Source organism: Microvirga makkahensis, from assembly GCF_009830105.1.
GTDB classification, from domain to species: domain Bacteria; phylum Pseudomonadota; class Alphaproteobacteria; order Rhizobiales; family Beijerinckiaceae; genus Microvirga; species Microvirga makkahensis.
Genome location: NZ_WURB01000006.1, coordinates 54,649 through 109,062 on the forward strand (window position 1 = coordinate 54,649; position 54,414 = coordinate 109,062).

Consider the following 54,414-nt stretch of genomic DNA (forward strand, 5'->3'; position numbering starts at 1 on the left):
GCCTCGTCGAAGCTCTCGTCGCGGCGGAAGCGCAGGTCGGGCGCGAATTTCAGGTTCACGCGACGGGCGACCTCCTGGCGCAGGAACTTCCTGTTCTTCTCCAGCGCCTTGATCACCGCATCCTCGTCCTTGCCGCCGAGCGGCATCACGTAGGCGGTCGCGAGCTTCAGGTCGGGCGACATGCGTACTTCCGGGATCGTGATCACATGCCGGTTCAGCACGTCGTCCTGCAGATCGCCGCGGGAGAGAACTTCCGCCAGAGCGTGGCGCACGAGCTCGGCCACGCGCTGCTGGCGCTGCGACGGGCCGGTGGTTTGTTCGAAACGTTTTGCCATGGGTCACCCTCCGGGATTGGACCGGATCATGTTTTGATCTCGTGGCCGGGATCAGCCCGGCCATCTCGATGGAATAGAAACAAAGCCCGTCAAAGCGTCATCACCGGGACAAGCCCGGTGATGACGCTTTGTTTCTGGGTGGGCGGGAAGCGATCTTACAGCGACCGCTTCACCTCTTCCACGCGGTAGCACTCGATGACGTCGCCGACACGCATGTCCTGGTAGTTTTCGAAGGCCATGCCGCAGTCCTGACCCGAGGTGACCTCGCGGGCATCGTCCTTGTAGCGCTTGAGCTGGGACAGCTTGCCCTCGTGGATGACCACGTTGTCGCGGATCAGGCGGACATGGGCGCCGCGTTGCACCACGCCATCGGTGACACGGCAGCCCGCGACCTTGCCGACCTTGGACACGTTGAACACCTCAAGGATCTGCGCTTCGCCGAGCCGTTCTTCGCGCAGGGTCGGGGCCAGGAGACCCGACATCGCTGCCTTCACGTCATCCACGAGGTCGTAGATGATGTTGTAGTAGCGGATCTCGATGCCTGCGCGTTCGGCCGCCTCGCGCGCTTCCTTGTGGGCGCGCACGTTGAAGCCGAGGATGATCGCCCCGGAAGCCTCCGCCAGCGTGACGTCGGATTCGGAGATAGCGCCGACGCCAGCCTGGACGATGCGGGCGCCCACTTCCTCGTTGCCGACCTTCTCGAGGGCTCCGGCAATCGCTTCGGCCGAGCCCTGCACGTCGGCGCGGATCACGAGCGGGAACTCCTTGCGTCCGGCACCGGCCTTCAGGTCGCGCATCATGTCGACGAGCGTACGTCCGGCCGAGCCCATGCGGGCGGCGGCGCGTTCGCGTTTCTGGCGGGCACGGTACTCGGTGATCTCGCGGGCGCGGGCCTCGGACTCGACCACCGCCACGCGGTCGCCCGCCTCCGGCGTGCCGTTGAAGCCCAGGACCTCGACCGGAACCGAGGGGCCGGCCTCCTTCACGCTGGAGCCCAGGTCGTTGATCAGGGCGCGCACACGGCCCCATTCGGCCCCGGCCACCACGATGTCGCCGGTGTGCAGCGTACCACGCTGGACGAGAACCGTGGCCACGGGACCGCGACCGCGATCGAGCTTGGCCTCGATGACCGTGCCCTCGGCCGAGCGGTCCGGGTTCGCCTTCAGATCGAGAATCTCGGACTGGAGCTGGAGACCTTCGAGCAGGTCGTCGAGGCCCTGACCGGTCTTGGCCGAGACCTCGAACTCAAGGGTCTCGCCGCCCATGGATTCCACCACGATCGAGTGCTGGAGCAGCTCGGTGCGCACCCGCTGCGGGTTGGCGTCGGGCTTGTCCACCTTGTTGATGGCCACGATCAGCGGCACGCCGGCCGCCTGCGCGTGGGTGATCGCCTCGATGGTCTGGGGCATGACTCCGTCATCGGCGGCCACCACGAGCACGACGATGTCCGTCACCTTGGCGCCGCGGGCGCGCATGGCGGTGAAGGCCGCGTGACCGGGGGTGTCGATGAAGGTGATCTTGCCGCCGAGCGGCGAGGTCACCTGATAGGCGCCGATATGCTGCGTGATGCCGCCGGCTTCGCCGGAGACCACGTTGGTCTTGCGGATCGCGTCGAGCAGCGAGGTCTTGCCGTGATCGACGTGGCCCATAATGGTGATCACGGGCGGACGGGGCGAGATGTTCTCGTCCATGTCCGGCGTGTCGAACAGGCCTTCTTCGACGTCCGATTCGGCGACGCGCTTCACCGTATGGCCGAGCTCCTCCGCGACGAGCTGCGCAGTATCGGCGTCGATCACGTCGGTGATCTTGTGCATCTGCCCCTGCTTCATCAGGAACTTGATCACGTCCACGGCACGTTCCGACATGCGGTTGGCGAGTTCCTGGATGGTAATCGTCTCCGGAATCGTGACCTCGCGGGCGATCTTTTCCTTCTGTTCCACCTGCCGGTGGCCCATCAGACGCTGGTTGCGGCGACGGAAGGAGGCGAGCGAGCGGGTGCGCTCGTCGTCGCCCGAGGTCGCGGCGGCGAGGGTCAGGCGGCCGCGGCGACGCTCCTCGCCGGGAGCGGCTCTCGTCGGCTTGGGGGCGACCACCGGCTTTGCCGCGCCGGGGCGGCGGGCTGTACGGGGTGCCTCGTCATCGTCCACATCGGCCGCAGGACTGCGGGCCACGACCGGCGGAGCGGTGCGGGTGTTCGGCTTGGCCGTGGTGGGATCGGGCATCGGAGGCGGAGCCGGGGGACGCGCCATGTGGTTCAGGCTCGGCGGCCGGCCGCCCGAGGTGCCGCCGGTGGCGCGCGGGCCACCGAAGCCGCCGGGGCGAGGGCCGTCGCCACGGGGGCCGTCCGAGCGGAAGCCTCCGGAACGCTGGCCGTCCTGACGGGGGGCACCCTGACGCGGACCCTCCTGACGCGGACCCTCCTGACGCGGACCGTCCTGGCGGAATCCGCCCTGGCGTCCTTCGCCGCGGGGGCCGTCCTGGCGCGGGGCCGGGCCCCGATCGCGGCCCTGTGCAGGAGCGGGAGCACGGCCCTGGGCGGGAGCGGGAGCCGCCGCCTCGCCTAGACGACGCCGGGCTTCGTCCTCGGCGCGACGCTTGCGCTCCTCGTCCTGGCGGCGGCGCTCTTCTTCCTCGTGCTTGCGGGCTTCGGCTGCTTCGCGGTCCTTGGCCTCGGCGGCCTCGCGCTCGGCGCGGCGGGCAGCTTCCTCGGCTTGGCGCTTGCGCTCTTCCTCTTCCCGGCGGCGGGCATCGGCCAGGGCGTTCATGCGGGCATCGCGCTCCTGTTCGGAGAGCGTCTGCAGCACCACGCCGGACCGGGGCGCGTTCGAGGAGGGGCCGGAACGCTGCGGGCGTCCGCCCTGGGGAGGCGTTGGCCTTCCCGCCGGCGCAGCCGTCTTCGGCGCGGCAGCGGGCGCTGCAGCGTGGGAGGCGGCCGGCTTTTCGTCCTTCGCCCCACCGGGGCCAACGGCAGGGCGACGCTTCACAGTCTCGACCACGACCGATTTCGAACGGCCATGGGAGAAGCTTTGGCGCACCGTGCCTTGCTCGACCGGGCGCTTCAGAGACAGCGTCTTGGACGACACGTGGAGAGTCTTGTCGCCCTGGTTTTTCGTATCACTCATTCCGCTAATGTTCCTGCGGGTTTCAAAATCGTGGGTTCGCCGGTCTCGTTTCCGAGGCCAGATTGATCGGCTCCGATGCCGCAATAAGTGCGGTAACGATGCCAGCGGTTCAGAAAGCCGTCGCTCCCAGCGCCCGCGACGAGGGCAGCATGTATCACATGTGACCGGCCTAATGCCAAATCCAATTCGTCATTTGACAATACTTGGACGACCGGAAAGCTAGATATTGCCCCGCCGAGGCGTTTTCGCAACGGGTTTGCCAATTTTCTTCGCCCATCTTCGGCCGCCTCTGCGGCATGAATAAGGGCAACGATGGGCTTATCCGTGATGGCCTGTTCGACTTTTCCGAAGCCGGTGACGACGCAGCCAGCCTTGTTGGCGAGGGCGAGGGCCTGTCTCATGTCGTCCCGAAGCAGGCGCTCGACGTCCTGGGACAGGGTCTCGGAGGCCTTGGCCTCCGTCTTGAACGCACGGGAGAAGAGGCGGCGCTTGACCGCCTCGTCCACCATGCCGGACCGGGCCGTCACCCAGACGCCCCGGCCGGGAAGCTTGTGCCTGAGATCGGGAACGACCTGGCGGTCAGGCCCGAGGACAAAGCGGATCAGCCCCGCGGGGCTCTGGGCCTCGCGGGTGACGATGCAGGTGCGCTCCGGTTCATGCCGCGGCACGGGTGCTGACCTCGCTTTCCCATCGCCGTTCTAGGACGGCTGAGCCTCGGTCTCGGCCTCGTCGGCCGATCCCTCGGTCTCTACGGTTTCTTCTGGCTGTTCGATCCAGCCGGCTTTCACGCGGGCGGCCATGATCATGGCCTCAGCCTCCGTGCGGGACACGTCGAAGCCGTCGAGCGCACCCTTGTAACGGGTCGCGTCGGCGCCCTTGCCCTCAGTCCAGCCGACGAGATCGTCGGTTGCGCAGCCGGCCAGGTCCTCGACATTCTTGATGTCGTTCTCGCCGAAGGCCACCAGCATGGCGGAGGTGACGCCGTCGATGTCCTTCAGCTCGTCCGAGACACCCAGCTCCTTGCGGCGCGCCTCGTTCTCGGCCTCGATGCGGGCGATGTAGTCCCGGGCGCGGTTCTGGATCTCAGCGGCGGTGTCCTCGTCGAAGCCCTCAATGGAGGCGACTTCGGCGGGATCCACATAGGCGATTTCATCCACCGAACGGAAGCCTTCCGATGCGAGCAGCTGGCCCACCACCTCATCCACGTCCAGTGCATTCATGAACAGGTCCGTGCGCTCGGCGAATTCCTTCTGACGGCGCTCGGATTCCTCGGCCTCCGTGAGAATGTCGATATCCCAGCCGGTGAGCTGCGAGGCCAGGCGCACGTTCTGGCCGCGGCGGCCAATGGCCAGCGAGAGCTGATCGTCGGGCACCACCACCTCGATGCGGTCGGCCTCCTCGTCGAGCACAACCTTCACCACTTCGGCGGGCTGGAGCGCGTTGACGATGAAGGTCGCCTGATCGGGGGACCACGGAATGATGTCGATCTTCTCGCCCTGGAGCTCGCCGACGACCGCCTGGACGCGGGAACCGCGCATGCCTACGCAGGCGCCGACCGGGTCTATGGACGAATCACGCGAGGTCACGGCGATCTTGGCGCGGGAGCCCGGGTCGCGGGCCACCGCCTGCACGGTGACGATGCCGTCATAGATCTCCGGCACTTCCGAGGCGAAGAGCTTGGCCATGAACTGCGGATGCGTGCGGGACAGGAAGATCTGCGGCCCGCGCGTCTCGCGACGCACGTCGAAGAGATAGGCGCGGATGCGGTCGCCCGGACGGAACGTTTCGCGGGGGATCAGCTCGTCGCGGCGGATGATCGCCTCGCCACGGCCGAGATCGACGATCACGTTGCCGTACTCGACGCGCTTGACCGCGCCGTTCACGATCTCGCCGATGCGGTCCTTGTATTCCTGGTACTGGCGGTCGCGCTCGGCGTCGCGCACCTTCTGCACGATCACCTGCTTGGCGGACTGTGCCGCGATGCGGCCAAAATCGAAGGGCGGCAGGGTATCGGCGATCACGTCGCCCACCTGGGCGGCCGGGTTGTGGCGGGCGCGGGCTTCCGAGAGGGTGATTTCTCGGGAATCGTTCTCCATTGCCCCGTCCTCGACCACCAGGAGGTGGCGCGACAGGCGCAGCTCGCCGGTCTTCGGATTGATATCAGCATGGATGTCGGTTTCCGCTCCGTAGCGTGAGCGGGCAGCCTTCGCGATGGCGTCCGCCATGGCGTCCAGCACGATCTGCTTGTCGATCACCTTCTCGCGCGCGACCGCATCGGCGATCTGCAGAAGCTCAAGCCTGTTGGCGCTCACAGCCATCGAGGTCACTCCTTAATTCTGTTTCTTGTTGGACGGGCTGCGCGGTTCGGGCGCCTCCACCACGTCCGTGTCGTCATCCAGATCGTCCGTGGTCGGCGCGGTGCCCCTGCGCAGCGACTCACGGATCAGGTCGTCCGTTAGGACGAGATGCGCCTCGCCCAGATCGGTAAGGGTTAAGCGCGCGATAGGCTCCAGACCCTCTTTCACGTCCGGAAGCTCGACCACGAGCTTGCCGTCCTCGATGCCCCGGATGAAGCCCCGGAAACGTTTGCGGCCATCCACCGGCACGGCCATCTCGATCTTCACCTCATAGCCGGTCCAGCGCTCGAAATCGCTGACGCGCACCAGGGGGCGGTCGATCCCCGGCGAGGAGATTTCGAGATAATAAGCGCGATCGATGGGATCTTCGAGGTCCAAAACCGGCGAAATCGCGCGGCTCACGGTTTCGCAATCGTCCACCGACATGGTGCCGTCCGGCCGCTCCGCCATGATCTGCACGGTGCAGCCATTCGTGCCGGTGACCTTCACCCGCACGAGGTTGAAGCCCAGATCCTCGATCACGGGCTCTACGATGGCGGCCACCCGGGCGGCGACGCCGTTCTCCGTAATCAGCCGCTTGTCGCGTTCGTTCGTCATGGCTCTCCGAAGCCCCGGCGTTTAAGCAATAAAAAAGAGCGGACCCGGCGGGGCCCACTCCCGACTGGCAGCTTGACGCTGCAACCAGAGCTGACACCCGCAGATATACCGATTCATGCCGAAAAAGGCAAGGGTCCTGCGAAGGGGGCTCTCCTGCGAATCCCCGCCCTCCGTCACGAACACCACGGGATCGCGGCCGCAATGAGGCTATGCTAGAGGAACCTGTTCCTTGGAGGGCCGACCGTGAAGATTTCCCGCGTGCTCCTCGTCCTCGTGCTGCTTGCGGCGGCGGGGGGAGCCTACTGGCGCATCGGCAGGCCGCCGGAGGTCGCCACCGTCGCGCCCATGCGCGGCGATGCGGCGGAGATCGTCTACGCTACGGGGGTCGTGGAGCCGCGCACCTGGGCCAAGGTCACGCCGCTCCTGCGGGAGCGGATCGTCGAGCTGTGCAACTGCGAGGGAGAGGCGGTGGAGAAGGGCGCCGTGCTTGCCCGCCTCGACGACAGGCAGGCGCAGGCGAGCCTCTCCGAGCTGCGCGCGCGCCAGAGATTTCTGAGAGCCGACTACGAACGGGTCGCCACCCTGGTCGAGCGCCGGGTCGCCAGCGAGCAGGCTCTCGACCGAGCACGCAGTGAGCTGAGCCAGATCGAGGCGCTCATCGCCGGTCAGGAGACCAGGCTCGAAACCTACGTCCTGCGGGCACCCGTAAGCGGCGTCGTCCTGCGCCAGGACGGGGAGGTGGGCGAGGTCGCCGAACCGGGTACGGTCCTGTTCTGGGTGGGCGAGCCGCGGCCCCTGCTGGTGGAGGCGGATGTGAACGAGGAGGACATCCCGCGCGTGGCCATGGGCCAGCGCGCCGTTCTCAAGGCCGATGCCTTTCCGGACCGCATCCTGGAGGCGAGGGTCGATTCCATCACCCCGAAGGGCGACCCGGTGGCCAAGACGTATCGGGTCCGTCTCGCCTTGCCGGAGGACACGCCCCTCCTCATCGGCATGACCGTGGAGGTGAACGTGATCGTGCAGGTTTCCGCCAACGCGCTTCTCGTGCCGACGAGCGCCCTGCGCGGCGCTTCTCTCTTCGTCGTGGAGGACGGCGTCGCCCGAAGGCGGGACGTGACGGTCGGCATCCGCGGAGCGCGTAACACTCAGATCCTCTCCGGCCTCGACGAAACGGCGCGCGTGCTCGCGCCGTTTCCGGAGGATATCGCCGAGGGGGCGGCGGTGCGGGAAAGGGGAGGCTGAGGCGATGCGTCTCATCCTGGAGCTCGCCCTGATCCACATCGCCGGGCGTGGCCGCCAGACCATGGTGGCCATTCTCGGCGTGGCGCTTGGCGTGGGATTCTCCATCGCCATGGCGGCCCTCATGCAGGGCACGGAGAAGGACTTCATCGCGCAGCTCGTGGACACCATGCCCCATGTGCAGATCTCGGACGAGCGCCGCACGCCACGCCGCCAGCCGGCGGAGGAGCTGTTCCCCGCCGTTCAGTTCGAAGGCCTGAGGCCGAAGGAGGACCGGCGCGGCATCCTCAATCCCGCCGCCGCCTTCGCGTCCCTGCAATCCTGGGTGCCGGGGCGCATGGCGCAGGGCCTCCGGACACAGGGTGTCGTCCGGTATGCAGGGCGCGACGTCGGTGTCTCCATTGTCGGCATCGAGCCGGAGATCGAGGCGACCGTCTCGTCTGTGGCCGGCGACTTCGTTCAAGGGAGCTTCGATGCGCTGCAGGCGGGGGGCAACAACATCGTCGTCGGCGACACATTGGCACAGCGGCTCGGCGCATCCATGGGCACGACGATCCAGCTCGTTTCGCCGACGGGTCAGTCCCGCGGCTTCAAGATCGTCGGGCAGTTCCATACGGGCAACAACGCGCGGGACGAGAGCGAAACCTATGTGCTTCTCAAGAACGCGCAGATCCTCTCCGAGCGGCCGAACGCCATCAACGACATCCGCCTGCGCCTCGACGATCCCGAAGCGGCTCCGCGCGTGGCGCGGCAGGTCGAGGCGGAGCTCGGCTACAAGGCCGTACCCTGGCAGGAGGCGAACGAATCGCTGCTCGAGGCGCTCGTGGTGCGCAATGTGGTGATGTACACGGTGGTCGGCGCGATCCTGCTGGTCGCAGGCTTCGGCATCTACAACATCATCTCCACCATCACCCACGAGAAGGCGCGCGACATCGCCATTCTGAAATCGCTCGGCTTCACTCAAGCAAACATGCGCCGCCTGTTTCTCATCGAGGGCCTGGCGCTCGGCATGGCGGGTTCCGCCGTCGGCTGGCTGATCGGGTTTCTGTTGTGCTTCGCGCTCTCGCAGGTGGAGTTCAAGCTCTCCGGCGCGGGCGTCGGCCGCGAGCTGACGCGTCTGCCGCTCTTCTGGTCGCTGTGGCACTATGCGATCGCCTCGGGCTTCGCCCTCGTCTCGGCGGGCGTGGCGGGTTATCTGCCGGCGCGGCAGGCCGCGCGGCTCAATCCCGTCGACATCATCCGGGGGGCCACATGAACGCGCTGATCGAAGCCGACCATCTCACCCGCATTCTTCCCGCCATCGTACCCGTGACGCTGGTGCGCGACGTGTCGCTCACCGTCGGCGAGCGGGAATTCGTGGCGATCACCGGCCCGTCCGGCTCCGGCAAGTCGTCGCTGCTCTATCTGCTCGGGCTGCTCGACCGCCCGACCAGCGGCACGTTGAAAATCGCGGGACAGGACACCTCGCAGCTCGATGATGACACGCTCGCGCGATTGCGGCTCGAAAGCCTCGGCTTCGTGTTCCAGTTCCACTTCCTGCTGCCGGAATTCAGCGTGCTGAAGAACGTGGAACTGCCGATGCGCAAGGCGGGACGCCTCCCGGCCTCGCAGATGCGCGACCGCGCGGCGGGGCTTCTGGAGGATCTCGGCCTCGCGGGCCATCTCGACAAAACGCCCGATCAGCTCTCGGGCGGACAGCGCCAGCGTGTGGCGGTCGCGCGCGCGCTCGCCAACGATCCGCATGTGGTGCTGGCCGACGAGCCTACGGGCAGCCTCGACAGCAAGAGTTCCGATCAGGTCTTCACCATCCTGCGGGATCTCGTGAGGAAGCGCGGCAAGACAGTGGTTGCCGTCACGCACGACATGGAGATCGCCGCGCGTGCTGACCGGCGCATCCATCTCGTCGACGGCAAGGTGGTGAGCGACGAGCGGGTGGCTCAGGCGAGGGCGTGACCGGCGTCAGACACGCACGAAGGTGAGATAGCTCGGGACGCGGCCTTCGCGGATGGCCTTCGCTTCGTAGCGGGTGCCGGGCCAGCCCTCGTAGGGCGTGCGCCAATCGTCGGCGCGCGCCGCCGTCCACCGGAAACGATCGGAGCGCAAGACCCGTGCCAGCACCCAACCGATGTAGTCGTCGATATCGCTGGCGAAGCGCAGCTCCGCGCCGGGCTTCATCACGCCGGCCAGCATGTCCAGCATCTCGTCCGAGACGAGGCGGCGCTTCCGCTGCCGGCGCTTCGGCCACGGATCGGGATAGAGGATGTACACCCTGTCGAAGCACGCGTCGGGCAGAGTCGGCAGCAGCTTGGTGACGTCGTCGTCCCAGACACGGATGTTGTCGAGCTTTTCATGATCGATGGCGGCCAGCAGTTTCGCCATGCCGTTCACGAAGGGCTCGCAGCCGATGAAGTTGATGTCCCGGTGGGCGCGGGCCTGGGCCGCGAGATGCTCGCCGCCGCCGAACCCGATCTCGAGCCAGGTCTCCCGCGCCCGGCTGTTCGGGAACAGGCCCGCGGGGTCGCCGCCCGGGATCACGCGGATCGCGGGCAGCAGGTTCTGGATCAGATCGTCCTGACCGGAGCGAAGCTTTTTGCCTTTCCGGCGCCCGAAGAAGGCGCCGGCGCGATGGGGTGCTTCGCTCATCGGGATCAGAAAGCCGCCTTCAGGGCGTCGACGAGGTCGGTGCGCTCCCAGGAGAAGCCGCCGTCCGCGTCAGGCTTGCGGCCGAAATGTCCATAAGCCGAGGTGCGCGCATAGATCGGCCTGTTGAGGCCGAGATGCGTGCGGATGCCGCGCGGGGAGAGATCCATGACCTCCATGAGCACGGCCTCGAGCTTGTCCTCGGCGATCTTGCCGGTCTCGTGCAGGTCCACGTAGATCGACAGGGGCTTGGCCACACCGATGGCATAGGCGACCTGGAGGGTGCAGCGCTCGGCGAGGCCGGCGGCGACCACGTTCTTGGCAAGATAGCGGGCCGCGTAGGCGGCCGAGCGGTCCACCTTGGTCGGGTCCTTGCCGGAGAAGGCGCCGCCTCCGTGCGGGGCCGCGCCGCCATAGGTGTCCACGATGATCTTGCGGCCGGTGACGCCGCAATCGCCGTCGGGCCCACCGATCACGAACTTGCCGGTGGGGTTCACGTGCCAGACGGTCTGGGGGGAAATCCAGCCCTCGGGCAAGGTCTGGCGGATCGTGGGCTCCACGATGGCGCGCACCTCCTCGGACGTGAGGCTCTCGTCGAGGTGCTGGGTGGACAGGACGATCTGGGTAGCCTCGACCGGCCTGCCGTTCTCATAGCGGACCGTGACCTGGCTCTTGGAATCGGGGCCGAGCTTGGCGGCGTCGCCCTGCTTCGCCTTTCGGGCGGCGGTGAGGTTCTCGAGGATCTTGTGGGCGTAGTAGATCGGCGCCGGCATCAGCTCGGGCGTCTCGCTGCAGGCATAGCCGAACATGATGCCCTGGTCGCCCGCACCCTCGTCCTTGTTGCCGGAGGCGTCGACACCCTGCGCGATGTGCGCTGACTGGGCGTGCAGGTAGACGTCGATCTCCGCGTTCTTCCAGTGGAAGCCTTCCTGCTCGTAGCCGATGTCCCTGATGGCGTCGCGGGCGAGCTCGATCACCTTGTCCTTGGTGATCGAAGCAGGCCCGCGAACCTCGCCGGCGATGACGACGCGGTTGGTGGTCGCCAGGGTCTCGCAGGCCACGCGCGCTTCGGGCTCGGCCGCCAGATACGCATCGACGACGGTATCGGAGATCCGGTCGCAGACCTTGTCCGGATGCCCTTCGGACACCGATTCGCTGGTGAAAAGATAGCTTGACCGCCGCACGATGGGATTCCTTTGAGGCAAATGCAAAAGCTGCGCCTACGGACAATGGCAGGCGTGTTTGCTGGTCATGCCTCACAGCACAGGAAAGGTCAAGCGAACGCGTTCTTTATGCCGAACGTTCCTTCTCTTCCTGGGCGGCTAGGGACGCCACGAGCTGAACGATGCTCTTGCGGACCTTGGGGCTCTTGATCTCCGTGAAGGTCCGGATGAGCTGGAGACCCTCCGGCGTGGACATCACGTCGGCGATGTAAGGAGAGGTTTCCTCTTCCGCGAAACCGGACCCGGCCTTTCCGCTCTTGATGCCGTCAAAGAAGAAGTGGATGTCGACGCCCAAGATCTTCGCAATATCGACCAGGCGGCCTACGCTGATCCGGTTCAGCCCCTTTTCGTATTTCTGAACCTGCTGAAAGGTAAGGCCAAGCATTTCGCCGAGCTTTTCCTGGCTCATGCCAATCGAGATGCGCCGCATGCGGACGCGCGTACCGATTTCCTTATCGATTGAGCTGGTCGACTTCTTCATAGCCCCACGCTTTCATGCCAAAGCTGACGGAACGTCGGATCCAACTTGTCTTATAAAGATGTGGCTCTTTGTTTTCGACGTACAGCCAAGGCCATTAAGCAGATGGTGAGCAGCGCCGTCAAAGAAAAGCTTCTTGTTTCCGGGGAATGTATAGCTTCTAGTGCAACCGGGAGTCTCGTGTCCAAGATGCCTTCAACCCCAAGTGGAAGGCTGTCCACAATCCGGCCGTAAGGGTCGACGACGGCTGAAATTCCCGTGTTGGCGGCTCTCACCAGTGGGAGGCCTTCCTCTACGGCACGCAGGCGGGCCTGAGCGAAGTGCTGGTACGGCCCGGTCGTCTGCCCGAACCAGCCGTCGTTGGTGACATTAAGGATCAGGCTCGGGCGCGGGCCGTCGCCTTCGGGCAGGACCTCTCCGGGGAAGATGGCCTCGTAACAGATCGTGGCGGCAACCGGCGGCAGGCCCGGAACCGGGAGGGCCTCGCGCCTCTCGCTGGGCTCGAAACCACCCGGAATATGCACGAACTGGCGCAGGCCCGCTGCGCGGATCAGGGCATCCAGCAACCTCGGCACGTATTCACCGAAGGGCACGAGGTGAACCTTGTCGTAGGAGCCGAGGATGGTGCCGCGGTCGTCGATGACCTGAATGGCGTTGTAGAACCTGCCGGCAGTCTCATCCGGCAGCGGCTCGTCCATGCGGGCGGCGCCGGTGATCAGTACGGAGCCCGGCTCCAGCAGGCCTCCGATTTGGGCGAGCGAAGCCGGATCGCGGTGCAGCAGGAACGGGAAGGCGGATTCCGGCCAGATGATATGGGTGGCGTCCGCATGGGTCCGGCCGTCGCGACCGGGGCTGGCGCTCAGGGTCAGGTAGCGCCTCATGATCGCGTCGCGGTTGCGCGGATTGAACTTGGCGTCCTGCGCCAGATTGGGCTGCATGATGCGAAGGCGCACGTTTTCCACCGTCGCGACGGGCGCGGCGGGAATGCGCCAGACCCCGAAGGCTCCGAGTGCGACGAGAGCCGCCGCCCCGAGGGCGGGCATCGTCCAGCGTTCCCGGGGCGTTCCGCCCGTCAGGACCAGGGCCGGAGAGGCGCCGATCGCGAGGGCGAGAAAGCACAGGCCATAGAGGCCGAGGAACGAAGCGCTCTGCATGAGCCAGAGGTTCTGGCCGAGCGCCATGCCGGGATTGTTCCACGGAAAGCCGGTGAAGAGATGGCCGCGCAAGATCTCGCTCGCCGTGAGCGCGAAGGTAAAGGCGAAAATGCGCGAGGCGTCGGGGAGCCAGAGCAGGCGGGCGAGCGCGAAGCCGAAGGCCGTGAAGAAGGCCAGCAGAGCCGGAAGGCCGAGGACGCCGAAGGGCAGGGCCCAGGCGAACTGATCCGCTTCCACCAGGAAGGCCGCGCCGAGCCACCAGAGTCCGGCCACGAAATAGCCGAAGCCCCAGAACCAGCCGATGAGCGCGGCCGATCCGAGGGAGGCCCGGAGCGAGAGGCCGCTCTTGGCGGTCCCGTCGATCAGCCAGATGGCGGGGGAGAGCGAGAGGACGAGCGCCGGCAGGAAGCCGAAGGGCGGCATGGCCAGCGCGCCCAGGGCGCCCGCAGCAAGGCCCAGAAGCGAGCGGCGCCATCCCCGGGCGAGGATGACGCGATCGGCCAGAGGGATCATTCCGCGGCTGCATTTTCAGGGCGCGGAGCGGCGTTCGCGGGCTCTCCGATCACCGCTTCGGGCGCAACATGCCGGAGGATGCGCAGGCGCTTCACCCGGCGGGGGTCGGCATCGAGCACCTCGAATTCCAGTCCCCTCGGGCCTTCAATGACCTCGCTGCGCGAGGGCACGCGGCCGGCCAGCGTCACGATGAAGCCGCCGATCGTGTCGATGTCCTCGGCTCCTTCCTCCTCCGAGAGATCGACGCCGAGGGTCTCCGTCACCTCGTCGAGGCTGGCGCGGGCATCGGCGATGTAGGTGCCGTCCGCCGCCTGGGAGATGGTGACGTCCTCCTCCTCGTCGTGCTCGTCCTCGATGTCGCCCACCACCATCTCCACGAGGTCCTCGATGGAGACGAGGCCGTCCGTGCCGCCGTATTCGTCGATCACGAGGGCCATGTGGGTGCGGGTCGCCTGCATGCGCACCAGCAGGTCGATGGCGGGCATGGAACGCGGCACGAAGAGCACGGGGCGCAGGATGTTGGCTTCGGCCAAGGTCATGGACAGGTCGATCTGACCGAGGCTCGGCGGGGGCGTGTCGTCGCCCGCGCCTCCCTCGGTGGCGTTGCCGTCGGCCCGCATGGCGATGAAGTCGAGGAAGTCCCGGATATGGACCATGCCCTTCGGGTCGTCGAGTGTCTCGCCGTAGACCGGAAGCCGGGAATGGCCGGCTGTGCGGAAGAGGCTCAGGAGTTCGCCGAGATTGGTGCCGGAGGCCACGGCCACGATGTCGGCGCGGGGCACCATCACGTCCTCCACCCGAATCCGGTGGAAGGAGAGCACGTTCTTGAGCATCGCCCTCTCTTGGGGCGAGAAGTCCGTGTCCTTGATGGAGGATTCCTCGAGGGCGTCCTCGAGATCGTGGCGGATGGAATCGCGGGGCTTGAACCCTAAGCGGACGAGAACGCGCTCATACCAATGTTCTCGTGGGATTTCATCGTCCGAGAGAGATCGGACAGGACGGTCGTTACGACTTCGATCTTCGTTCATATCAATGTGAGTTTCAGCTCAACGTTTTGCGTCTACGCTGCCATATCGCGATAGGGGTCGGCGATTCCAAGACTGGCAAGCGCCTTCACCTCGAGAGCCTCCATGATCTCCGCCTCCTCCTCGACTTCGTGATCGTAGCCGAGAAGATGCAGAACGCCATGGACGATCAAATGGGCGAAATGATGCGCGAGCTCCTTGGATTCCTCCTCGGATTCACGCACCAGCGTCTCGTAAGCTAAAGCAATATCGCCCAAATGGCGAGGCCCTGCCGCGCCCGGCTGTTCGGGCGCGGGGAAGGAGAGCACGTTGGTCGGCTTGTCCTTCCCCCTCCAGGTGCGGTTCAGTTCGCGGATATGGGCATCGTCGGTGAGCATCACGCTCGCCTCGAACTCCCCCTCGGCCTCGTCCGTGACGGCAAGCGCCGCCTCGGCCGCTGTACGGGCGAGCGCCTCCACGTCCGGGATCCTCTCCCAGCCGCCCTCCTCGCTCATGATGTCGAGCTCGATCACGGCCTTACGTTCCGTTCGCGGAAGGACGGTTGCTCCTGCGGCGGCGCCTCGCGGGCGGCGGTGTCGTAGGCCGCCACGATGCGGCGCACGAGGTCGTGGCGCACCACGTCCGCCTCCTTGAAGGACACGCGGGAGATGCCCTCGACGCCCTGCAGGATCCGCACGGCCTCCACCAGGCCCGATTTCTGCCCCGGAGGAAGGTCGATCTGCGTCGGGTCCCCGGTGATGATCATGCGCGAGCCCTCGCCGAGGCGCGTCAGGAACATCTTCATCTGCATCGAGGTGGTGTTCTGCGCCTCGTCCAGCAGCACCAGGGAGTTGGTGAGCGTGCGCCCGCGCATGAAGGCGAGGGGCGCGATCTCGATCATGCCGGTCTGGAGGCCACGGTCCACATGGCGCGCCTCCATGAAGTCGTAGAGGGCGTCATAGATCGGGCGGAGATAGGGGTCGACCTTCTCGCGCATGTCGCCGGGCAGGAAACCCAGGCGCTCGCCCGCCTCGACGGCGGGGCGCGAGATGATGAGCCGGTCCACCTGCCCCGCTTCCAGGAGCGAGACGGCATAGCCCACGGCCAGCCAGGTCTTGCCCGTGCCGGCGGGGCCTTCGGCGAAGACGAGTTCGTTCTGCTTGAGCGCCTTGATATAGGTGTTCTGCGCCGCGTTGCGGGCGCGCACGGGGCCGCGCTTGCGGGTGGCGATGTGGTCGAAGGCGGTCAGACCGGGGGCGGGTGCCTCCTCCGGGGAGAAGAGGGAGCCCTGCAGGGTGGCCTCCTCGATGGTGCCGTCCACGTCGCCGGGGCTCAGGGGAGCGCCCTGGCGGGCCCGGTCGTAGAGTCCTTCCAGGACGCGCCGCGCCATCTCGGACGCTTCCGGCGTACCCTTCACCGTCACCCGGTTGCCGTTGGCGATGGCGGCCACGTTCAGCCGCCGCTCCAGATGGGCGAGGTTCTGGTCGTACTGTCCGAAAACAAGGCTGGCGAGGCGGTTGTCGTCGAAGGTGAGGATGATTTCGGCCTCTTCCTCGACGCCAGGATGCGGGGTGCTGGGGGATCTGCCCTTTTGCGCTTGTGCGGTCGCATTGTCCGCTGGCCTCAAATGCCTCTCCTCTGAATTCGACGGCAGGATCGCCGCGAAAGTAACTCCCGTGGACGGAGAAGGTGTCAGGCCGCGGCCTGATCGCCGGACCGCACCACCTCTCCGAACAGGCTGTTCGAGCCTGCCCTCGTGATCCGCACCGTCACGACGTCCCCGATCCCGTGGCTGTCCGTCTCGATCTGGACGGCCTGAAGATAGGGCGACTTGCCGGCCATCTGGCCTGGGTGACGACCCGGCTTCTCCAAGAGAACGTCTAGAGTCTGACCAACGGTTCCGTGATTGAAAGCCTGTCTTTGCGTTTCCAACAGGTTTTGGAGGCGCGCCAGCCGCTCGGCCTTCACGGCCTCGGGAACCTGGGTCTCGATCTCCGCCGCCGGCGTGCCGGGGCGGGGACTGTACTTGAACGAGAAGGAGCTCGCGAAGCCCACATCGGCGATCAGCCGCATCGTGTCCTCGAATTCCGCATCGGTCTCGCCGGGGAAGCCCACGATGAAGTCGGAGGACAGGGCCAGATTCGGCTGTGCCTCGCGGATGCGCGCGATCAGGCGGCGGTACTCGTCGCCCGTATGCTTGCGGTTCATGGCATCGAGGATTCGGTCGGAGCCCGACTGCACGGGCAGGTGCAGATAGGGCATGAGGGCGGGCAGATCGCGGTGGGCCGCGATCAGCTCGTCGTCCATGTCGCGCGGATGGCTCGTGGTGTAGCGGAGCCGGGCGATCCCCGGGATTTCGGCCAGGCGATGCAGCAGGCGCCCGAGCGACCAGACGGAGCCGTCCGGGCCCTCGCCGTGATAGGCGTTCACGTTCTGGCCGATGAGCGTGAGCTCGCGCACGCCGGCATCGGCAAGACGCAGCGCTTCGTCGAGGATCTTGGAAACGGGGCGGGAGACTTCCGCGCCGCGGGTATAGGGTACCACGCAGAAGGTGCAGAACTTGTCGCAACCCTCCTGGATGGTGAGAAAGGCGGACACGCCCCGGTTCCGGATCGCGGCCTTCGAGGGCCTGGGGAGGTGGTCGAACTTGTCCTCGATGGGGAACTCGGTGTCGACCACGCGCTCCGTGCGCGCCTTCGCGAGGAGCTGCGGAAGATTGTGGTAGTTCTGCGGGCCCACCACCACGTCCACGGCGGGCGCCCGGCGCAGGATCTCCTTGCCCTCGGCCTGGGCGACGCAGCCCGCCACCACGATCTTGGTCTCCTGGCCCTGGCCCTGGCGCTCCTTCTTGAGCTCGCGCACGCGGCCCAGCTCCGAATAGACCTTCTCGGCGGCCTTCTCGCGAATATGGCAGGTGTTGAGGATGACGAGATCCGCCTCCTCCATGGCTCCGGTCTCGGAATAGCCTTCCGACGCCAGCATGTCCGCCATGCGCTCGGCGTCATAGACGTTCATCTGGCAGCCATAGGATTTGACGAACACTTTTTTCACGAGATCGGCCTGTCTGCTTGCGGTGCGGGCGGTCAACAATCGAGGGCCCTTTTAAGCCCTTTGGGCCTCGATGAGAATAGCGGCTGTTTGGCTCAATCCCGGTAGGCGCCTTCCACGGGCGCGGAGAGCTCCCGGTCCGCGTCGGCGATCGCGGCCGCAACCCGGGCGAAGGCGGGCCGTTCGATCGATCTGCCGTACCAGACGGCGAGGGCGGGAAACGGCTTCAAGGACGGACCGCCCAGGCGTCGGGCATCGTGTACCGCCATGAGCGGAGATGTCGGCCGCGGAGAACGCGCCGCACGGGAAGGGCTTTCCCGCAAGCTCGTCCTCCAGCTTGCCGAAATGGTCGGCGATGACGGGCTCGGCGCCCTTGGCCCTTGCCTCGTTCTCGATCCAGCGGGCCTCGTCCTTCGGCCGCGGTTCCGTCCGGCGCATCAGGGCCCGCAGGGGCGCCAGCATCACTTCGTCGGCGGAGACGTCGATCAGACGGCAGCGCGCGCGCTCTTCCGGCCGTTCCGGACAGGGAGCGGGGGAGGGGTAGGCATCCTCCAGATATTCAAGGATCGCCGTGGAGTCGTAGAGCGCGAGGCCGTCATCGACGAGGACCGGAACCTGACCCTTCGGATCGGCGGCCAGCACGGCCGGATCCTTCGGGCTGTCACCTCGGGTCTGGCTGAAAGGCACCTGGATGCGCTCGAAGGAGAGCCCCCTTTTCGTGAAGGACGATTTCCACTTTGCGCGAGAAGAGGCTCAAAGCGCCGGAATAAAGCTGCATCGTCGATCCTTCGGAGGGGTCTCACCGGCAGGGACAATGCTCCTGCATCGAACCGGGGGAAAACGAGAAATCCTTGCGCCTCGACCAAGAAAGGCTCTGGGAAGACTCCCGGCCGGGGATCGCCCGGCTCAGCCCGCCTTCAGCGCCCGCCTCACCGCGCTCTCGGCGGCGGCGGTGGCCTGCTTGCGGTTGCCGTTGAAGGGGATCGGCTCGCCCCAGGTCACCACCACGTCGATGGGATGCCCCTTCACGAAGAGCATGAGATGGGGAGCGAGATCCATGTCGCCGTACCAGGCGATGAAGGGACGGTCGCGCCGGGTCACGGGCAGGCCGTTGCGGCGGATGTAGGAAACGGCGAGCGGCTGCAGAAACACCTGTTCGACGCTGTCGTGCGAGAGAGCGGCCTGGGCCGCGCCGACGAGGGAGGAGCGGAAGGGCAGGAGCCGGTTGCCGTCGCTCGTGGTTCCCTCCGCGAACAGCACGATCACCTCGCCCTTCACGAGGCGATGGGCGAGGGCGTCGTTCACCTCGGCGGTGGCCTTCCGGCGCTGGCGGTCGATGAAGACGGAGCGCTGGAGCTTGGCGAACAGGCCGACGACGGGCCAGCTTTCGACCTCGGATTTCGCGATGAACGAGAGCGGATGCACCGAACCGATGACGGGGATGTCGAGCCAGGAGACGTGATTGGCGACGACGAGGGTCGGCGCGTCGCCCGGCGGCGTCCCCTTCTCGATCACGCGCACGTTGAAGAGCCTGAGCAGGATGCGGTGGAACAGGACCGGCAGGTGGTGAACGAGGTTCCAGCCGAAGCGGAGCCCCAGCATCTGCAGCGGAACGAGCACGAGGCTGCACAGCACGAGGACGAGGAGCCTCAGGGCGACGGCGAGCTTCGTCACGCGTCGTCCTTGTCGAGAGGAACCGCATAGAGCTCGAGGCGGTGATAGACCACCCTGTAGCCGAGGCGCCTGGCGATCTCGGTCTGCAGCGCCTCGATCTCTTCCGAGCGGAACTCGATCACGTCGCCCGTCTCGAGGTTGATGAGGTGATCGTGGTGCTCGCGCGCCGCCTGCTCGTAGCGGGACCGGCCGTCGCGGAAATCGAGCCGCTCCAGAATGCCTTCCGTCTCGAAGAGCTTCACGGTGCGGTAGACGGTGGAGAGCGAAATGCGGTCGTCCACCTCGGCGGCGCGCCGGTGCAGCTCCACCACGTCCGGGTGATCGGCGGCATCGTCGAGAATCTGCGCGATGATCTTCCGTTGGCCCGTCATGCGCAGGCCCTTGTCGCGGCAGGCGCGCTCGATCAGGCCGGGGCGGCGGGATTTTCCGGTGCTGGTGGTCCGTGCTGACAAGGCCTGCAACTCACTCCTGGAGCCTGGGACCGGAGTGGGATCCCGCTTCCGGGGCCGATCCGATGCTCACGTCTTTCGTAGGGCATCGTCCGGGCGCAAGGACCGGATCGCCGATACGGATCTCCGGTTCCGCACGATGCGCTAGGCGATGCTTATAAGGGACTTGCCGGGGAGGGGCTATAGCTCACGCGCCATGGTGAGCGCCGCGGCCCTGCCGCCGTCCGGCTTCTGATAATAGCCCTGCCGCCGTCCGGTTTCCCTGAAGCCGAAGCGGCGGTAGAGGGCGATGGCGGGCTGGTTGTCCTCCTCCACCTCCAGGTGGACCGTGCGGACGCCCCGGCGGGAGAGCTCGTCCAGATGCCGTTCGAGGAGGGGGATCGAGAGCCCCTTGCCGCGGGCCTCCGGCGCGACGGCGACGGTGAGGATCTCCGCCTCGTCGAGCACCGTGCGCGAGAGCACGAAGCCTACGGGCCTCGTGGCCGTCCCCAGGAAGATCCCGTCCCCGACCACGCCGCGCTCGCCCAGCAGCCGCTCGAATTCCAGGGTGCTCCAGGGCCGCGCGAAGGAGGCCGCGTGGATCGCCGCCATCCGGGAGGCGGCGTCGGAGCTCAGGGGATCGATGCGGGGACCGCCCGGCTTCTTGAAGAGATCGAAGAGGCTCATTGGCGTGCGATGCGCGCGCCATCCTGAGGCTTGGCGTCCGGATCGCGGAGATAGAGGGGCTTGGGCAGAGCCTGATTCGGGTCGGCGATGGCGCCGAGGCGCGCCACCCAGGCGATGTCGGGCGCCTGCGGCATGTCGGTCACGTGAGCCTCCACGCCCTGCATGCGCGCCTCCGCCGCGAGCGCCGCGGCCGCCGAGCCGCTGATCAGCAGGGGGCCGGAGCCGAGCACGCGGACCGCATCGCGATATGTCATGAGGCTCGGCGGGATGATGGTGCGTCCGCCCGGGGCGATGGCCTGGATGTAGATGTGCCCGTGCTTGGCATCGAGGGCGGCGGTGAACAGACCGCGCCGTTCCTTGACCATGAGCGGGGCGAGAAAGGCGGAGAGGGTGGCCACGCCGACGACGGGGATTCCGGCGGCGAGCCCAATTCCGCGGGCGGCCGAGATGCCGACCCGCAGGCCCGTATAGCTGCCCGGTCCCACGGTCACGGCCACCCGGTCTAGGCTCTCGAAGCCGCCTTCCACCTGGGCCACCACCCGGTCGATCAGCGGCAGCAGGGCTTCCGCGTGACCGCGCTCCATGGGCAGGGATTCAGCCGTCAGCGGCTCGGCGTCACCCGCCTGCCAGATGCAGGCGGAACAGGCGCCGAGCGCCGTATCGATGGCAAGAACGCGCAACGTTCGTCTCCGTATGATCGTGACCTCTCTTTAGCGCATCGTGCGGAAAAGTGGATCCGGATTTCCGCTTCGAACGAAGCTCTCTTCAATGAGTGGAGCATCGGATCGGACCCAGAGGTGCACAAGTCCGCTTCGGAGGCCGATGCTCTCGTCCCGCTCCGGAGGACGCTTTGAGGACGGTTCTCCCGCCCTGGAGCCCTTCCCGGCGGGTCCGTGTGGATCGTTCCCGGACCCGAGAGCGGCGTCAGCCCCTCAGGGCGATGCCGCCATAGCCCATGAGATCGGCGAAAAGCGCGGCGGCCACGCCGCAGGCGACGAGGACCAGCCCCGTAACGAAGATGCGGACCGAGCGATTGTACTTGGCGATCAGGAGAGAATCGACCGCCAGAAGATTGGCCAGGGCCTTGATCTGCAGCACGATCCCCAGGGTGATCGCGGAGACCGCGATCAGATCGGAGCGTTCCCAATCGCCGGGAAGGCCGGCCCACCGGCTCAAAAAACCCAGCGAGAAGCCCACCACAACTCCGATCGCCGTCAACGAGCCGTTGCGGAAGGTCGCGTCGATCATGGTGCGATCCGAAGCGGATTCGGGTGCCGGATCGATCCCGGTGGTAGGCAGTTTCTCGGTCACAGCATGCCGCTCATGGAGATCGGGAGCCGATTCTAGTCCAAATCGTCCCGAATGGCAGGATCCGACCCGGGCGGCTGCGCTCACTCGATCCGGCAGAATTCGTCGAAGGCGAAGCGCGGCGCGCGCGGGCGCAGCTTCTCGGGGATTCCGTAGCCGAGATTGATGAGGAAGTTGGACCTGGTCTTTCCGTCCGGGAAGAAGGCTTTGTCCACGCCCTCGCGGGAAAAGCCGCCCATGGGGCCGCAATCGATTCCGAGCGCGCGGGCCGCCATGATGAGATAGGCGCCCTGCAGGGTGGAGCCGTGAAGGGCCGTGTGCGCGATGGTTTCGGCGCTGCCCGTGAACCAGCTGCGCGCGTCCTTGCTGTGCGGAGCGAGGAAATCGAGCTTCTCGTAGAATTCCATGTCGTGCGCCACGATCACGGTGGCGGGCGCGCTCATGGTCTGGCGCACGTTGCCCTCGTCGAGGTGAGGCTTCAGCCTCTCCTTGGCGGCCTGGGAGACCACGAAGACGAAGCGTCCCGGGGAGGAATTGCCGTTGGTCGGGGCCATCTTGGCGAGATCGGCGATCCTGCGCAGGGTTTCGTCGGGGATCTTCCGGTCGTCCCACCACCGGTGGGTGCGCGCGTTGCGGAAGAGCTGGTCGAGGGCGGCGTCGGACAGGGGCGGCACGGCGGAACTCCAAAGAAAAAGCGCGGCGCAAGGGCCGCGCTGTTCATATGAGGGCTCCTGACATAGCGTCAAACCGCCTGGACCTCGCGCACGTCAGGCAGGAAGTGGCGCAGCAGATTCTGGATGCCGTGGCGCAGCGTGGCGGTCGAGGACGGGCAGCCGGAGCAGGCGCCCTTCATGACAAGATAGACCACCCCGTCCTTGAAGCCGCGAAATGTGATGTCGCCGCCGTCGCCCGCGACGGCCGGGCGGATGCGGGTCTCGAGGAGTTCCTTGATGGTCTCGACCGTGGAGGCGTCCTGCGGGTCGAAGAATTCCTCGCCGTCCTCTTCCGTCGCGCCGTAGCCGTTGGCGAAGAGCGGCGCGCCGGTCATGAAATGCTCCATGATCGCGCCGAGGATCGCCGGCTTCAGGTGCTGCCATTCGCCATCCGCCTTCGTGACGGTGATGAAGTCGTAGCCGAAGAAGACGCCCGTGACGCCCGGCACCGTGAAGAGGCGCTGGGCCAGGGGCGAGACCTCGCCCTGCGCGGGGGTCTTCGCCTCGAAGGTGCCTTCCGGCATCACGACGCGGCCGGGCAGGAACTTCAAGGTGGCGGGGTTGGGAGTGGCTTCGGTCTGGATGAACATCGCTTTTGGTCCTCTGACGCCGGTTCAAGGCCGGCCGAGCGGTGGGTTTAGAATCGTTCTAACAGGTTCCGTATTCAATGTGGATCGGGAAAGGGCCGATTCCAAGAGCGGAAAGGTGGTGCAGGCACCCGGATCTTTGCTACGTCTCGCGCGGGACGATCCTCGCTCAGCCCGCCAGGGCGTCGATTTCCTCATCCGTGAGGCTGCCTGGCACGATCACGATGGGAACCGGGAAGGTGGAGGCCGACTTGCCGGCAAGCGTGCTCACGAGAGGGCCGGGGCCCTCCTTGCTGCTGCCGGCCGCGAGCACGAGGAAGGAGACGTCCTCGTCCTCGCGAATCAGCTTGATGATCTCCTCCGAGCGGTTTCCGACCCGAATCACCTGCTCAGGCTCCACACCCGCGGCGTTGCGGGCCTCGCGGGAGGCCGCATCGAGGAGCTTGGCGGCCTCCGCGCTCGCCTCCTCGATCATGGCCTCGCCGACTCCGATCCATTCGAAGTTGTCCGGCGGGTCCACCACGGCGAGCATGAGCATGCTCGCGCCGGTGCGCGCGGCACGGCGCGAGGCGAAATGGACCGCTCTCGCGCATTCCGGGGTCTTGTCGACCACCACCATGAATTTGGGCCGGTGGCCCGATTCGTAGGATCGGCGCTGCCCGCTCATTGCCTGCTCTCCTGCAACGGCCCGCCCTGCTCCTGTGAACAGGCCGAGCGCAGCGATTTGATCTAGCGCATTGCCAGGGCCGGAAACAGGGGGCCGCGCCTGGTGCCCCCACGGCCAGTTCTCCTGCAGTTCCCTTGCCGAGAACCGGCCTCGTGCCCGTCGGGACGCTTCCTTTCGAAGGCGGGCCGTATCCGTACCGCCTGATGGGCCTTCAGCGGGCGCGAACAAAGCCCACGATGTCCTTCACCGCATCCATGGTCTGGGCGGCGATCACCCGGGCGCGATCGGAACCGTCGACCAGGATCGCGTCGATGTGGCCGGGATCGGCCATGAGGCGGCGCATCTCGCCGGCGATCGGAGCGAGTTTCGTCACCGCCACGTCCACCAGAGCCGCCTTGAAGCCGGAGAACTGCGAACCGCCGTGATCGCGCAGCACGTCTTCCGGCGTGGTGCCGGTGAGCGCCGCATAGATGGCCACAAGGTTCTCCGCCTCGGGGCGGCCTTTGAGGCCCTCGGCCTCGGAGGGCAGGGGCTCGGGGTCGGTCTTGGCCTTGCGGACCTTCTGGGCGATGGTGTCCGCGTCGTCCGTGAGATTGATGCGGGAATAGTCGGACGGGTCCGACTTCGACATCTTCTTCGAGCCGTCGCGGAGAGACATGACGCGGGTCGCCGGGCCCTGGATCATGGGCTCGGTGAGCGGGAAGAAGGCGTCCCCGTAGCCGTTCTCGGCGATGGAGGCGGCATAATCGTTGTTGAACTTCTGCGCCACGTCGCGGGTCAGTTCGAGGTGCTGCTTCTGGTCCTCGCCCACCGGCACGTGCGTGGCGCGGTAGACCAGGATGTCGGCGGCCATCAGGCTCGGATAGGCATAGAGGCCGAGCGAGGCGTTCTCGCGGTCCTTGCCGGCCTTTTCCTTGAACTGCGTCATGCGGTTCATCCAGCCGATGCGGGCCACGCAGTTGAAGATCCAGGCCAACTCCGCGTGCTGGTGCACCTGGCTCTGGTTGAAGATGATGCTCTTCTTCGGATCGAGGCCGGCGGCGAGATAGGCGGCCGTCACCTCGCGGATTTGGCGCTTCAGGTCGGCGGGGTCCTGCCAGACGGTGATGGCGTGCATGTCGACGACGCAATAGATGCATTCCATCGTCTTCTGGAGCTCGATCCAGCGGATCATCGCGCCAAGATAGTTTCCGAGATGCAGGTTGCCCGTCGGCTGCATGCCTGAGAAAACCAGCTCCTTGAACTGCGCCATCGTCTTGCACTCCCACGCGGAACCGGGTTGGACGCCGGCCGCGGCTTTCATTGTTTCAATCGGCGCGCGGTTATGACAGGGCTGCGCCACGATGCAAGCGTTTAGCGGAACGGGGGCACGTCGTCACGGGTCACTGCGCCGGTCAGCCATACCGCGAGGGCATAAACGGCAAGGCCCCCGAGGCAGAAGGCCGCGAGGGAAAGGCTGTCCATGGGAGCGAGAACCATCTGCGCCGCCCAGAGGCCCAGGCTCATGAGTCCCGTGGAAAGGACGATGCGCACCAGCCGCCCGAGGAAGCGGCGGTCGGGGCGCCACAATCCGGCCCGGGCCAGCAGCCAGACCATGGCGGCCGCATGGACGGCGCAGCCCAGGCTGATGGCGAGCGCGATCCCCGATATCCCCCAGAACGGCGCGAAAAGCGCCCCGCCGGCGGACGTCGCGAGGAGGCCGAGAACCGTGCCTGCGATCGTCATGCGAAGAGCGCCTCGGGCAAAGAGGGTCTGGCTCAGCACCTTGCCGGCGGTGGCGAAGGGGAGGCCCAGGCTCAAGGCTGCGAGCACCCGGGCCGTGCCCTCGGAATCGGCGGGCAGGAAAGCCCCGCGCTCGAAGAGAACCGTCGTGATGGGGAGACACAGGATCATGAGGGCGGCGCCCGCCGGGACGGCGAGCAGCAGCGCCATCTCCAGCGCCCTGTGCTGGGCCGAGACGATGGCCGCCGTCTCGCCTGCCCGATGGCGCCGGGCGAGTTCCGGCAGCAGCACGCTGGCGCCCAGGGCCGCCATGAGGCCGAGCGGCAGCTGCATCACCCGCTCGGCGTAGTAGAGCCAGGAGATGCCGGAGGGCCGGAAGGAGGCCACCTGCGTTCCCGCCAGCACGAACAGCTGCACCGCGCCGCTGGCGAAGAGGGCGGGAAAGCCCGCCAGCAGCAGGCTCTTCAGGCCCGCCGACCAGCGCGGCCAGCGAAAATGCACGAGCGCGTCTTTGCCGCGCCGCAGGGCGGCGAGCACCGCGAGAAGCTGGATCAAGCCGGCCACGCTCGATGCGGCCGAGAGCCATGCGGCCTTCGCATGGAGGGGAGGAGAAAAGGCGGTTTCCAGCACCGCGAGGGTCAGAATCAGGCCCCCGTTCACCGCGAGCGGCGCGAGCGCTGTCATCCCGTAGCGCCCGCGGATGTTGAGGATCGCGGCGGCGACGGAAGAGAGCGTCACCGACAGGACGACAGGAAAGGACAGGCGCGTGTAGAAGGCCACCAGCGCCAGCGTCCCGGCGTCATCCCGAAGGCCGGGCGCGAGGAGAAGCGCCACGAGGCCCGCGCCGATTTCGACGAGAGCCGTGAGCGCTAGGAGCGCCAGGGCAAAGGCGCCGATCACGTCGCCGGCCATCGCGGCGGCGTCCTTCCGGTCCGTGCGGCTCAGCTGCGGCACGAGGGCCGGATTGAGTCCGCCCTCTCCCACGATGCGGCGCACGAGGTTCGGCAGGCGAAAGGCCGTGAGGAACGCATCCGCCACCGGGCCCGCGCCCAGGGCCTGCGCGAACAGCATGTCCCGGACGAAGCCGAGAATGCGCGAGGCGATCGAGCCGAAGCCGACCAGAAGGGAGGAGCGGGCGAGCGACATGGGAATGTCGCGCTTAAACCCTTACGCGGAGTTTGTCTAAGGAGCAGATGGTCTGAGAGATGGTGCGGCCGTTGCTTGCCGGCCCCTTCCGGGGAGGAGGAACGACCGAGTGGGAAGAGGCCCGGCTTCTCTCCCCGCCCTCACCGGCGCACGCCCGGGCCGGGACGTCAGAGGATCGTCGCGTTCTCAGGAGGGGCGCAGCGCGCCGGCTCATCCCCTCGCGCGCGCAATCGCCTCGCGTTTCTGGGCCAGGGACATCCCGCCGACATAAGCTTCCGTAGCGATAAGGAAGGAAGGCGTGGCGATGAAGCCCAGCGAGTCGCCGATCTTGAAGGCGTCCGTCATCCATTGGGCGGTGCGGTCGGTATTGGCGATCTCTTCGACGCGCTTGAGGTCGCCGCCGAGACGCCCGATCTCCTTCAGCGCCCGCTCGCCGTCGACCGCGCCTGTGAGGCGGAAGAGCGCGAGGTGCAGCGGCAGGTAGCGCTCGGGCCCATAGACCTGAAGATAGGCGAGCGCCGCCTTCGTGGCCGTGACGGACGGGATGCCGAGCACGGCGAAATTCACGAGCACATAGGTGAGGTCGGGCTCCGCCTTCAGGAGCGCGGGCAGGTCGCTCGCCGACTTTCTGCACCAGGGACAGTTGTAGTCGAAATACTCGATCATGATCACGTCCCCGTGCCGGTGACCGAGCCTCACGGCCGACGGCAGAGCAAGCGTGTCCTCGACGAGTTCGATCGGCACCATCTGCGGCTCCGGCGCGGCCTGGGCGAAAGCCGGAAGGCCGGTGCCGGAAACGGCAAGACCGGCGAGAAGAGTACGGCGGGACAGGATCATGAAAAGGCTCTCGGAACAGGAGAGCCCCTGGTGCCGTCCGATCATGTCGGGAGCAAGGCCAAGCTCTCCGGGCTCATGCACTTGTGAAGGGGGAGCGGTCAGCGCGCTCACTTGCTGATGCCGAGATCCTCGCGCCGCTGCATGTCGAGAATGTTCGAGGCCAGAGCGAAGGCGTCGCGGGCGCGCACGACCCCGACCAGAGTGCGGTTGTCGGCCGGGTCCATCACGGCGATGGTGGCGCGGTCGTCGTTGCGGAAGATCTCGACAAGCTCGGCCAGATTGGTCTTGGGCGTCACCGCCGGGCTGGTTTCATAGATCAGGTCGGCCGCGACGATGGGCAGCCGGCCTTCCTCCTCTTCGATGGCCTCCACGAGGCGCGGATCGATCAGGCCGGCGAACGACCCGTCGTGCCGGTAGACGGCGGTGCCGCGGGCTCCGGCCGTGGAGACCGCGCGCAGGACGTCGTCCAGGTCCGCATTGGCGGCTACGGAACGCTTGGGTGGCCTGATGATGCCTGTGATCGGAGAGGCTGCAAGACGCGACACGTCGTGCCCGCCCTCGATGGCGAGGCCGCGCTGCTGGAAGCGCCAGGTCGCGAAGGAATAGCCGAACAGGCGATCCGTCAGGAACGAGGCCGCCACCGCGCCGATGGCGACGACGATGGCCGCGTCGTAATCGCCCGTGGTTTCGAGCACGAGAAAGATCATGGTCAGCGGGCTGCCGATGATGCTCGCGCCGACCGAAGCCATGCCGATCACGGCGCACAGGCCGGGGCTCACCGGCGGGATACCGGGAATGAGGGGCGCGATCCAGGCGATGCCTTGTCCGAGGAGCGCGCCCATCAGAAGCGACGCGCTGAAGAGGCCGCCCCGGAAACCGCTGCCGAGGCTTGCCGCCGAGGCGACGGTCTTCGCGCCGAGGAGCTCCAGCGCGTGACGTCCGGCGATGTCTCCGTTCACCGCATGCTCGACCGCCGCGTGGCCGCTGCCCAGCACGGCGGGAAATCGGATCGACAGGATTGTGAGAAGCAGACCTGCGGCGGCGCGGCGCACGGCGTGGTTCGGGAACAGGCGCTTGAACAGACGCTCGAGAATGGTCACGAGAAGCATGACGCCGATGCCGAGGAGGGCCGCGAGGAGGCCGATCACGAGGGCCAGCGGAAAATCTGACCAGAATGCTCTCGTTTCGAGCGGCAGGTCGAAAGGCTTCGCCTGTCCCGTCAGCAGCCACATGGTGATCACGGCGCAAATCGCGGCGAGCCCGATGGGGGCGAGGGTCCGCTTGGAATAGGTGCCGAGCACGAGCTCGTAGGCATAAAGCATGCCCGCGATGGGCGCCCGGTAGGCTGCCGCAATGGCAGCGGCCGAGCCCGCGCCCACCAGAACGCGCAGGTCCGAGCGTGGCCGCCCCAGGCGCCGTCCGAGACGACTCGCGAGCACCGCGCCGAGCTGGGTCACGGCAGCCTCGATTCCGACCGAGGCGCCGAACGATACGGAGGCGAGAATGGGAATGACGACGCCCACGGCATCGAACCAGCTCATGGTCCCGCCGCTGAGCGCATTGGCCTCCACCGCGTCGAGCGGTTCCCGGGTCTTCCAGCGGGAGAGCAGGCGGGACAGAACGGTGACGAGGATCGCGCTGCAGGTGAGGGCGAGCGCGATGCGCAGATGAGAGGCGTGATCGGGCAGCACGATCCGCCGTTCGGCAGCGAAGCCCAGGGTCGCGCGCTGTGCGAGGACGACGAAACTCTGGATCCCGGCGACGGCGACGCCCGTCAGGCAGCCGAGAGCCGCCGCCAGAGCGACGAGCCGAAACGAACCGGTGGGTTTGCGAAAACCAGGGATGGAGGAGAGCCGCGGTTCAGGACTCATTCGCAGGCCTTCGTCATGGGAGGAGGCTGTTCCGGGAACGCTCCCCATCGGAAAAAGTCGCAGCGCGACACGCGAAACGACAATGCCGCCCGGGAGCGGGCGGCATTGGAACGCGAGACCTGAATGGGCAGTGAATGCGCCTTACGCCTCTTCTCCCGTGACGCCTGCGGCGTCCTGGGCCTTCAGGATCTCGGGGCGGGGCATGGAGATGATGTTGTAGCCGGAATCCACGTAGTGGATCTCCCCGGTCACGCCCGCGGACAGATCGGACAGCATGTAGAGGGCTGCGCCCCCCACATCCTCGATGGTGATGTTCCGACGCAGGGGCGAATGGGCCTTCTGGTAGGTGAACATCAGGCGCGCATCTGCGATGCCGGCGCCCGCCAGCGTGCGGACCGGGCCCGCCGAGATGGCGTTGCAGCGGATGCCGGACGGCCCGAGATCGTTCGCGATGTAGCGCACGGAGGCTTCGAGCGCCGCCTTCGCCACGCCCATCACGTTGTAGTTCGGCATCACGCGGGTGGAGCCGCCATAGGTGAGGGTGAGAAGCGAGCCGCCGTTCTTCATGCGCCGTGCGGCGCGCTGCGCGACTTCCGTGAAGGAGAAGCAGGAGATGACCATGGTGCGCGAAAAGTTCTCGCGCGTGGTGACCTCCGTGTAGGAGCCCTTGAGCTGCGACTTGTCGGAGAAGCCGATGGCGTGGACCACGAAATCGAGGGAGTCCCAGCGCCTGTCGATGGCCTCGAAAGCGGCGTCGACGGAGGCGAGGTCCTCCACGTCGCAGGGGACCACGAGGTCGGAGCCCAGCGACTGAGCCAGAGGCGTCACCCGCTTGCCGAGAGCCTCGCCCTGATAGGTGAAGGCGAGTTCCGCTCCGTGCCCGGCCAGGGCCTTGGCGATGCCCCAGGCAATGGAATGGTCGTTCGCGACGCCCATGATGAGGCCGCGCTTTCCTTGCATCAGACCGCTCATGCGGGTCCCCCTCTGCATCGGCTCGATTGTCGGACGCCGATCGTTAGCAAACCGTGCATCCGGAGCCCTGGTCTTCATTTCAATGAGCGTGTCCATGCGAGATCCCCCTAAAGGTCCGGGACATCGCATGGCGCTGTCTCAGGTTTATGACGTCCTTAGAGCTGTTTCCACGGCCGTGGAAACAGCTCCCGTTTAGTTGCCGCATTTTTGACGGTGGACCGGGTCCACTTCGCCGAAAGATGCTCTAGCCGTTGTAGCGGCTGAAGACGAGCGTGGCATTGGTGCCGCCGAAGCCGAACGAGTTCGACAGGACCGTGTCGATCTTCGCGTCGTCGATGCGCTTGCGGACGATGTTCATGTCGGCGAAGGCCGGGTCGATCTCGTCGATATGGGCGCTCTCGCAGATGAAGCCGTTCTGCATCATCAGGAGCGAATAGATCGCCTCCTGCACGCCGGTGGCGCCGAGAGAGTGGCCGGTGAGCGACTTGGTGGCCGAGATGGGCGGGCACTTGTCGCCCGAGCCGAACACCTCGCGGATCGCCTCGATCTCCTTCTGGTCGCCGACCGGGGTCGAAGTGGCGTGCGGATTGATGTAGTCGACCGCCTCGCGCACGTTCTGGAGCGCCATGCGCATGCAGCGCACCGCGCCCTCGCCGGACGGGGCCACCATGTCGTAGCCGTCGGAGGTCATGCCGTAGCCGACGACCTCGCCGTAGATCTTGGCCCCGCGAGCCTTGGCGCGCTCCAGTTCCTCCAGCACCAGCACGCCCGCGCCGCCGGCGATCACGAAGCCGTCGCGGTTGGCGTCATAGGCGCGCGAGGCGCGGGAGGGGGTGTCGTTGTACTTGGTGGACATGGCGCCCATGGCGTCGAAGAGGTTGGACAGGGTCCAGTCCAGATCCTCGCAGCCGCCGGCGAACATCACGTCCTGCTTGCCGTACTGGATCATCTCGTAGGCGTTGCCGACGCAGTGGTTGGAAGTCGCACAGGCCGAGGAGATGGAATAGTTCACGCCCTTGATCTTGAACCAGGTTGCGAGCGTCGCGGACGCGGTGGAGGACATGGCCTTGGGCACGGCGAAGGGGCCGATGCGCTTGGGGCCCTTGTCCCGGGTGATCTCGGCCGCTTCCACGATCACGCGGGTGGAAGGGCCGCCGGAACCCATGATGATGCCGGTGCGCTCATTGGAGATGTCGCTCTCCTCGAGCCCCGAATCGCGGATCGCCTGATCCATGGCCACATGGTTCCAGGCGGTGCCGCGGCCGTGAAAGCGCATGGCGCGCCTGTCGACGAGGCTGTCCACGTCGATCTGCGGAGCTCCGTGCACCTGACAGCGGAAGCCGTACTTCTCGTAGTCCTCGGCCTTCGCAATGCCCGACTTCGCTTCGCGCAAAGAGGCAAGCACCTCCTGCGTGTTGTTGCCGATGGACGAAACGATGCCCATTCCGGTGACGACGACGCGCCTCATAGCCTACCTCTTCATAGGATCCTGGATGCCGGCCTTGTGATCCAACACGTAAGGCCTGACCGGCTCATTCTCAACCGCGAGCCTGCGGGGGATCGCCCAGCGATCCCCCTGAACAGATGGCCCCGCCGCACGCCGCAGGGCCGATTTCTCGAAAAGATCATGTCTTGTCAACATGATGCGTCTTTCCGGCATTGACCTTCGGGAAGCCCTGGAGCCTCAGCCGCCGGCCGGGGGCTCCGTCTGAAACAGGCCGACGCGCATGTCCTTGGCCTCGTAGATGCGCCGTCCGTCGGCCTCGAGCCAGCCGTCGGCGATGCCGAGCACCAGCTTGGAGCGGAACACGCGCTTGAGGTCCACGCCGTAGACCACCTTCTTCACGGTGGGCAGCACCTGGTCGGAGAACTTGACCTCGCCGACGCCCAGCGCCCGGCCGCGGCCGGGGGAGCCGCCCCAGCCCAAGAAGAAGCCGGTCAGCTGCCAGAGAGCGTCCAATCCAAGGCAGCCCGGCATCACGGGGTCACCCGCGAAGTGGCAGGGAAAGAACCAGAGGTCCGGGCGAATGTCGAGTTCGGCGCGCACATGGCCCTTGCCGTATTCGCCGCCCTCTTCCGAGATGGAGGTGATGCGGTCGAACATCAGCATGGGTGGCAGCGGAAGCTGCGCATTGCCGGAGCCGAACAATTCTCCGCGCCCGCAGGCAAGGAGCTCTTCGTAGTTAAAGCTGGACTGGCGGGCCATCCGGGGTGCCGATCCTTTCATCGCGTTCTCAAAAAGCGGCCCAGGGCAGGTCCCGGGGCCTTCGATGGGGCTCTGGTAGCACAGGCTTGGCCGTCCATCAAAGGGACCCGGGCGCCGAGCGGCAATTCTTTTGCCGTTCCAACCTCAAGGATCATTCCTTAAGCGCGGCCGCGGGTCACCTTGCGGCGACCCCCTCGCTTTCCTATGATTGTGATGATAGAAGCGCTCGTTCCCGCAAACAGTTCCGACGATGACAGATCCTTTGTCCGCCTATATTGAGTCCACCACGGCTCCGGCCCACCGGAGGGGTTGCCCCCTGTCTGAGCTGCGCGACAAACTTCGCCGCGTCGGCCTGCGCCCCACCCGGCAGCGCGTGTCGCTGGGCTGGCTCCTGTTCGGCAAGGGCGACCGCCACATCACGGCCGAGATGCTGTTCGAGGAAGCGAGCCGCGCCCGCGTGCCCGTGTCCCTGGCCACTGTCTACAACACTCTGCATCAGTTCACGGAAGCCGGCCTCCTGCGCCAGCTCGCCGTCGACGGCTCCAAGGCCTATTTCGACACCAACCCCACCGAGCACCACCACTTCTTCCTCGAGGATGTGGGCGAGCTCGTGGACATGCCCGACACCGCCGCCGTGAGCGTGGCCGATCTGCCCGAGCCGCCCGAGGGCATGGAAGTGGCTGGCGTCGAGGTGATCGTACGCCTTCGCCGTAAGTCGTCCTAAAAAATTCTCCGAACACGGTTCAAGAGCGGCAGCTGGAGCATCGGACCGGAAGGGGAGGCCGCTTTCCCCGATCGATCCGGTGCCCATTTTCTCAAGCGGCGCATCGCGGACTCCGGTTCCACGCGGTGCGCAGGGCTCCCGTCATGCCGATCGTCCATAGCCTCGCCGCTGTTCTCGTCACCGTCATCTGGGGCTTAAGCTTCGTGGTCATCAAGCTCGGTGTCGGTACCGTGCCGCCCCTGCTGCTCGGCGCTCTGCGCTTCCTCTTCGCCGCCCTTCCGGCCGTCTTCTTCGTCCCGCGCCCCAAAGTTCCCTTCGGGAACATCCTGGCCTACGGCTTCTTTCTCGGGGTGGCGCAGTTCGGGTTGCTCTTCGCGGCCCTCGCGCTGGGCATGCCGGCGAGCCTCGCCTCCCTCGTCATGCAGGCGCAGGTCTTCTTCACGATCCTCTTCGCGGCGCTCTTCATGAGCGAGCGGCCCGGACTTCACCAGGTCGCGGGCGGCCTCGTCGGGTTCTGCGGACTCGTGATCATCGCCGTGCCGCGCCTGTCCGGCAGCGGGGCCGGACCGTTCCTCATGACGGTGGCCGCCGCGGCCTCCTGGGGCGTGGCGAACATCGTGTCGAAGCGCGCGGGCCGGGTGGACATGCTGGGCTACATCGTCTGGGCGAGCCTCGTCGCACCGGTGCCTCTGCTCGGATTGTCGCTTGTGCTCGACGGGCCGGCTCAGGTCCTCTCCGCCCTGGCCGGCATGAGCCTGGGCACCTGGGGGGCCGTGGCCTATCTCGCCTATCCCACCACCATCCTCGCCTTCGGGATCTGGGCGTACCTGCTCTCGCGCCATCCGGCGGCGACCGTGACGCCCTTCGCCCTGCTCGTGCCGGTGGCGGGCATCCTCGGCTCGGCCCTCATCCTGGGCGAGGCCATGCGGCCCGTCGAGGCGATCGGCGGCGCCGTGGTCGTGGCGGGCCTGGCGCTGAACGTGTTCGGAGGAAGATTCCTGGGACACCAGAGAGCCGCCTGATGCCGCTCAGCGGATGAAGCCGAAGCCGGCGAGGGCGTAGGCGATCGGGAAGATGGCGACGAAGACGTTGAGGAAGCGGGGAGCGACCAGGGAGGCGATGCCGAGGATCGGTGCGAGGAAGGGGAGGAACTTGAAGCTCAGGTTGAGGGACATGAGGCTGGTTCCGGGTCACGTGTCCCATATCGCGTTACATGACGGGGTGCCTTGACAAACCCGAAAGATCCCTAAGGCCCGAAGGCTACTCGATCTGCTCGTTGGGATAGACGCCCCAGAGCTTTTCCTGTTCGACATAGCCGTCGAGATCGCGCGCGTTCTCCATGGTGATCATGACGCGGCACCATTTGCCGTCGCAGGCCCTCACGTTGGTGATCACGCCCGGCTGCATCTGGGCGATGACGGCGCCCTTGAGGTCCGGCCGGTCGAGCAGGCTGATCGGCGGTTCGCCGCTATTGGCCCAGGGCATCACGAGGGCCGTGCGCCGGCCTGAGAGAAGGGAATGGAGAACCCAGCCTTCGGTGCCCTCCGAATCGCGGATGCGCCGCCAGGTCTCGTATTCGGCGATGATCTCGACGGGCAGGCCCGCGCGCTGGAACACCCAGGCGGTCCGGTGATCCTTGGAGGGACCCTCGCGCAGGTTCACACGGTCGGACTTCAGGCTCACGAAGCGCGGCACGGGCAGGCCCGTGCCGAGGCGTCCGCCGGGAGGCTGCTGCGCCTGGGCCGACACTGCGCTCAGAAGAAAAGCGGCAATGGCGACGACGATCTTGCGCATGGAATTCCTCTCGGCGACTTTGTGTCTGCTTAAGCCTCTGATAGAGAAGCTTGGCTGATGCCGCCACGCGGCGGCTCGTCGCTTTTTGTTGCCGGAACAGGGTTAAGGGAGCGTGAAAGCCTCCCGAGAACCCGCCCATTTTGACGCGGGATTGCTGAGAGCCGATGAAAAAGAGACCTGTCGTCGTCGTCACCCGCCGCCTTCCCGACGTGATCGAAACGCGGCTGCGCGAGCTGTTCGATACGCGCCTCAACCTGGAGGACAAGCCTCTCGCGCGGGAGGAACTGACGGAGGCGGTCCGCACGGCGGACGTGCTCGTGCCCACCATCACGGACGAGATCGACGCCGCGCTGATCGAGCAGGCCGGGCCTGGTCTCAGGCTCATCGCCAATTTCGGCAACGGCGTCGACAACATCGACGTCGCCGCTGCCGTCGCGAAGGGAATCACCGTCACCAACACGCCGGGCGTGCTCACCGAGGACACGGCGGACATGACCATGGCGCTCATTCTCGCGGTCGCCCGCCGCATCCCCGAGGGCGCGCGCGTGATTCCCGAAGGGAACTGGGCGGGCTGGTCGCCCACCTGGATGCTGGGCCGGCGCATCACCGGCAAGCGGCTCGGCATCGTGGGCATGGGGCGCATCGGCCAGGCTCTCGCCCGCCGCGCGAGAGCCTTCGGCCTGTCGATCCACTATCACAACCGCCGCCACGTGCCGCCGAAGATCGAGGCGGAACTCGAGGCGACCTACTGGGAATCCCTCGACCAGATGCTGGCGCGCATGGACATCGTATCCGTGAATTGCCCGCACACTCCCGCCACCTACCACCTGCTTTCGGCGCGGCGGCTCAAGCTCATGAAGCCCGACGCCATTCTCGTGAATACCGCGCGCGGCGAGATCATCGACGAGGGTGCGCTCACCAAGCTCATCGAATCCGGCGCCATCGCGGGCGCGGGCCTCGACGTGTTCGAGGAGGAGCCCGCGGTCAATCCGCGCCTCGTGCGGCTCGCCAAGCAGGGCAAGGTGGTGCTCCTGCCTCACATGGGCTCGGCCACGCACGAGGGCCGCGTCGCTATGGGCGAGAAGGTGATCGTCAACATCAAGGCCTTCGTCGACGGCCACAAGCCGCCGGACCGCGTGCTGCCCAGCATGCTGTGATCCCTGGAGCGTCGGACATGAAAAGTAGGCTTGCATCTCGGGGATCGATCCGATGCCCTCTTCCTGGCAGCTTCGCTCGATGCACCGGAGGAGATGCCTCCATCATATAACATATGTGAGTGCGAGGCTCAGGGCACAGCGGTCAGAAGGGTTCTTCATTCTCGATGAAAAGCCTTCATGTCCGGTGGTCCTCTTCTCCTCAAGCTCGAACAGCACGACCGTCTCTCCGACGAGGAGAAGCGGGTTCTCGAAAACGCGATTTCGCGCATTCGAGTGGTCGAGGCGGACGAGGACATCGTGCACGAGGGCGATCATCCGTCCGAGAGCAATCTGCTCCTCGACGGATTTGCCGCGCGCTACAAGATCTTCTCCAATGGACGGCGGCAGATCACGGCGATTCATGTGCCCGGCGATTTCGTCGACCTGCACAGTTTTCTTCTGAGGGCCATGGATCACGGCGTTCTGGCGCTCACGCCCTGCCGCATCGCCGTGGTGCCCCACACGATGCTCGAAAGGATCACCGCCGAGCATCCCCACCTGACGCGCCTCCTGTGGCTCAACACCCTCGTCGATGGAGCCATTCACCGCGAATGGCTCACCGCCATGGGCCGCCTCTCGGCCACGGCCCACATGGCGCATTTCATCTGCGAGCTCTTCCTGCGCCTCAATGCCGTCGGACGCACCGACGGCGATACGATCCAGTTGCCTCTGACCCAGGCGGAGCTCGGCGACACGCTGGGGCTTTCCACCGTGCACGTGAATCGCGTGCTGCAGGAGTTGCGGAAGGAGGGGCTCATCCGATGGCAGGGCGATGCGCTGACGATTCTCGACTGGGAGCGGCTGAAGACGGTCGGCGAGTTCACGCCCACCTATCTCAACCTTCAGCATGAGGACCGCTGAGCATGGTGAAGGCCGATGCTTGCGGCCGTCCTCAATCCCGCTCCAGCTTCTGATCGATGCGCAGATAATCGGGGTTGTACTGGGCGATCCGCTGGAGCGCCTGCCGATCCCTGATCGTCAGCGTCTTTCCGGACGACGAGATCAGCCCGCTGCTCCGAAGCTCCAGCAGGGTGCGGTTGACGTGGACCGTGGAGAGCCCGAAAGCGTCGCTCAGATCGGCCTGGGTCAGCGGCAGCTCGAAGCTGTCGTCCTTCACCATCCCGATGGATGCCAGGCGGTCGGGCAGCTCGCAAAGGAAATGGGCCAGAGGCTCGCGGGCATCCATGCGTCCAAGCGACGTCATCCAGATCCGGTGCACGGCGCCGTCAATGAGGGTCGTGAGCCAGAGTGCGCGTGTGAGGAAGGGAAAGCTCCTCGTCACCTCGCGCAAGTCCTTGTGGGCAACGGACGCGACCCTGCAGGAGGTCAGAGCCGTAACTCCGCCGTCCATCTTCCTGAGCAGGAGGCTGTGGAGGTCTGCGAAGTCGCCGGGCACATGGATCGCCGTGATCTGCCGCCGCCCATCGGAGAAGATGGTTGTGGCGGATCGCAAATCCGGACAGGACGAGGCTGCTGTGAGAAGGGGTGCTGCCTTCGGGCACGATCTCTTCGCGCGGCTCATGGACACTGGTTCGCGCCGTGATCCTCTGGAGGACTTCCCTCTCCTCTTCCGAGAGGGCGCCATGCTTTTCGAGTTTGGTCATCAGAGAATTCTGCAGGCGCGTGATCGGACCCCCGAGGCCGGGCGGCATCTTGCGACGATCACCGTTGCATGTCCACTCCGGGACGTCCTGAAGCTCCCTAGCACGTCGTGCCGCGCAGGCGGGGGGACAGAGCCTCGACGAACGGCACGGTCATCGGAACGCGGCCCGACTCGTCCATGAGGATGATGGAATCGTCGAGCGGGTCGCCGGCCCCATCTCTGACGGCTTCCGCCGGGATGCCCCTGATGCCGTGAATAGCTTCGGTAGAGCCGCCTTGAGGCCGGGAAGATCGATGCCCTCCGGATCGTAGAGGACTTCGTCGTTGCGCCGAAGATGACGGTAGTGCCGAGGCCTGCGCCTAGATCATGGAGCGGTGCGGATTGTTCCGTGATCAGGTGCCGTCTCACGACGCCGAAGCGCGGCGCAGAGCTGCGCCGCAGCCCGCTCGCCTTCCTCCCACGCGCCTCCGGCCGTGCCCCATTGGGCGCGGGAGAGCGCCTCGCCCGCAAACCAGATCCGCTCGCCCACGGGCATCTTCAGGCTGTCGCGGATGGCGGCGCGACCCGGCGGAATGACGGCCCAGGACGCGCGCGACCAGGGATCGTTGCGCCAGCCGGTGGCATGCACGACGCTCAAGCGCCGCAAGGCGCGATGCCCGAAATGCTCGGCCAGGACCTCGCGCGCGAAACGGGCGGGAGCATAGGGGTCGCGCCGGTCGAACTGCGCCGCATGCGGCTGATCGAGTTCGAAGAAATGGAAAGGCGTGTCATCGATGCGCGTGAGGAGACCGGGCGGCGAGCGACGCGTGCCGGTCAATGTCGCGAGCCGGTCGGGACCCCTGAAAGGCGCATCGGGCCAGTGCAGAATCACGTGCTCGTAGATGCCCTGGGTAAAGCCGTGAATCGCCTGCTGAACCGCGTTCGGCAAGGCGGGCGCGAAGCGGATGCCGCCTGCCTGCAGCACGGCCATCGGGGCAGTCACGATGGCTGCTTTCGCGCGAAGCGTGCCTGCGGTGCTCTCCACCCGTACGCCCTGTCCCGACCAGTCGATGGAGCGAACGGCGGCTCTGAAGGTGACCGGCAGGCCTTTGCCGAGACGCGCGACGTAAGCGCCGAGGCCGCCTGCGATAAACAGGTTGTCGGCATATTCCATGCTCGGGAAATCGTGCAGGCTCACCTGGTCGAGGGGCCGCCCCGAGACGAGCCCGTGGATGGCGCAGACGCGGCGGCCCTGCGGGCCCATGCCGGGCGGCAGGGCCTTCGCGGCGGGCCGGTCCTCGGCCGTCCTGGCGGCCTGGGTCATCGCCCGGTCGGCCATGGCGAAGGCCCGGTCGAGGGCCGCGGCCTGGGCCCGGCTTCCGGGCCTGCCGCGCACGTAGAAATGGCCCTCCGTCGGCGCCCGTCTCAGAGGCTCGCCCCGGACGAAGCCCAGCTTCACGAGCGGATTGATCGGCCCGGCATGGAGCCAATGGGCGCCGAGATCCACGGGATACCCCTTGAAGGCCCGCGTGACGGCGCGCCCTCCGATCCGGTCCCGCGCCTCCAGCACCGCGACCGTGAGCCCCTCGGCGACGAGCCGCAGCGCCGCCGCGATGCCGGCGCTGCCGGCTCCGACGATCACCACATCGGGTTCCGGGGAGGCGTTGATGGCGGGCGGGCTGTCGAGCGGCACGGATGTCCCCATTCTCCAGAACCCTCTCGCGATCCGAGAGGGTCGTCCATAAGTAAAAGGCCACGCCTTCTCCGGCGAGGCGGCGATTTCCTACCGAGGGAGCATCGGACGGGGTCCTGGAGCGGAACCGCCCCGCGCCCGATGCTTCGAGAAAGACGAACGAGACATGCTGATCCAGACGGTTGTCGCGGCGGCCCGCGACGTGTTTTCCCCGGCGCTCCGGCGAATCCTATGGAAGTCCATCGGCCTCACCCTGGCGCTGCTGGCGCTGGTCTGGGTCGTGCTGACGCGCCTCCTCGATGCATTCCTCTCCAGGTATCAACTGACCGAAGCCTATCCGATTCTCGATACCCTCGCCTTCCTCCTGGCGGGCTTCGGCCTCTTCGTCGCGCTAGCCTATCTGCTGCCTGCGGTTTCCGCCGTTGTGGCGGGCTACTTCCTCGACGACGTGGCCGAGGTGGTGGAGACGAGACGCTATCCCGCCGATCCGCCGGGCCAGGCCCTGCCCTTTGGAAAAGCCATTCTCTACGGCCTGCGCTTCGGGGCTCTCTCCCTGGCGGTGAACCTCGTCGCTCTCCTCCTGCTCTTCGTGCCGGGAGTCAATATCGGCGTGTTCTTCGCCGCCAACGCCTACCTTCTGAGCCGTGAATATTTCGAGTTGGCGGCGGGCCGCTTCTGGTCGCCCGAGGACGTCAAGCGCCTGCGCGCGGAGCACCGTGGCACCGTACTGGCAGGCGGCGTCGTTCTGGCGGGTCTCGTCCTGGTGCCGGTGCTCAACCTCATCACCCCGATCTTCGGCGCGGCGATGATGGTCCACCTGCACAAGAGGCTCATGCGGGATCCGGCGAGGCGGCTTCCGCCCCGCCGCGGGGACCGGGCGTCGATCGAGGCGCGGTAGAGCATTCTTCGGCGAAGTGGATCCGGTTCGCCGTTGAAACTGCGCCAAACCGGAGAAGAGAGATGAATCCGCACAAGCGGAAACAGATCTAGCGGATGGAGCGAACCGCGTCCGGCGGCTCGATCGCGGCCGGGCCGGAGGCTTGCTCCGGCTGGAAGTCCGAGGAGGCGCCCCCCGACCGCGGAGCCAGAAGGTCCGGCGTCGTGGTGGTGGCGTTGCGCTTGAGGTCGAACTGGCCGGTCTTGCGAAAGCGCACCAGATAGGACGGCACGATCGCCTCGATAGTGGTGGGCGTCACGCCCATTCCCTGGATGGTGCGGCCCTCGGCGGTGGCGGCCTCGGAGACCACGTTGTCGGTTTCGAGCAGGACGGCCTGGTCGTGGGTGGTGATGATCTCGTCCGGCAGGAGGCCAAGGGTGAGCTTGTCGAGCGCGCCCATGACCGTGCCCTGGAACCGGGCGATGGCGTTCGGTACCGGCACGATGGCACGCCTGCGCTCGGTGACCTCGCAGACGAATTCCATCATCTGGCGCATGGTGCGAATTTCGGGGCCGCCGAGCTCGTAGGTGCCCGGCTTCACCGTGCCGTCCACGGCGCGCGCGATGGCCTCGGCCACGTCGCCCGCATAGACGGGCTGGAAGCGGGTGTCGCAGCCCGGCAGCGGCAGCACGGGGAGCATGCGGGCAAGGGACGCGAACCGGTTGAAGCTGTTGTCGCCTGGCCCGAACAGGATCGAAGGGCGCAGGATCACGGCGTCCGGCCGCACCGTCATGAGATTGGCCTCGCCCGCCGCCTTGGAGCGGGCATAGGCCGATTCGGAACGGGCGTCGGCGCCGAGGGCGGAGACATGAATGAAGGACACGGCCTTCTCGGCGGCCTCGGCGATGAGGCGGGGAGCCTCCGCATGGATCGCCTCGAAAGTCTGGCGTCCGCTTTCCTGCAGGATGCCGGTGAGATTGATGACATGGTCGGCCCGCATCACCGCGTGCCTGATCGACTCGGGGTAGCGGATATTGGCCTGGATCGGATGCACCTGTCCCACCTTGCCCATGGGCAGGAAGTTCGTGAGATTCGGGTGGCGGGTGGGCACCAGCACGCGATACCCGCGCTTGGCCAGGAGGCTGACCACGTAGCGGCCGAGAAAGCCTGATCCGCCGAAGACCGTGACAATTTGCTGCTCAGGCGTGCGAAGGGCGCCGATCATGAAATCCTCCTGGTCACATGGGACCGACCGCTCAAGGGACGGGCCAGTCAAGGATATGTCCGGTCAATGACTTGGCCATGAATTGAGCCATGTCTCTAGTCAAACGCCGCCCCCCTGTGAAGGGGCGTTGCGCCAAGAAAGCGCATCGGACGCATTTTCAGCGATTGACGTGGCCCGAGAAGCGCCGTAAACGAAGCCTCGCCGAACAGGCATGCCCAGGTGGCGGAATTGGTAGACGCGCTGGTTTCAGGTACCAGTGGTGAAAGCCGTGGAGGTTCGAGTCCTCTCCTGGGCACCATCTCTTTCCTTAGTCGAGCAAGACTAAGAACTTGAGGTGTGGTAAGGGTTTAGGGTCAGGCGACTGTACAACATGCCTGATCGACATGCCCCTCCGTACAGCTCGTCCCATGAGACGCCCTGGTACTCGCAACGAACAGTTCATCCAACGTATCCCGTCCGACGTCATCGACCGCATCAGGGGAACAAAGTTACTGATCCCTGTCGGTGACCGGATCGTCACGAAGAAGATCGGCCCGACGGCTCAGGACATTCGTCTGTCTCTTTCGACATCCGATCCAAAGGTCGCCAAGGAGCGTCATGCTCAGGTCAGTGCGGCTCTGGCGAAACACTATGCCGCTGCAAGGCAGGGACCTCGCAGGCTCACGCCCAAGGAGACGGTGGCTCTCGCCGGAATTGCTTACCGGATTTGGGTAGATGCCTTCGACGATGATCCCCGGCCCTCCCGGTCTTTGGGACCGGGAGATTGACGCTAATGAAGAAGTGATTCAGGGGCTCCCTCACCGAGACCGTTTGAGGCTTACGACTGCAACCCCTGAGGAAAAGCGATGCGCCTTCCGGCGGCCTTGGAGCGGCGCTTCCGGCCTGTCGCGGATGTCGTGCTTGGATAGGAGGTTCTGACAGTCACACCGAAGGCCGGATCTGTGAAGGATGGACAGGCACGGGAAATACCGCTGCCCCCTCACTTGGTCGAACTAGGGTTCCCAGGCTTCGTCATGTCGCCTCCGGATGGCCATCTATTCCTGAAGCCGAATGAGGCTGAACCTGATCCGGAGAAGAAGGTTCTTGGCCCGCTACAGGGTGCGAATAACAGCCTTGTGGAGTTTGTCCGCCAGTTTGTCCCTGATCCCAATGTTGCGCCAAACCACGGCTCGCGACAACGCTTCAAGACCTTGTGGCGGGAGGCTGGTCTAGACCCGCGCATCATGGGCGAAATACAGGGACCTGCGGCCCGGACGGTTGGGGACGGGGACGGCGACGTAACATTTAAGGCTATGGCGTCCGCACTTGCCAAGTTCCCTCGACAGGACATTAGTTCGGCATCCGAGCCTATCGGAAAGACGACGTGGGCTGGGGCAGTGCCCGGGGCGAGCGTTGGCGAGACGCCTGGAGCCCGTTCCCCGGATTGAATTGCTGTGCAATTGCGGCGCAATCTAGCGGACGACGCATCAGCAGTCGGTGCCAAAGTAGGCTCAAGCGACGTTGAGGGTCGACGATGCAGTCCCGACGAAGGAGATGCCATGTCTGGCGCAGGCTGCTCCGACGAGGTCCAGTTCTTCGGGAGTCGGAGGGCCGAAGCCGGGTTTTTTCGTGCCGACCTCGCGGAAGAACGCCTCCATCGAGCGGTCGATGACCACGAGAAGTTCGGCGGGCGTGCTACCGGTGTTCGTGTAGCCATGCGGGACATCGGAGGGCACGTTCAACACGTCCCCGGCGCGGGCGATCAGACGTTGTTCCTCTCCATCCTGAAGCGTTGTGAACGTCACCTCGCCGGATAGAACTCGGAAGAACTCGGGGGACGGGTGGCGGTGGAGCGGGGTTCCGGAGCCCGCAGGTATTTGGACCTCGAGTACAACGACTGGGGTGCCTTCGAGATACCCACTGAAGCGTACCCGATCACGGACGACCCAGAGCGTGTCGATGTCCCGGGACGGTGTAAGTTTGATTGTGCTGGTCATGTCTGTTCCTCTTGCTTTCCTAGGTCCTCTTGATTGCTTCTCCCGTGTCGGAGCGCGTCTAGAAGCGTGCTGATGGCCCAGGACACGGCTTCGCCAGCCTCCTGGCCGTCGAGATTCCAATAGTCTTTGAGCGTGTGCCAAGCGGGCGCACTGTAGAGGAGCTGGATCACGGCAACCGCTTGCTTCGCCCGCAAGGGGTCCAGGCCCTGCGTGACGTCGGCAAGACTTCTGCGGAAGGCGGCCTGCCGCTCCGGGTTGGCACGCAAGCGCATCTCGCGGCCAGAACGGGAAGTCAGTGCCGCGCGGATTAGTCCCTCGTGACGGTCGAAGCCGGCGAAGGTCTCGGGTGGCATGGCGACCAGGTCTGCCTCTGTCTCCGGCCATGTCCGCAAAGCAACCTGTTGGTTGGTCCAGGCCCAAAACGCCTCAAGTAGTGTGTCCTTGTTAGTGAAGTGTCGGAAGACCGTGCGTCGCTGGACACCAGCTTCTTCGGCGATGGCGTCGAAGGAGAGAGCTTCTTCCGGGGCAGTCTCGAACAGCCGGGCAACCGCGGCGAGGATGCGCTGGCGGGTTTCCTCCGCCTGGGCCTGTCGTAAGGGGCTCTCGTACTTCCGTGCTGTCTGCGAATTCATGTCACTACCTGTGACATCAAATTGCGCGGCTGTCAATCCGCTGCCCCCGAGGAGCGAAGACGTGATGTCTCTGGCCCCTTCAGGAAGCCTCTCCACGAAAATCAGAGCGGAACAGGTGCGGTCCTGGTCGCGAGCAAAGACCAGACTGCTGAGGGAGTTCATCGGCGACAGAATACCGGAGCGTTAAAATTCTGAAGTTCTCACTCGTGCCGGTCGCGGTGGTCCGCCCGGCATGGCCAGCTACGATCACTGGCCGAGCGTCGGCGAAGTCATCACAAGGGCCTAAGGGGGCTCCGCAAGCAAGCACGCGGCGAGCGGGGTCGTTCCCGTGATCGGGTTGCTGCGTTCTTTACGACGATCGTATCCCGGCCGGGCCGGCCGGGCTCGGGCGCCGCCACCGGGATGCGTGGCGTCGGTTGTCTCGAACAGGGGGAGGGCCTAGGATCATGAACATGACGGAAAAAGACCCGACCCTGCCGGTGGACGACGAGGCGCGGCTTCTGGCCAAGAGGCTGATGCGCACCGCCCGCTCGGGCGCGCTCGCCACCATTGGCGCCGACGAGGGCATGCCCTTCGCCAGCCTGGTGGCGGTGGGCACCGACATCGACGGCTCGCCGGTGATCCTCACCTCGCAACTGTCGGTTCATACCCGTCTGCTCGCGGACGATTCGCGCTGCTCGCTTCTGCTTTCCGCCCTCGGCAAGGGCGATCCGCTGGCCCATCCGCGCCTCACCCTTCTCGCTCGTGCCGAGAGGCTGGAGCCCGGTTCGGACGAGGCGCGACGGGTTCGCCGCCGCTATCTCCTGCAGCATCCCAAATCCGCGCTCTACGTGGATTTCCCCGACTTCGCCTTTTGGCGGCTGAACATTGCCTCGGGCAGCCTCAACGGCGGTTTCGGCCGCGCCTACCGCATGTCCCGTGAAGATCTGCTGACCGACATGTCCGCCTTCTCCGATTTCGCGGAGATGGAAGCGGGAGCCGTGGAGCACATGAACGAGGATCATGGAGACGCGGTGGCGCTCTATGCGACGAACCTCTGCGGCGGGCGCGAGGGCGCGTGGCGGCTGATCGGGATCGATCCGGAAGGTCTGCAGCTGGCGCTCGGCGACGAGCTGCTGCGGCTCTCCTTTGCCCCGCCCCTGCGAGGGCCGGAGGAGCTGCGCCCCAGGCTCGTCGATCTCGCCAGGGAGGCGCGGGCCCGCAGCGGCTGAGGCGGCACGCGGCGTCTCGGCCCTTGCCATCCGGTCCGCCGGATTGCGACAAAGAATCGGGATCGCGCGGGACAGCCCGGCCGGTCCGCCGAGCCTCGGATCCTCCATGCGCGCCATGCCCCTTGCCGTCCTGTCCACCCGCATCCGCCCCTTCCTTGCGGCCCTTTCCGACGCGTGGGTGAGCTTTGGGCGCAACGACGGCCTGGCCATGGCGAGCCACGTGGCACTCTCTCTCGTCATCGCCCTGTTCCCGTTCCTCGTCTGTGTGGCGGCCCTGGCGGCCTTTCTCGGCGCGGGGCGCATCTCCACGCATATCGTCCACCTGCTCTTCGATGTCTGGCCCGAGGGCGTGGCGGGGCCGCTGGCGAGAGAGGCTGACAGGGTCCTCGTGCCCAAGCGCAACGTGCTGACGATCTCCGTCATCATCACCCTGCTGGTGGCGACGAACGGCGTGGAGAGCCTGCGGGTGGCTCTCTGCCGCGCTTACGGGACCGCGCGGTCGAGGCCCTGGTGGCGGGCGCGGCTCATCGGCATCGGCTTCGTGGTGGGAGGCGCGGGCGCGCTGGTGGCGGCGTCCGTTCTCGTGGTGCTGTGGCCCTCGATCTGGCGCGCCGCCGGATTCTATGTGACGGATCTGAAATCCGTGCGCCTGACCTATGATCTGGTGCGTTATGCGCTGGCTTCCATCGTTCTCGTCGCCGGCCTGACGGCCGCGCACCTCTGGCTCGTGGATACGCGCGCCCCCTTGCGGGACATCGCGCCCGGCATCGCGGCGACGCTGGTGCTGTGGCTTGCGGGCGCGACGCTCTACGGCGAGTTCCTGGCCCGTGTCACCCACATGAAGGCGACCTATGCGGGCCTCGCCGGCTTCCTGACGGCCCTGATCTTCCTGCAGATCTCGGCGGCGATCTTCATCTTCGGCGCGGAGCTCAATGCCGCTCTTCGCAGCCGCAGGAGGGTCCCGGGCGAGCAGGTGCCGCCGGCCATCGTAGCCGAGCGGGCCGCCCTGCAGCAGGCCTGATCAGGAGCTCACGCCTTCCTCGCGATTCCTCTCGCAGTCCCGCTTCGGGGCCGCCTGCGGCGATTGCTGTTGGTGCTGGGCGCGGATGACGGCATCCGAAGCCCGAGGCGCAATCGAGGGGGCGGCGGCAAGGACCGTCAGGACGGCGAGGGGAAGTGCGTGGAGCATGATCCGTCGTTCCTTCATGGAGCTGTGATGAGACTAGCGCATCGGGCCCAAAAAATGGATTCGTTTTCACGGACGCGGCTCTTCAGGTCCGATGCTCCAACACCGAAACTGCGCTCGCGCACCCTCTTGAAAAACAGAGCCGGCGCTCTTAACATCATGATTGCCAAGGCCTTTAAAGGCTTGGCCTTACGGGCGCCGGCAGGTGTCCGGCACCCTTATGGTTACGTTGCTCACGTGGAGGATGTAGCTATGAGATCGGCTTTTGACTTTTCCCCCCTTTACCGTTCCACGGTCGGGTTCGACCGGCTGTTCGATCTGCTCGACCAGTCCTCGCAGATCGATTCCATGACCAACTGGCCGCCCTACAATATCGAGAAGGCGGGCGAGGACCAGTATGTCATCACCATGGCCGTCGCCGGCTTCTCGACCGATGAGATCGAGATCACCCAGAAAGAGAACCAGCTCCTCATCGCAGGCCAGAAGAAGGTTTCCGAAGAGGGCAGGCAATATCTGCATCGCGGCATCGCGACCCGCGCCTTCAGGCAGACCTTCAATCTCGCCGACCATGTGAAGGTCACCGGCGCCAGCCTCGAGAACGGACTGCTGACGATCGAGCTGAAGCGCGAGGTGCCCGAGGCCCTGAAGCCCCGCCGGATCGAGATCGCGACCGGCGACAAGGCCCAGCCGCAGCAGATCGAGCACAGCAAGGCCGCTTAACGCCGCGATCCTCGCCGATCTCGGTGCCGGACGCTGACGCCGGCACCGAACGACGGCGCATGAGTGAAAGGAGGAAGGAAGCATGAATATGCGCGATCTCATTCCATGGGGTCGCAACTCGCAGACGACCCCGAGCCGCTATCGCGAGGAAGGCGATCCCTTCATGACGCTTCATCGCGAGATGAACCGGCTCTTCGACGACGTCTTTCGTACGTTCGACATGGCCCCGTTCGGCTCCCTCGGCGGCACGGGGCACAGCACGGGACGCGTGGGCGGATGGCCGCATGTGGAAGTCGTCGAAACCGACGGAGATATCCGCGTCTCGGCGGAACTGCCGGGCATCGAGGAGAAGGATGTCGAGGTGCTGATGGGCGACGGCGTTCTCACCATCCGCGGCGAGAAGAAATCCGAGATCGAGGACAAGGACCACGCCTTCAGCGAGCGGTACTACGGCCGCTTTGAGCGCCGCATCCCGCTCGCTTGGGATGTCGAGGACGACAAGGTCGATGCCTCGTTCAAGAACGGTGTGCTCACCGTCACCATGCCGAAATCGGCGCAGGGCCGGTCGAACGTCAAGCGGATCGCCGTCAACAGCGGGGATACGACCAAGCATTGATCTTCAGGTCGCTTCGTATGGCGGGGCACCCGGGCAGCCGGGTGCCCATGATGGGTCATGGAAGGAAGGGGAACGATGATTCAACCGACCACAATCGATCATCGCGCCGGCGCCCCTCGGGCCGGCGAGTTCATGCCCGGGCTCTGCGCATCGCAGGTCCCCCGGCCGTCTCTCACGGAGGCTCTGGTGGATCCCGGAAGCGCCTTCGACGATCCCGGCGAGGTGACGGGGCATCCCTGGTTCACCCGCGAGGAGAAGCGCACGATCCTGCTCTCCTGGGCGCGGGACGAGCTTCTGCTCGAGCAGGTGGCGCGCAGGTCCCTGCCAGAGCTTCGGCCGAGATCGCGGATCGATGCCGTGATCGCGGCGCTCTCGCGGTACGATCCCACGGCTGCCACCGAGTATCGCAGGGCCGCGGCCTCGATCCGAGCGCCGCAACCGGACGGAGCTTTGACCGCAGGGATCGCGGGCAGGGATCGTGGATGGTCCGGAAACGCGAAACGCCCCTGGGTCGCGGGGGATTCGAAGGATTCGAGGAGGAACGCAGCATGCATGAGCTCAGCATCGGCATAGGCCACAACCAGCCGCCACCGTCAGGCCTCGTCCGCGGGCAGCCCTGGCCCGAGGATGCGCAGGCCGTGATCAGCCGCCGGAAGCCGTCCGTGACGACCTCGGGAAGGGCCGACATGAGAGGGTGGGTTCTGCGCTTCGAGCGGCGCAGCCCGCAAACGACCGAGCCGCTGATGGGGTGGATTGCCGGCGACGATCCGCTCGCGCAGGTCGAGCTGACCTTCGAAACCCGCGAGCAGGCCGTCGCCTACGCGGACCGGGAGGGTTTGGCCTGTCGCGTCGAGGGCGAGACGGGCTTTCCTGACAAGAGCGGAGCCGCATCCCGCCCGAGGCGGGAGCGAGACGCCGTGGAAAGCGCCATGAGCGGCATCGTGCGGCTGTCCCTGCTGCAGAACCGCTACGGCCGCTGCGACACGCCGGTCATGCCGGAGCTGGACCGGGCCTTCGTCAATCCGGCCTCCGTCTTCGGCTCTCCCGACGACGTTCTGCGTCACCCGCTGCTGACCCTCGACTGCAAGCGCGAGATCCTGTGGCGCTGGGCCTGGGACGAGTACCTGCTCGACTTGGCCGATACGGACGGAATGCCCGAAGGCCAGCCCTCGCGCTTGCCCGAGGTGAGGGCGGCCCTGCGGTGTCTGGATGCCGAGTGGAGCCCGGATCCCGCTGCGCCCGCGGCGTTCGTCGTCTCGTATGTGCGGGACGGCCGGCGTCTCGCAGCATGAGGAATGGAGCGTACCATGGCACGGATCACGACATGCGACTGCGAGCGGTTCGTGCCGAACCGGTTCGAACTGGTGCTGCTCGCGGCCGAGCGGGCGCACCGGCTGGCGGCCGGCGCGGAGCCGCTGATCGCACGGGGTCAGGAGCCTGTGACGCTTCTCGCGCTCCGCGAGATCGCCTCGGGCCGGATCGAGCTCGATCGTCTGCGGGATGAACTGATCGGGCGCGTCTCGCGGAGCGACCACGACATGCCTTTCGGCGGGCCGTCATCCGGATGGCTCGCACCGGGTTCCTGGACGGACGGGAGCCGCGAGGGCCCGTCCGGCGGGAAGGCACCCGAGAGGGTGCATTGATGAAACCTTCGCTTCCGGCAAGGGAGGTTGATCATGCTGAAAGGAAGAACCGAACTCACCGCCATCAACATCGTTAATGCCGTTCTGGCCGCATGTCTGTTCGTCTCTCCCTGGCTCTTCGGCTTCGGCGGAGAGCAGGCCGCGTCCTGGAACGCCTGGATCTGCGGTCTTGCAGTCGCCGTGCTGGCGCTCGCGGCCGTCCGGGAGCTGCATGAATGGGAGGAGTGGGGGAGCCTGGCTCTCGGCCTCTGGACGCTTGCGGCTCCCTGGATTCTGGGCTTCGCGGGCATCGCTGCCGCCCTCTGGGCACATGTCGGCATAGGCCTTGCGGTCGCCGTTCTGGCCGCCGTCGAGCTGTGGCTCCTCCGCGCGAATCCGCCGGCCCAAGCGGCGTGAACGGATACCGGGCTTGGCGGCAGGCATGCCTGCCGCCAAGCTCCTCTCGGGTTCAGGCCGATGTGTGAACGAAGAGGGCCGCCTTGACGAGACGGTCGGGGCCCAGGTCGTCATGGGCGTCGAAGTTCATCAGTTCCGTCAGCCGTCGGCGCGCTCGATTGATGCGGCTCTTGATGGTGCCTATATTCGTGCCGCAGATCCGCGCCGCATCCTCATAGGTCAGCCCCTCCGCCGCCACGAGTAGGAGCGCCTCGCGCTGGTCGAGCGGGAGTTGCGCAAGGGCTTTCAGCATGTCCTCGAAATCGAGGCGCGATCCTTGATCGGGCATGACGGCCACCTTCTCGGCCCACGCGCCTTCCGGGTCCTCGATCTCGCGCTTTCTGCGGCGGACCTGGGTGAGAAAGTCGTTGCGAAGAATCGTGAAGAGCCAGGCCTGCATGCTGGTGCCGGGCTGAAATTTGTCGATATTGCTCAGGCCCTTCAGAAGGGCCCCCTGCACCAGATCGTCGGCGCGGTCCACATTGCCGCAGAGAGAAATTGCGAAGGCTCGCAGATGGGGGATGGCGGCCAGCATCTGCTGCTTCAGGGGTGTCTCAGCCGCCATTCGCATCCCTTCTCGTCCAGAACTCAAAAGCAGACGCCTCCCCGGAGGCCGGTGCATTAACCTATGTGAAGCCTCGCCGCTTTCTTCGGACACGGATGCTCAGGAATTAATGTGCCCGAAGAAGGTGGCAAGTCCTTGCCGGCAACGCAGTCCTACCATCGAAACGAAAGGCCTTCTTGGCAAGCCGATCCTGAGGCGTCAGCCTCATCCCTGAGGGGTTAGGACTTTCCCAAGTTCAGGAACTGCCAAGCCTGAGAAAAGGCCATGCCCAAGGGTCAGGACATGCTCAAGAGGTAGGATATTCGAGAGTTACATAAGTGAATGAGACACCCGGCGAAGAGGACGATGATCTGGTTCCGTTAGCGGATGCGATGATTCGCCCGTCCAGCCGCACTCTTCACCGCCCCACAGGCCTCTCTGAAGCCTGTGGCCGACCTATTAGGTAGGCAGATTCCATGGCTCCGACACGCTGCATGATCGTGGAAGACCAGGCCTTGATCGGCATGTCCCTCGAAGCTTCCCTCGAAGACGCCGGCTTCGTGGTGGAAGGCCCCTTCATGAGCAAGGCTCAGGCCCTGAGCTGGCTCGAGAACGACACGCCGGACATCGCCCTCCTCGACGTCATGATCAAGGATGGAACTTCGGTGGAGATCGCCCGTGCCCTGAAGAGCCGTGGGGTTCCCTTCGCGGTCTATTCCGGACTACCCCGGAATGCAGACGGCCCGTCCGAGTTGCGGAACGTGCCGTGGCTGGAGAAGCCTGTCAGCCGGGAAACCTTGGCGTCCACGCTCGAAGAGCTCGTGGCGCGGCCCTCCTGTTGGGCTGCGGGGAGGGAAAGCTCGTCCTCCCAATCACCGGGAACCCCTTGAGGAACATCAGCCTTCTCGGCTGGGGCGCCAGGGCTCGAATCGGAACTATGGAATGCGCAATGCCGTTGTTCAGGCATAACGTGTCCTGGAGGACGCCATGCGCGCATCGTTCAAAGTCCTGATGGCTGCGACCCTGTTCCTGGGCGGTGCCGCAGCACTCGAGCCGAGCCCCGCTTCGGCGCAGCCCCGCTGGGAGCGTCCGATCGCCCCCCGTTCCGCCATCCGGGTGCCTGCCTACCGGGACAGGGCGTTTGCCGGGCCCCGGATCTATCGGGGTGCCCGCTATTACGGTCCCGGCCCTCGGGTCTACCGGGGCGCCCGCTACTACGGTTACCGCGATAGAGGCTATCGCCGGGCCTATTACGGGCGGCGCTATTACGGCGGCTATCCCTATCGCTACTATCGCCGCGGCTATGGTGGTGCGGTGGTGGCGGGCCTGCTCGGGGGCCTCGCCCTCGGCGCCATCGCGAATCCCTATTATTACGGCTACGGTCCTGCCTATTATCCTTCCTACCAGCCCGCCTATTTCGGCTCGTATTGCGTGATCGAGCGCAGGCGTGTGGTCAACCGGTACGGCCGCCTCGTCTTGCGGCGCGTTGAGGTCTGCTACTGAGGCGAACGTGCACCATCCTGAAAGCCCCGCTTCCGGCGGGGCTTTCTTGATCGTTGAAGATCGCGTCGAGACACGCTAGAGCCGCATCCGGCATCTTTCGCAATTGGCTTACCTTCCATGACAGCGCGTTTCCATCGCGGCGATCTGCCCGCGGATTATCAGCCCGGCTCCGCGATCGCGATCGACACCGAGACGCTCGGCCTCAACCCTCACCGGGACCGGCTCTGCGTGGTGCAGATCTCGAAGGGCGACGGCGATGCCGACGTGGTGCAGATCCTGAAGGACGGCCCGCTGCCTGAGAACCTGATCCGCGTCCTGGCGGACGAGAGCGTCCTCAAAATCTTCCATTATGCCCGCTTTGATCTGGCCGTGCTCTTCCACGCCTTCGCCGTGATGCCGCGGCCCGTCTACTGCACCAAGGTGGCATCGAGGCTGGTGCGCACCTATACGGACCGGCACGGCCTGAAGGACCTCGTGCGGGAATTCCTCGGGATCGAGCTGTCCAAGCAACAGCAATCCTCCGATTGGGGCGCCGACATCCTCACTCCGGCCCAGCTCGACTATGCCGCATCGGACGTGCTGCATCTCCATGCCCTCAAGGACAAGCTCGACCAGAGGCTGGAAAGGGAAAACCGGCTCGGCATCGCCCATCAATGCTTCTCGTTCCTGCCGACCCGGGCGCAGCTCGATCTTCTGGGCTGGGCTGAGACCGACATTTTCGCGCATAGTTGACGCAGACTTAAACTTTCCCGCATAAACCCCATGTCCGTCATAACATCGCCATCACCGATCGGCATGGCGCCAGAAAGCGGTCAGACGGAAGGGATTGGATCGGACGTGGCGGGATTTCAGGTCATCACGACACAGGACAGCCGGGTCTCGAGGCCGGCTGCCCGTACGCACGCCTTCCGCAAGGCCCGGCGTCATTCCCGCTGGGTGCGCTTCGCAAAGATCGCGATTCCCTCAGGGTCCATCCTGGCCATGGCGTCCGTGGCCCTTTTCGCCTATTTCGAGCCGTTCAAGCAGATCGAGAATCTGAGCTTCGACAATATCGGGGTCGACGGCACGAGCGTGACCATGGAGGCACCCAGGCTCACCGGGTTCAAGAACGACAACCGCCCTTACGAAGTCACCGCCAGCGCGGCCACGCAGGATGTCCGGAAGCCCAATTTCGTGGAGCTGAAGGATTTGCGGGCCCGCATCGTCACCGACGACCGGGGCAGCGTCGCCCGGCTCGAGGCCGATATCGGCGTGCTGAATACCCAGAAGGAGCAGATGAATCTGCGACAGAGCGTCCGCGTGACGACGGATGCAGGTCAGGAAGTCCAGATGCAATCCGCTTTCGTCGACTTCAAATCCGGCTCTGTCACCTCCACCGAACCCGTCACGGTCATACTCGGCGACAACGGCCGGATCGAGGCCAAGGGGCTGAAGGTCGTCGACAATGGCAAGGTCCTGAGCTTCAAGGGGCGCGTGCACACCACCTTCATGCCCTCCGCAGCCTCCGGGCCCGATGATGCTCCCGCTCCCGCAGGAACGGATTCCGCCGTCCCCGTCTCCCCTCCCGCCGCTGGACCCGCAGCGGCTCAACCGACAAGTGTTCGTCCATGATGAGTCTCGCACGCCACGCGCTTGCTCTGGCGCTTCTCGTTCCGGCCGCGACGTCCCCCGTCTGGGCCCAGGCCTCGAAGGAGCGGGCGGTGGGCTTCGGCAATTTCGGATCCAGCAAGGAGCCGATCAAGATCGACGCCAATAAGCTCGACGTGTTCGACAAGGAGGGGCGCGCGGTCTTCTCCGGCGACGTGGTGGCGGTTCAGGGCGAGAGCACCATGAAGTGCACGGTCATGACCGTGTTCTACGAGCAGAAGCGCGAAGGCGCCGAGGCACAGCCCGCCGCGGCAGCGGCGCAGGGGCCCGGCGAGAGCGCGATCAAGAAGATCGAATGCAAGGGACCGGTCACCATCGTGTCCAGAACGCAGGTGGCCACCGGCGACAACGCCACCTTCGACCGGGATGCCAACAAGATCCTGCTCAACGGCAACGCCGCGCTCAGCGACGGCCCCAACGTGACCCGGGGCGAGCGCGTGGTCTATGACATCAACACGGGCGTGGCGAGCATCGACACCAAACCCGGCGGTCGCGTGCGGGCGCTGTTCGTGCCCGGCAACGGCAATCCGGCTCCGACCGGCGCCGGCAACGCCAAGCCCAGGCCGTAATTCCGTTCGAAGGCTGGAGGATCTCCGGCTTTCTCCCTTTGGTGGTGGATTCCGTGAAGTCTCTTTTCAACCGCGCTCAAGCCGCTCCGGCGGACACGACGACCTTGGCACGC

Annotated in this window: 61 protein-coding genes and 1 tRNA gene (2 of these 62 cut by a window edge); 24 read left to right on the forward strand and 38 right to left on the reverse strand. The window is 66.0% G+C overall.

The annotated features are described in order from the left end of the window. The 5 genes from rbfA to rimP form a co-directional block, all read right to left on the reverse strand. A protein-coding gene (gene rbfA, locus GR328_RS10380) for a 30S ribosome-binding factor RbfA (protein WP_160884459.1) crosses the window boundary here: on the reverse strand, window positions 1-335 show its 5' portion. Its footprint begins 91 nt before the window's first position; the window shows 335 of its 426 coding nt (coding positions 1-335); its start codon is at window positions 333-335; its stop codon lies beyond the left edge, outside the window. 155 nt (window positions 336-490) lie between these two features. After that, window positions 491-3,457, reverse strand: a complete 2,967-nt coding sequence (infB, locus tag GR328_RS10385; protein ID WP_160884460.1) for a translation initiation factor IF-2 — start codon at window positions 3,455-3,457, stop codon at window positions 491-493. Next, window positions 3,454-4,125 (reverse strand): RNA-binding protein, encoded by a 672-nt coding sequence (locus tag GR328_RS10390; protein WP_160884461.1) that lies wholly within the window; start codon window positions 4,123-4,125, stop codon window positions 3,454-3,456. Before GR328_RS10390 ends, infB begins: the two co-directional genes overlap by 4 nt. A 30-nt stretch (window positions 4,126-4,155) precedes the next feature. After that, window positions 4,156-5,775 carry a transcription termination factor NusA gene (nusA, locus tag GR328_RS10395; protein WP_160884462.1) on the reverse strand — a complete coding sequence of 540 codons (1,620 nt, stop codon included), beginning with the start codon at window positions 5,773-5,775 and terminating at the stop codon, window positions 4,156-4,158. A gap of 12 nt (window positions 5,776-5,787) precedes the next feature. Further along, entirely contained in the window at window positions 5,788-6,411 is a 624-nt protein-coding gene (gene rimP, locus GR328_RS10400) for a ribosome maturation factor RimP (protein ID WP_160884463.1), read from the reverse strand. Between the two features lie 243 nt (window positions 6,412-6,654). On the opposite strand from rimP, the gene GR328_RS10405 reads away from it, so the two are divergent. The 3 genes from GR328_RS10405 to GR328_RS10415 are packed head-to-tail and all read left to right on the forward strand — an operon-like array spanning window position 6,655 to window position 9,603. Beyond that, window positions 6,655-7,653 carry an efflux RND transporter periplasmic adaptor subunit gene (locus tag GR328_RS10405; RefSeq protein ID WP_425487029.1) on the forward strand — a complete coding sequence of 333 codons (999 nt, stop codon included), beginning with the start codon at window positions 6,655-6,657 and terminating at the stop codon, window positions 7,651-7,653. A gap of 4 nt (window positions 7,654-7,657) precedes the next feature. Continuing rightward, entirely contained in the window at window positions 7,658-8,905 is a 1,248-nt protein-coding gene (locus tag GR328_RS10410; RefSeq protein WP_160884464.1) for an ABC transporter permease, read from the forward strand. After that, window positions 8,902-9,603 carry an ABC transporter ATP-binding protein gene (locus tag GR328_RS10415; protein WP_160884465.1) on the forward strand — a complete coding sequence of 234 codons (702 nt, stop codon included), beginning with the start codon at window positions 8,902-8,904 and terminating at the stop codon, window positions 9,601-9,603. The genes GR328_RS10410 and GR328_RS10415 overlap by 4 nt, the downstream gene beginning before the upstream one ends. Before the next feature lie 6 nt (window positions 9,604-9,609). On the opposite strand, the gene trmB is transcribed toward GR328_RS10415, so the two are convergent. The 24 genes from trmB to fabA all read right to left on the reverse strand — a co-directional run bounded on the left by trmB (window position 9,610) and on the right by fabA (window position 32,528). After that, window positions 9,610-10,293 carry a tRNA (guanine(46)-N(7))-methyltransferase TrmB gene (gene trmB, locus GR328_RS10420; RefSeq protein WP_160884466.1) on the reverse strand — a complete coding sequence of 228 codons (684 nt, stop codon included), beginning with the start codon at window positions 10,291-10,293 and terminating at the stop codon, window positions 9,610-9,612. Window positions 10,294-10,298: 5 nt separating this feature from the next. After that, a complete protein-coding gene (gene metK / locus GR328_RS10425; protein WP_160884467.1) occupies window positions 10,299-11,474 on the reverse strand; it encodes a methionine adenosyltransferase in 1,176 nt (391 codons plus the stop codon). Between the two features lie 106 nt (window positions 11,475-11,580). Beyond that, window positions 11,581-11,994 (reverse strand): helix-turn-helix domain-containing protein, encoded by a 414-nt coding sequence (locus tag GR328_RS10430; RefSeq protein ID WP_160884468.1) that lies wholly within the window; start codon window positions 11,992-11,994, stop codon window positions 11,581-11,583. 50 nt (window positions 11,995-12,044) lie between these two features. Then, entirely contained in the window at window positions 12,045-13,658 is a 1,614-nt protein-coding gene (lnt, locus tag GR328_RS10435; RefSeq protein WP_160884469.1) for an apolipoprotein N-acyltransferase, read from the reverse strand. Further along, window positions 13,655-14,686, reverse strand: a complete 1,032-nt coding sequence (locus tag GR328_RS10440; protein ID WP_160884470.1) for a hemolysin family protein — start codon at window positions 14,684-14,686, stop codon at window positions 13,655-13,657. Before GR328_RS10440 ends, lnt begins: the two co-directional genes overlap by 4 nt. A 32-nt stretch (window positions 14,687-14,718) precedes the next feature. Then, window positions 14,719-15,177 (reverse strand): rRNA maturation RNase YbeY, encoded by a 459-nt coding sequence (ybeY, locus tag GR328_RS10445; protein ID WP_160884646.1) that lies wholly within the window; start codon window positions 15,175-15,177, stop codon window positions 14,719-14,721. Window positions 15,178-15,191: 14 nt separating this feature from the next. Beyond that, on the reverse strand, window positions 15,192-16,289 hold the full coding sequence (locus GR328_RS10450) for a PhoH family protein (protein WP_160884471.1): 1,098 nt from the start codon (window positions 16,287-16,289) through the stop codon (window positions 15,192-15,194). A 65-nt stretch (window positions 16,290-16,354) separates the two neighbouring features. Next, window positions 16,355-17,713: a tRNA (N6-isopentenyl adenosine(37)-C2)-methylthiotransferase MiaB gene (miaB, locus tag GR328_RS10455; protein ID WP_160884472.1), complete on the reverse strand. Its 1,359-nt coding sequence runs from the start codon at window positions 17,711-17,713 to the stop codon at window positions 16,355-16,357. A gap of 51 nt (window positions 17,714-17,764) precedes the next feature. Beyond that, window positions 17,765-18,397 (reverse strand): glutathione S-transferase family protein, encoded by a 633-nt coding sequence (locus tag GR328_RS10460; RefSeq protein WP_343039347.1) that lies wholly within the window; start codon window positions 18,395-18,397, stop codon window positions 17,765-17,767. A 219-nt stretch (window positions 18,398-18,616) separates the two neighbouring features. Next, a complete protein-coding gene (gene olsA / locus GR328_RS10465) occupies window positions 18,617-19,384 on the reverse strand; it encodes a lyso-ornithine lipid O-acyltransferase (RefSeq protein WP_160884473.1) in 768 nt (255 codons plus the stop codon). Then, window positions 19,381-19,755 carry a Fur family transcriptional regulator gene (locus tag GR328_RS10470; protein WP_160884647.1) on the reverse strand — a complete coding sequence of 125 codons (375 nt, stop codon included), beginning with the start codon at window positions 19,753-19,755 and terminating at the stop codon, window positions 19,381-19,383. Before GR328_RS10470 ends, olsA begins: the two co-directional genes overlap by 4 nt. Before the next feature lie 258 nt (window positions 19,756-20,013). Further along, complete coding sequence (gene rimI / locus GR328_RS10475) at window positions 20,014-20,499, reverse strand: ribosomal protein S18-alanine N-acetyltransferase (RefSeq protein WP_160884474.1); 486 nt, start codon at window positions 20,497-20,499, stop codon at window positions 20,014-20,016. Beyond that, entirely contained in the window at window positions 20,496-21,179 is a 684-nt protein-coding gene (gene tsaB, locus GR328_RS10480; RefSeq protein ID WP_160884475.1) for a tRNA (adenosine(37)-N6)-threonylcarbamoyltransferase complex dimerization subunit type 1 TsaB, read from the reverse strand. The genes rimI and tsaB overlap by 4 nt, the downstream gene beginning before the upstream one ends. Before the next feature lie 244 nt (window positions 21,180-21,423). Next, entirely contained in the window at window positions 21,424-21,747 is a 324-nt protein-coding gene (locus GR328_RS10485; protein WP_160884648.1) for a hypothetical protein, read from the reverse strand. A gap of 143 nt (window positions 21,748-21,890) precedes the next feature. Continuing rightward, window positions 21,891-22,481: a malonic semialdehyde reductase gene (locus GR328_RS10490; protein ID WP_160884476.1), complete on the reverse strand. Its 591-nt coding sequence runs from the start codon at window positions 22,479-22,481 to the stop codon at window positions 21,891-21,893. 68 nt (window positions 22,482-22,549) lie between these two features. After that, window positions 22,550-23,110: a NifU family protein gene (locus GR328_RS10495; protein ID WP_160884477.1), complete on the reverse strand. Its 561-nt coding sequence runs from the start codon at window positions 23,108-23,110 to the stop codon at window positions 22,550-22,552. A gap of 166 nt (window positions 23,111-23,276) precedes the next feature. After that, entirely contained in the window at window positions 23,277-23,774 is a 498-nt protein-coding gene (locus GR328_RS10500) for a universal stress protein (RefSeq protein ID WP_160884478.1), read from the reverse strand. 211 nt (window positions 23,775-23,985) lie between these two features. Further along, window positions 23,986-25,026 (reverse strand): tryptophan--tRNA ligase, encoded by a 1,041-nt coding sequence (trpS, locus tag GR328_RS10505; protein ID WP_160884479.1) that lies wholly within the window; start codon window positions 25,024-25,026, stop codon window positions 23,986-23,988. A 101-nt stretch (window positions 25,027-25,127) separates the two neighbouring features. Then, the gene (gene murJ / locus GR328_RS10510) at window positions 25,128-26,642 is read right to left on the reverse strand and encodes a murein biosynthesis integral membrane protein MurJ (RefSeq protein ID WP_160884480.1); all 1,515 of its coding nucleotides are present in this window, start codon (window positions 26,640-26,642) and stop codon (window positions 25,128-25,130) included. A gap of 210 nt (window positions 26,643-26,852) precedes the next feature. Next, the gene (locus tag GR328_RS10515) at window positions 26,853-27,479 is read right to left on the reverse strand and encodes a thioredoxin domain-containing protein (RefSeq protein WP_160884481.1); all 627 of its coding nucleotides are present in this window, start codon (window positions 27,477-27,479) and stop codon (window positions 26,853-26,855) included. A gap of 107 nt (window positions 27,480-27,586) precedes the next feature. Further along, window positions 27,587-29,350: a chloride channel protein gene (locus GR328_RS10520; protein ID WP_160884482.1), complete on the reverse strand. Its 1,764-nt coding sequence runs from the start codon at window positions 29,348-29,350 to the stop codon at window positions 27,587-27,589. Between the two features lie 141 nt (window positions 29,351-29,491). After that, complete coding sequence (gene fabI / locus GR328_RS10525; protein ID WP_160884483.1) at window positions 29,492-30,322, reverse strand: enoyl-ACP reductase FabI; 831 nt, start codon at window positions 30,320-30,322, stop codon at window positions 29,492-29,494. A 244-nt stretch (window positions 30,323-30,566) separates the two neighbouring features. Continuing rightward, entirely contained in the window at window positions 30,567-31,790 is a 1,224-nt protein-coding gene (gene fabB / locus GR328_RS10530; protein ID WP_160884484.1) for a beta-ketoacyl-ACP synthase I, read from the reverse strand. 216 nt (window positions 31,791-32,006) lie between these two features. Continuing rightward, complete coding sequence (gene fabA / locus GR328_RS10535; RefSeq protein ID WP_160884485.1) at window positions 32,007-32,528, reverse strand: 3-hydroxyacyl-[acyl-carrier-protein] dehydratase FabA; 522 nt, start codon at window positions 32,526-32,528, stop codon at window positions 32,007-32,009. Between the two features lie 250 nt (window positions 32,529-32,778). On the opposite strand from fabA, the gene irr reads away from it, so the two are divergent. Both irr and GR328_RS10545 read left to right on the forward strand, forming a co-directional pair. Next, complete coding sequence (gene irr / locus GR328_RS10540) at window positions 32,779-33,252, forward strand: Fur family transcriptional regulator Irr (RefSeq protein ID WP_160884486.1); 474 nt, start codon at window positions 32,779-32,781, stop codon at window positions 33,250-33,252. Window positions 33,253-33,395: 143 nt separating this feature from the next. Continuing rightward, window positions 33,396-34,274 carry an EamA family transporter gene (locus GR328_RS10545; protein WP_160884487.1) on the forward strand — a complete coding sequence of 293 codons (879 nt, stop codon included), beginning with the start codon at window positions 33,396-33,398 and terminating at the stop codon, window positions 34,272-34,274. A gap of 6 nt (window positions 34,275-34,280) precedes the next feature. On the opposite strand, the gene GR328_RS10550 is transcribed toward GR328_RS10545, so the two are convergent. Further along, window positions 34,281-34,427 carry a DUF3096 domain-containing protein gene (locus tag GR328_RS10550; RefSeq protein WP_160884488.1) on the reverse strand — a complete coding sequence of 49 codons (147 nt, stop codon included), beginning with the start codon at window positions 34,425-34,427 and terminating at the stop codon, window positions 34,281-34,283. Between the two features lie 85 nt (window positions 34,428-34,512). After that, window positions 34,513-35,046 (reverse strand): SH3 domain-containing protein, encoded by a 534-nt coding sequence (locus GR328_RS10555; RefSeq protein ID WP_160884489.1) that lies wholly within the window; start codon window positions 35,044-35,046, stop codon window positions 34,513-34,515. A 164-nt stretch (window positions 35,047-35,210) separates the two neighbouring features. Between GR328_RS10555 and GR328_RS10560 the strand changes: the two genes are divergently transcribed. Continuing rightward, window positions 35,211-36,203: a 2-hydroxyacid dehydrogenase gene (locus GR328_RS10560; RefSeq protein WP_160884490.1), complete on the forward strand. Its 993-nt coding sequence runs from the start codon at window positions 35,211-35,213 to the stop codon at window positions 36,201-36,203. Window positions 36,204-36,380: 177 nt separating this feature from the next. Then, entirely contained in the window at window positions 36,381-37,103 is a 723-nt protein-coding gene (locus GR328_RS10565; protein ID WP_160884491.1) for a Crp/Fnr family transcriptional regulator, read from the forward strand. A gap of 31 nt (window positions 37,104-37,134) precedes the next feature. On the opposite strand, the gene GR328_RS10570 is transcribed toward GR328_RS10565, so the two are convergent. Together GR328_RS10570 and GR328_RS10575 are read right to left on the reverse strand one after the other, a co-directional pair. Continuing rightward, complete coding sequence (locus GR328_RS10570; RefSeq protein WP_160884492.1) at window positions 37,135-37,764, reverse strand: Crp/Fnr family transcriptional regulator; 630 nt, start codon at window positions 37,762-37,764, stop codon at window positions 37,135-37,137. A gap of 445 nt (window positions 37,765-38,209) precedes the next feature. After that, window positions 38,210-39,529, reverse strand: coding sequence for a flavin monoamine oxidase family protein (locus GR328_RS10575; protein WP_160884493.1), 1,320 nt, complete (start codon window positions 39,527-39,529; stop codon window positions 38,210-38,212). 154 nt (window positions 39,530-39,683) lie between these two features. Here GR328_RS10575 and GR328_RS10580 point away from each other — a divergent pair, with 154 nt between their 5' ends. Then, complete coding sequence (locus GR328_RS10580; protein WP_160884494.1) at window positions 39,684-40,415, forward strand: sulfate transporter family protein; 732 nt, start codon at window positions 39,684-39,686, stop codon at window positions 40,413-40,415. An 88-nt stretch (window positions 40,416-40,503) separates the two neighbouring features. On the opposite strand, the gene GR328_RS10585 is transcribed toward GR328_RS10580, so the two are convergent. Further along, window positions 40,504-41,619, reverse strand: coding sequence for a complex I NDUFA9 subunit family protein (locus tag GR328_RS10585; protein ID WP_160884495.1), 1,116 nt, complete (start codon window positions 41,617-41,619; stop codon window positions 40,504-40,506). A 213-nt stretch (window positions 41,620-41,832) separates the two neighbouring features. On the opposite strand from GR328_RS10585, the gene GR328_RS10590 reads away from it, so the two are divergent. Both GR328_RS10590 and GR328_RS10595 read left to right on the forward strand, forming a co-directional pair. After that, window positions 41,833-41,917 (forward strand) — tRNA-Leu (locus GR328_RS10590). A 109-nt stretch (window positions 41,918-42,026) separates the two neighbouring features. Next, entirely contained in the window at window positions 42,027-42,386 is a 360-nt protein-coding gene (locus GR328_RS10595; RefSeq protein WP_160884496.1) for a DUF6538 domain-containing protein, read from the forward strand. A 723-nt stretch (window positions 42,387-43,109) separates the two neighbouring features. On the opposite strand, the gene GR328_RS10600 is transcribed toward GR328_RS10595, so the two are convergent. Next, window positions 43,110-43,595 (reverse strand): cupin domain-containing protein, encoded by a 486-nt coding sequence (locus GR328_RS10600; protein ID WP_160884497.1) that lies wholly within the window; start codon window positions 43,593-43,595, stop codon window positions 43,110-43,112. Beyond that, window positions 43,592-44,263 carry a TetR/AcrR family transcriptional regulator gene (locus GR328_RS10605; RefSeq protein ID WP_246215800.1) on the reverse strand — a complete coding sequence of 224 codons (672 nt, stop codon included), beginning with the start codon at window positions 44,261-44,263 and terminating at the stop codon, window positions 43,592-43,594. The genes GR328_RS10600 and GR328_RS10605 overlap by 4 nt, the downstream gene beginning before the upstream one ends. A 416-nt stretch (window positions 44,264-44,679) precedes the next feature. Here GR328_RS10605 and GR328_RS10610 point away from each other — a divergent pair, with 416 nt between their 5' ends. Both GR328_RS10610 and GR328_RS10615 read left to right on the forward strand, forming a co-directional pair. Then, entirely contained in the window at window positions 44,680-45,438 is a 759-nt protein-coding gene (locus GR328_RS10610; RefSeq protein WP_160884498.1) for a HugZ family pyridoxamine 5'-phosphate oxidase, read from the forward strand. 106 nt (window positions 45,439-45,544) lie between these two features. Next, a complete protein-coding gene (locus GR328_RS10615) occupies window positions 45,545-46,459 on the forward strand; it encodes a YihY/virulence factor BrkB family protein (protein WP_160884499.1) in 915 nt (304 codons plus the stop codon). On the opposite strand, the gene GR328_RS10620 is transcribed toward GR328_RS10615, so the two are convergent. Further along, window positions 46,460-46,627: a hypothetical protein gene (locus GR328_RS10620; RefSeq protein WP_160884500.1), complete on the reverse strand. Its 168-nt coding sequence runs from the start codon at window positions 46,625-46,627 to the stop codon at window positions 46,460-46,462. A gap of 249 nt (window positions 46,628-46,876) precedes the next feature. Between GR328_RS10620 and GR328_RS10625 the strand changes: the two genes are divergently transcribed. The 6 genes from GR328_RS10625 (at window position 46,877) to GR328_RS10650 (ending at window position 49,999) form a co-directional block, all read left to right on the forward strand. Then, window positions 46,877-47,344: an Hsp20 family protein gene (locus tag GR328_RS10625; RefSeq protein WP_160884501.1), complete on the forward strand. Its 468-nt coding sequence runs from the start codon at window positions 46,877-46,879 to the stop codon at window positions 47,342-47,344. Window positions 47,345-47,426: 82 nt separating this feature from the next. After that, on the forward strand, window positions 47,427-47,960 hold the full coding sequence (locus GR328_RS10630; protein ID WP_160884502.1) for an Hsp20/alpha crystallin family protein: 534 nt from the start codon (window positions 47,427-47,429) through the stop codon (window positions 47,958-47,960). A gap of 75 nt (window positions 47,961-48,035) precedes the next feature. Then, window positions 48,036-48,533 (forward strand): hypothetical protein, encoded by a 498-nt coding sequence (locus tag GR328_RS10635; protein ID WP_160884503.1) that lies wholly within the window; start codon window positions 48,036-48,038, stop codon window positions 48,531-48,533. Further along, window positions 48,509-49,252: an NADH dehydrogenase ubiquinone Fe-S protein 4 gene (locus GR328_RS10640; RefSeq protein ID WP_160884504.1), complete on the forward strand. Its 744-nt coding sequence runs from the start codon at window positions 48,509-48,511 to the stop codon at window positions 49,250-49,252. Before GR328_RS10635 ends, GR328_RS10640 begins: the two co-directional genes overlap by 25 nt. 15 nt (window positions 49,253-49,267) lie before the next feature. Continuing rightward, window positions 49,268-49,603, forward strand: a complete 336-nt coding sequence (gene rpoZ, locus GR328_RS10645) for a DNA-directed RNA polymerase subunit omega (protein ID WP_160884505.1) — start codon at window positions 49,268-49,270, stop codon at window positions 49,601-49,603. A gap of 33 nt (window positions 49,604-49,636) precedes the next feature. Continuing rightward, a complete protein-coding gene (locus GR328_RS10650; RefSeq protein ID WP_160884506.1) occupies window positions 49,637-49,999 on the forward strand; it encodes an SPW repeat protein in 363 nt (120 codons plus the stop codon). A 52-nt stretch (window positions 50,000-50,051) separates the two neighbouring features. Here GR328_RS10650 and GR328_RS10655 read toward each other — a convergent pair whose 3' ends face one another. Then, window positions 50,052-50,603: a sigma-70 family RNA polymerase sigma factor gene (locus GR328_RS10655; RefSeq protein WP_160884507.1), complete on the reverse strand. Its 552-nt coding sequence runs from the start codon at window positions 50,601-50,603 to the stop codon at window positions 50,052-50,054. Between the two features lie 455 nt (window positions 50,604-51,058). Between GR328_RS10655 and GR328_RS10660 the strand changes: the two genes are divergently transcribed. From GR328_RS10660 to lptB, 6 genes are all read left to right on the forward strand, one after another. Further along, entirely contained in the window at window positions 51,059-51,472 is a 414-nt protein-coding gene (locus GR328_RS10660) for a response regulator (RefSeq protein ID WP_160884508.1), read from the forward strand. A gap of 97 nt (window positions 51,473-51,569) precedes the next feature. Next, the gene (locus GR328_RS10665) at window positions 51,570-52,085 is read left to right on the forward strand and encodes a hypothetical protein (RefSeq protein ID WP_160884509.1); all 516 of its coding nucleotides are present in this window, start codon (window positions 51,570-51,572) and stop codon (window positions 52,083-52,085) included. A 117-nt stretch (window positions 52,086-52,202) separates the two neighbouring features. Continuing rightward, a complete protein-coding gene (locus GR328_RS10670) occupies window positions 52,203-52,817 on the forward strand; it encodes a ribonuclease D (RefSeq protein WP_160884510.1) in 615 nt (204 codons plus the stop codon). A gap of 63 nt (window positions 52,818-52,880) precedes the next feature. Then, entirely contained in the window at window positions 52,881-53,696 is an 816-nt protein-coding gene (gene lptC, locus GR328_RS10675) for an LPS export ABC transporter periplasmic protein LptC (protein ID WP_205789902.1), read from the forward strand. Then, complete coding sequence (locus tag GR328_RS10680; protein ID WP_246215801.1) at window positions 53,693-54,301, forward strand: LptA/OstA family protein; 609 nt, start codon at window positions 53,693-53,695, stop codon at window positions 54,299-54,301. Before lptC ends, GR328_RS10680 begins: the two co-directional genes overlap by 4 nt. 53 nt (window positions 54,302-54,354) lie before the next feature. Beyond that, window positions 54,355-54,414: the beginning of an LPS export ABC transporter ATP-binding protein gene (gene lptB, locus GR328_RS10685; protein ID WP_160884512.1), read on the forward strand. 786 nt of this gene lie beyond the right edge of the window; 60 of the gene's 846 nt are visible here — the first part of the coding sequence; the start codon lies at window positions 54,355-54,357; the stop codon falls past the right edge of the window.

Bases quoted from the DNA above. Each gene is read 5' to 3' on its own strand.
- infB (WP_160884460.1), bottom strand. From the start codon at position 3,457: ATGAGTGATACGAAAAACCAGGGCGACAAGACTCTCCACGTGTCGTCC.
- nusA (WP_160884462.1), bottom strand. From the start codon at position 5,775: ATGGCTGTGAGCGCCAACAGGCTTGAGCTTCTGCAGATCGCCGATGCG.
- rimP (WP_160884463.1), bottom strand. From the start codon at position 6,411: ATGACGAACGAACGCGACAAGCGGCTGATTACGGAGAACGGCGTCGCC.
- GR328_RS10410 (WP_160884464.1), top strand. From the start codon at position 7,658: ATGCGTCTCATCCTGGAGCTCGCCCTGATCCACATCGCCGGGCGTGGC.
- GR328_RS10415 (WP_160884465.1), top strand. From the start codon at position 8,902: ATGAACGCGCTGATCGAAGCCGACCATCTCACCCGCATTCTTCCCGCC.
- trmB (WP_160884466.1), bottom strand. From the start codon at position 10,293: ATGAGCGAAGCACCCCATCGCGCCGGCGCCTTCTTCGGGCGCCGGAAA.
- GR328_RS10430 (WP_160884468.1), bottom strand. From the start codon at position 11,994: ATGAAGAAGTCGACCAGCTCAATCGATAAGGAAATCGGTACGCGCGTC.
- lnt (WP_160884469.1), bottom strand. From the start codon at position 13,658: ATGATCCCTCTGGCCGATCGCGTCATCCTCGCCCGGGGATGGCGCCGC.
- GR328_RS10440 (WP_160884470.1), bottom strand. From the start codon at position 14,686: ATGAACGAAGATCGAAGTCGTAACGACCGTCCTGTCCGATCTCTCTCG.
- ybeY (WP_160884646.1), bottom strand. From the start codon at position 15,177: ATGAGCGAGGAGGGCGGCTGGGAGAGGATCCCGGACGTGGAGGCGCTC.
- GR328_RS10470 (WP_160884647.1), bottom strand. From the start codon at position 19,755: ATGACGGGCCAACGGAAGATCATCGCGCAGATTCTCGACGATGCCGCC.
- rimI (WP_160884474.1), bottom strand. From the start codon at position 20,499: ATGAGCCTCTTCGATCTCTTCAAGAAGCCGGGCGGTCCCCGCATCGAT.
- GR328_RS10485 (WP_160884648.1), bottom strand. From the start codon at position 21,747: ATGATCGACGCGACCTTCCGCAACGGCTCGTTGACGGCGATCGGAGTT.
- GR328_RS10495 (WP_160884477.1), bottom strand. From the start codon at position 23,110: ATGTTCATCCAGACCGAAGCCACTCCCAACCCCGCCACCTTGAAGTTC.
- GR328_RS10500 (WP_160884478.1), bottom strand. From the start codon at position 23,774: ATGAGCGGGCAGCGCCGATCCTACGAATCGGGCCACCGGCCCAAATTC.
- trpS (WP_160884479.1), bottom strand. From the start codon at position 25,026: ATGGCGCAGTTCAAGGAGCTGGTTTTCTCAGGCATGCAGCCGACGGGC.
- murJ (WP_160884480.1), bottom strand. From the start codon at position 26,642: ATGTCGCTCGCCCGCTCCTCCCTTCTGGTCGGCTTCGGCTCGATCGCC.
- GR328_RS10515 (WP_160884481.1), bottom strand. From the start codon at position 27,479: ATGATCCTGTCCCGCCGTACTCTTCTCGCCGGTCTTGCCGTTTCCGGC.
- GR328_RS10520 (WP_160884482.1), bottom strand. From the start codon at position 29,350: ATGAGTCCTGAACCGCGGCTCTCCTCCATCCCTGGTTTTCGCAAACCC.
- fabI (WP_160884483.1), bottom strand. From the start codon at position 30,322: ATGAGCGGTCTGATGCAAGGAAAGCGCGGCCTCATCATGGGCGTCGCG.
- fabB (WP_160884484.1), bottom strand. From the start codon at position 31,790: ATGAGGCGCGTCGTCGTCACCGGAATGGGCATCGTTTCGTCCATCGGC.
- fabA (WP_160884485.1), bottom strand. From the start codon at position 32,528: ATGGCCCGCCAGTCCAGCTTTAACTACGAAGAGCTCCTTGCCTGCGGG.
- irr (WP_160884486.1), top strand. From the start codon at position 32,779: ATGACAGATCCTTTGTCCGCCTATATTGAGTCCACCACGGCTCCGGCC.
- GR328_RS10545 (WP_160884487.1), top strand. From the start codon at position 33,396: ATGCCGATCGTCCATAGCCTCGCCGCTGTTCTCGTCACCGTCATCTGG.
- GR328_RS10550 (WP_160884488.1), bottom strand. From the start codon at position 34,427: ATGTCCCTCAACCTGAGCTTCAAGTTCCTCCCCTTCCTCGCACCGATC.
- GR328_RS10555 (WP_160884489.1), bottom strand. From the start codon at position 35,046: ATGCGCAAGATCGTCGTCGCCATTGCCGCTTTTCTTCTGAGCGCAGTG.
- GR328_RS10560 (WP_160884490.1), top strand. From the start codon at position 35,211: ATGAAAAAGAGACCTGTCGTCGTCGTCACCCGCCGCCTTCCCGACGTG.
- GR328_RS10565 (WP_160884491.1), top strand. From the start codon at position 36,381: ATGTCCGGTGGTCCTCTTCTCCTCAAGCTCGAACAGCACGACCGTCTC.
- GR328_RS10570 (WP_160884492.1), bottom strand. From the start codon at position 37,764: ATGAGCCGCGCGAAGAGATCGTGCCCGAAGGCAGCACCCCTTCTCACA.
- GR328_RS10575 (WP_160884493.1), bottom strand. From the start codon at position 39,529: ATGGGGACATCCGTGCCGCTCGACAGCCCGCCCGCCATCAACGCCTCC.
- GR328_RS10580 (WP_160884494.1), top strand. From the start codon at position 39,684: ATGCTGATCCAGACGGTTGTCGCGGCGGCCCGCGACGTGTTTTCCCCG.
- GR328_RS10585 (WP_160884495.1), bottom strand. From the start codon at position 41,619: ATGATCGGCGCCCTTCGCACGCCTGAGCAGCAAATTGTCACGGTCTTC.
- GR328_RS10595 (WP_160884496.1), top strand. From the start codon at position 42,027: ATGAGACGCCCTGGTACTCGCAACGAACAGTTCATCCAACGTATCCCG.
- GR328_RS10600 (WP_160884497.1), bottom strand. From the start codon at position 43,595: ATGACCAGCACAATCAAACTTACACCGTCCCGGGACATCGACACGCTC.
- GR328_RS10610 (WP_160884498.1), top strand. From the start codon at position 44,680: ATGACGGAAAAAGACCCGACCCTGCCGGTGGACGACGAGGCGCGGCTT.
- GR328_RS10615 (WP_160884499.1), top strand. From the start codon at position 45,545: ATGCGCGCCATGCCCCTTGCCGTCCTGTCCACCCGCATCCGCCCCTTC.
- GR328_RS10620 (WP_160884500.1), bottom strand. From the start codon at position 46,627: ATGCTCCACGCACTTCCCCTCGCCGTCCTGACGGTCCTTGCCGCCGCC.
- GR328_RS10625 (WP_160884501.1), top strand. From the start codon at position 46,877: ATGAGATCGGCTTTTGACTTTTCCCCCCTTTACCGTTCCACGGTCGGG.
- GR328_RS10630 (WP_160884502.1), top strand. From the start codon at position 47,427: ATGAATATGCGCGATCTCATTCCATGGGGTCGCAACTCGCAGACGACC.
- GR328_RS10635 (WP_160884503.1), top strand. From the start codon at position 48,036: ATGATTCAACCGACCACAATCGATCATCGCGCCGGCGCCCCTCGGGCC.
- GR328_RS10640 (WP_160884504.1), top strand. From the start codon at position 48,509: ATGCATGAGCTCAGCATCGGCATAGGCCACAACCAGCCGCCACCGTCA.
- rpoZ (WP_160884505.1), top strand. From the start codon at position 49,268: ATGGCACGGATCACGACATGCGACTGCGAGCGGTTCGTGCCGAACCGG.
- GR328_RS10650 (WP_160884506.1), top strand. From the start codon at position 49,637: ATGCTGAAAGGAAGAACCGAACTCACCGCCATCAACATCGTTAATGCC.
- GR328_RS10655 (WP_160884507.1), bottom strand. From the start codon at position 50,603: ATGGCGGCTGAGACACCCCTGAAGCAGCAGATGCTGGCCGCCATCCCC.
- GR328_RS10660 (WP_160884508.1), top strand. From the start codon at position 51,059: ATGGCTCCGACACGCTGCATGATCGTGGAAGACCAGGCCTTGATCGGC.
- GR328_RS10665 (WP_160884509.1), top strand. From the start codon at position 51,570: ATGCGCGCATCGTTCAAAGTCCTGATGGCTGCGACCCTGTTCCTGGGC.
- GR328_RS10670 (WP_160884510.1), top strand. From the start codon at position 52,203: ATGACAGCGCGTTTCCATCGCGGCGATCTGCCCGCGGATTATCAGCCC.
- lptC (WP_205789902.1), top strand. From the start codon at position 52,881: ATGGCGCCAGAAAGCGGTCAGACGGAAGGGATTGGATCGGACGTGGCG.
- GR328_RS10680 (WP_246215801.1), top strand. From the start codon at position 53,693: ATGATGAGTCTCGCACGCCACGCGCTTGCTCTGGCGCTTCTCGTTCCG.